Consider the following 42,058-nt stretch of genomic DNA (forward strand, 5'->3'; position numbering starts at 1 on the left):
CCCCAAGGCGTCCTGCGCGGACGCGGGTTCCCCCGCCGCGAAGACCAACAGCGGCGCAACCAATAGGCCCGTTCTGGTCCAATGCGTCATGGCGACCTCCAGATTGAGAAACGGCATCCTAAGTGCCTTCTTTCGAGGCATCCAAGATGATGGCAGTTCGGGGGGTATCCATGCCCTCCGGGCGGGACTCATTTCTTCTAGCCGCGCACCAGCAACTCACGCAGTTCGATGATCGCAGAGTTGGCGCGGGAGATGTAAGACGCCATGATCAACGAGTGATTGGCCATGGGTCCGAACCCGGTACCGTTGAGTATCAGCAGGCTCCAGATCGTCTTCTGGGTATTCTCCAGCTCGCGAATGATCTGCTGCACGGAGACCGTGGCGTTCTTGTCCTCGAGCACCGAGGCGAAATCCACTTCGATGGCCTTCAGGCTATGCAGAAGCGCCCAGGTGTAGCCGCGCGCCTCGAAGAACACGTCGTCGATCTCCAACCAGGGCGTCTTGGTCTCGATCAGCAACTTGTCAGAGACCGCCTGGGTCGATTTGACGGCACTCGGCTCGCCGGCGAGTGACGTATCGAGATGGGTCTGCCCTGGCGCGTAAGACAGCCGCTGCGCCAAGCTGCCGAGGCGCTTTGCCACCACGCCCAGATAGATGGTCAGATTGTCCGCGCGGGCGAAGAACTGTCCGTCTTCGTCGTTCGCGTCGTAGAGGCGCGCGAGATAGCGCTCTACCGCCTCGGCTCCGGTCCGATATTCCGACTCGGACGACGGGAGGATCCAGGATTGCGAATCGTAATTGAACCGGGGTTCGGCGACTTGCAGGTCGGGATCTTCCACGGACTGCGTCTGTGCTCGGCTAAAGTCGTTGCGCAGCGCGCTGGCCAGGTCTCGCAACTCGGTCAAGGCGCCGAACTCCCAGTTCGGCATATTGTCCACGTAAACCCCTGGTGGAAATATGTCATTTGTCAGGTAGCCGCCGGGCTTATCGAGCAAGGTCCTGACCTGCCCGATGGCCGTGGCCGTGGTCACCGTACCCGGCACAAGATTGGCTTCATCGTTGCCAACCAGTTCCAAGGCGTACTGCTTGACATCGAACTGGCCCGGCGTGCGTGACCAGATGATGCCGAGGACGATGACAATCACCAGATAGGTCCCCAGGAACAGGCCAGCCGTCCACCACAGGCCCTTCTCCCTCCATGTGCGGGGGTGGTAGATCTCGACGACCTTGGCCACCGTCTTCTTCAGTGGTACCTTCGGTGCTAGTCCGGCGTCCATCTTAGACCTCCTATCATGTAATCTGTTTCTATTCCGCGCCTGTCACGACGAGCGCGCTTTCGACGGACCTCACGCCCTCGATACCATTGGCTATCTCGATGCTTCTATCGATGCTCTCCTGCGAATCGATGACACCGCTGAGTTTCACGGCGCCATTCGTCGTGGTCACCTCGATCCGAAGTACCTCGAGCAAGGGGTCGGCGAGCATCCCGGCCTTGATCTTGGCCGTGATCATCGCATCGCTCATGTACTGACCTGTCCTTTCGGCCGCATCTCCAACCGACTCCTTTGCCGCTTCCATCTTCTCCCCGGTCTTCTCGGTCGCCTGATCGATGTCCTGGCCGGTCTCTTCGGCAGGCCCCTCTTGCTCGCAACCGACGGACCCGAATGCGAAGGCCAGCGCCAGAGAGGCGACAAGCGAGAATCTAGTGTATGAATTCATGAGGTTGTTTCCTTGGTGGATTGAGGCGTCTGGCGAAGAACGGTTGCGGTAGCGGTTAGATCCTTCCCAATAGGAGAAGGATCAGCAGGATCGCCACCGCCAGACCGATCGCGCCGCTGGGCGTATACCCCCAGGCCCGGCTATGCGGCCAGGTCGGTAGTACGCCAACCAGGATCAGAATCAGAACGATCAGTAAGAGTGTGCCGAGTGACATAGTCGTGCCCCCAACATCGACGCAAGATTCAAGAAGAATGTAGGCGCTGCTTGGCGCTCAGCTGCCAGCCTCCACGCGCAGGCTGTTCGATACGCTGCGCACACCATCGACCGACCGCGCGACCTTACCGGCTCGCGCCACCGCCTGTTGAGAATCGACGACGCCACTCAGTTCGACAACACCATTGTAGGTCTCGATGCCGAGTTGCCTGACCGCGAGCGAGGCATCATTCACTATCGCCGCCCGCACGTTGATCTTGATGACGCTGTCATCGATATACCGGGCCGTAACCTGACGAGGCCCAGTAGACCCACAGCCCGCCAGCATGGCGACCAACGCGAGGCCTGGGACAAATCGGGCAGCCCAAGTCCGTGTTCCCTGCTGCATCGTCTCGCTCCGGATTCGCGGGATTCTCGGGCGATCACAGCGCCGTATTTCACGGGGGTGCTGCGATGCTCGGTCTTGCTTACTGGTGAATGGGGCGGTGCCGCCCGCTAGGCCGGGCGGCACGGCCCATGCGCCTCTATCTCAGGCCAAGCAACAGGGGATCCCGTTACTTGTGGGCTTCCTTCCAGTCCCGGGTGTCGTTGGTCTTCTCCCACTCCTGGAGCTGCTTTTCGGCCTCCTCCATCGCGATGCCGTACTTGGCCTGAATATGACCGAGGAGCTGATCCCGCTTACCGGCAATCTTGTCGAGCTCATCATCGGTCAAGCGACCCCAAGTCTCCTGGACCCTGCCCTGGACCTGCTTCCAGTTACCTTCCACCTGATTCCAGTTCATCGTCTTCACCTTTCAGTTGCTAAGAGCCGTTGTCTTTAATCCGAGCGGCCGGCCCCTCTCGTCAGCTTGGTCGGTCACGTCCGAGAGAAATCGGGGCGCGAGGGCCTGTCTCACCTCATGCCGCGCTCCGCCCCTCACCCGATTCCGGGGGCACTCAGGCCAGACCGCCAGGCGGCGGCCCGGAGGAGGGAATGCGACATTGATATGGAGCCTACAACCGGGCGCCTTCTCGTTCCGTTCGCTAACGTACATAGCGCAGAGTCTTATCGCATTGCCACCCCGCCTTGGCCCTGGTCTCCCAGTTTGTTCGATCCGGATACAGCTGGTCCGACCGGGAAGAAAGCCAGCACGATCCAATCGGCCTCGTCGTGTACGATGCCATATTTGGCCTGGATACGGCCGACGAGCACATCCCGCTTGCCGGCGACCTTATAGAACTCGTCAGCGGTCAAGCGGCCCCAGGCCTCCTCGACCTTGCCTTTGACCTGCCTCCAGTTACCCTCGACTCGATTCCAATTCATCCTCGCCACCTTTCGGTTGATGGGAGCCGCGGGCCCTTTTCCGAGTCGCAGCACCCCTTTTTGCAAATCAGCCGTGCGCATCCGAGAGAGAGCGCGCCACGACAGCCGGCCTCGCCTGTATCGCACTCCGCGCCCCGCGCATACTCAGCGAGACCGCAAGGCGGACGCCCCGGGGGCGGAATGTGACGATGTCGGGAGCGTACGACCAGATTCCTCCTCGTTCTGTTCGCCAGCCGACATAGTCAAAGATTCTTCCCATCGCCGCCCGGCCTGCGCTCAGGGCTTATTCACAACAGCGACCACCGGTCGAACGCTCCGTCGACGGCCCACCGGGATGCACTGCGATTGCGTCAGGTTTTTCGCCATACATCATCGAGACAGCGTACCTTGGCCGGTCTTATGAGCAAGGCCGGCGCCTAGGGAGTTCAATCTGACGGCTTTCACGCACTTTTCGGCCCCTCGATCTCTTGACGGAGAAATCATGCCATGAGATCGGCAAGACATTGACCTGTATAGCGAATCAGTCCGTGCAGGACCGGACGAAAACTGCATGAGCGAAACGAGGGTGAGACCAGCCAGATTGAACACCCTAGCCGGCGCCCAGCGCCCAGAACCGTCCGAGCTCGTCTCACTCGGCCTGAAGCCAGCCGCGCCGGGGGAGGAAGGTGCCAGGTATCCCTTTCCTAGGAACGGTGCAGAAACGACCGACACAAGCACGCGGAAGACAAGAAACTACGAAATGCGCGAAAGTCGCGAAAGCCGCGAAAGCCGCGAAAGCCGCGAAAGCCGCGAAAAACGGCGGATTCTCCGGCGTATCTTCTGCCTTTTCGTGTGTTTCGCGTGTTTCGTAGTTTAAAGGAAGATGCGCCGGTTGTTTTTGAATCGTCACCTAGGCTCCGGCCGAGGGCGCAGCAGCCCCTTTTTTCACCAGCGTAATCTATGTGCGGAACCGAACAGACGACGGAATGACGCCACCCTAATCTGGATGCGCATTGAACGCCGGAGCTTACTGCGCCAAGACGTCCCCGGAAACGGGGTCGCGGCGCCGTCGCTACACATCTATCCAAGGAGTCGTGCCATGCCGTTGATCAACCTGGTCGTTACCCTGGTCGTGGTTGGGGTCATTTTGTGGCTGATTAACAACTACATACCGATGGACGGGACGATAAAGAAGATTCTGAATGTCGTCGTCATCATCGTCGTGATCCTTTGGCTGTTGTCTGCGTTCGGGATCCTGGGGGACATGTCCGCGGTGCGGGTTGAGTAGCGGCCTAGATACCCGGGGCGCCTGCTGAAGGAAATCGACATGAATACACTCAAGATTGCCGGCGTTGCGCTTATCCTGGCCGGAGCACTGGGGTTGGGCTACGGCAGCTTCAGCTATACGAAGGGGACGGAGCAAGCCAAGATTGGACCGATCGAATTGACCCTTGAGGATCGAGAGACGGTGGTGGTGCCAATCTGGGCCGGCGTGGCCGCGATCTTGGCCGGGGCACTCCTGTTGTTCGTGCCCAAGAACAGCTGACGCTGCCATTTTGCGAGGGCCATCTCGGGAGAGTAACGAGCACGACCGAGTCTCCATTGGCGCGTCAGGGGAAGGGGTGCTCCAGGTCTAGCGACAGAAACCTTGTCTGGTAAGCACTATGCGCCTTCGCGAGGCATTATTGGACCTCAGGGTGGACCTCTTCGGCTACCGCCCTTCGCGCCAGGACATCGGCGACGAGCCACCGCTTCGGGGCGAGCTGTTGAGCGCCGTCCAGATGGCGCAGTGGGGGCGAAGTCTGGCCAACTCCCACGTCCTGGCGACTGGACATGCAACGGATCGCCTGCTCAATCGGTTGACCGAGAATGAGCGGCTCCTGATCGGCGTCTCCCGGCTGTTGATGGAGGCCCTCGCCGAGGGCTACCGAATCGTGCCAGCCGGCGAGTGGCTGCTCGACAACTTCTATCTGATCGAAGAACAGATCCGCACGGCCAAGCGGCACCTGCCCAAGGGCTACAGCCGCGCGCTACCGCGGCTGCGCGGCGGCCGGTCGGGCGGCTCAACACGCGCCTATGACATCGCCCGCGAGATCATCGCCCATGGCGATGGCCGGGTGGACGCAGAGAATCTCAGTCACTTCGTCGCGGCCTACCAGACGGTCGCGCCCCTGAAGCTGGGCGAGCTCTGGGCGATTCCGATCATGCTGCGATTGGCCTTGATCGAGAATCTACGGCGCGTCGCAGTGCGAGTCGCCGTCACTCGGAGCGACCAGGACCTGGCCGATCGGTGGGCCGATGAAATGGCGGCGATGGTCGAGCGCGATCCGAAGAGCCTGATCCTGACGATCGCCGACATGGCCCGCTCGGGCCCGCCGATGTCGAGCTGCTTCGTCGCGGAGATGGCCCGCCGACTGCAGGGCCGTAGCCCGGCGTTGGCCCTGCCGCTGACTTGGATCGAACAGCAGCTTGCCGAAACGGGCGAGACGATCGAGCAGCTGGTTCAGATGGAGAATCAGCAACAGGCCGCGGATCAGGTGTCCATCGGCAACAGCATCGGCAGTCTGCGCTTCCTGGGAGCGATGGACTGGCGCGAGTTCGTCGAGACGATGAGCCTCGTCGAGGGGATCCTGCGCGAGGATCCCGACGGGGTCTATGGACGGATGGATTTCGCCACTCGCGACCGTTACCGCCACGTCGTGGAGAAGGTCGCCAGAAAGGGCCGCCGGTCCGAGACCGAGGTGGCCCGACACGCGCTCGAGCTGGCCCGAGCGGGGGCGCAGGAGGGCCTAGCGGATATCCAGGTGAACGCGAAGGACTCGGCCGATCCCGAACGCGCCAGCCATGTCGGGTTTTACCTGATCGATCGGGGTCACACGCTTCTGGAGCGCCGGGTCGCAGCCGGGTCCCCTGGGTCCGAGAGCGGTGCGCAGGCCGACATGCGTCGGCCGCTGGGGAGGCGGGTGCCCCAAGCGGCCCTGGGCGCGTATCTAGGCTCGATCGCCCTGCTGACGGGGCTCCTCACCTGGGGCCTGCTCGCCATGGCCCAGGCCGACGGCATGATGGGTTGGCCACTGGTGCCGCTGGGCGTCCTGGCTGCGTTGGGCACCAGTCATCTGGCGGTGGCACTGGTGAACTGGCTGGCGACGCTGCTGGCCAGGCCCCGACCGCTACCGCGCATGGACCTGGCCAACGGCATCCCACCGCAGGCGCGCACCCTGGTGGTGACACCAACCTTCCTCGTCAGCGCCCAGGGCGTCGAGGATCTGGTCGAGGCCCTCGAGGTGCGCTTCCTGGCCAATCGGGACGACAACCTGCACTTTGGCCTGCTGACCGATCTGCGCGACGCCCCGACGGAGACGCGCCCGGAAGACGCAGCACTGGAGCAGCTCGCCGCGCAACGGATCGCGGCCCTGAATGCCAAGTATCCCAGACGCGCCGGAGACACCTTCTTCCTGTTCCATCGCCCACGCCTGTGGAATGCGCAGGAGCGGATCTGGATGGGCTACGAGCGCAAGCGCGGCAAGCTCGCCGACCTGAACGCCCTGCTGCGCGGCGAGGCCGATGGGCGCTTCTCGCGGATCGTCGGCGACTCGGCCATCTTGATCGGCATCCGATACGTGATCACGCTGGATACCGACACCGACCTCCCGCGCGATGTGGCGAGGGAGTTGGTCGGCGCCATGATCCACCCGCTCAATCAGGCACGCTACGATGCGGATCGGCAGCGGGTCGGCGCGGGCTACGGGATCCTCCAGCCCCGCGTCGCCGTGAGCCTGACCGGCGCAAACCGGTCGCGATATGCGCGGCTGTGCGGCAGCGACGCGGGCATCGATCCCTACACCCACGCCGTCTCGGACGTCTACCAGGATTGGTTCCAGGAAGGCTCCTTCATCGGCAAGGGGATCTACGACGTCGATGCCTTCGAACAGGCCCTCGGCGGGCGCTTCCCCGAGAACCGGATCCTCAGTCACGACCTGCTCGAGGGGTGCTATGCCCGTTCCGGGCTGCTGAGCGACGTGCAGCTCTACGAGGACCATCCCCCCTACTACAGCGCGGACGTGAGCCGACGTCACCGCTGGATTCGCGGGGATTGGCAGATCGCGCGGTGGCTGCTGCCCTGGGTCGCCGATCGCGACGGCGTCAAGCGCCGCAATCCGCTCTCGGGGCTGTCGCGCTGGAAGTTGGCCGACAACCTGCGGCGCAGCCTGGCACCGACGGCCTTGGTCCTGCTCTTCGTGCTGGGCTGGACGCTGCCGACATCGGCCTGGCTCTGGACCTTGGCCGTGCTGGGCATCGCCCTGGTCCCGGCATTGGCGACCGCGCTGCGAAATTCGTTGGACAAGCCCGGCGATATCGGCTGGCGTGCCCACCTCGTGGCGGCAGCCCGCGCGGCGGGCCAGCAGTTGGCGCACGCGCTCTTCACGCTCGCCTGTCTCCCGTACGAGGCATTCTTCAGCCTGGACGCGGTGCTGCGCACCCTGTGGCGGCTGCGGGTCTCCCATCGGCGCCTGCTCGAGTGGACCTGGTCGGGCGCCTTCGATCAGGGACGCGCGGACCTGGTCGGCTTCTACCGCATGATGCTCATCGCCCCGGTCTTCACCCTGGTGACGGCCCTAGCGCTGGCGATCGTCAACCCGGCCGCGCTGGCCGTGGCGGCGCCGATCCTCCTGCTGTGGCTCGGCGCTCCGGCGTTCGCCTGGTGGCTGAGTCGCCCGCTGACCCGCCGCCCGGCGCGCCTGAGCGCCGATCAGGATCGCTTTCTGCGCCACCTGGCCCGCAAGACCTGGGCCTTCTTCGAGACCTTCGTCGGCGCCCAAGACCATTGGCTGGCGCCGGACAATGTGCAGGACCATCCGGTCGCCCGGGTCGCCCATCGGACCTCGCCGACCAATATGGGGCTGTCGTTGCTGGCGACTCTGGCCGCCCATGACTTCGGTTACCTGCCGAGCGGGCGACTGATCGAACGTACCGCCGGTGCCCTGCGCACGATGGCGGAACTGGAGCGGCATCGCGGCCACTTCTACAACTGGTACGACACCCTGTCGCTCCAGCCGCTGCAGCCGCACTACGTCTCCTCGGTCGACAGCGGCAACCTCGCGGGACACCTGCTGACCCTGCAGCCGGGTCTGCTCGCACTGGTGGATGCGCCGATCCTCGGGTCGCGCTGGCTGGAGGGGATCCGCGACACCTGGGGGGTCCTGGTCGATGCGCTCGAGGGGGCCATGCCGGACCCGCTCGCTCGGTTCCAACGGACCCTGGACTCGGCCTGCGAGCTCCCCCCGACCAGGCTGGCGGCGGCCCACGACTGCCTCGCGGCCTTGTCGAGCCAGGCCGAGGACGGGGCTCGCGACCTACCCGGGGAAACGGAGAGCGAGGCCAGCCACTGGGCCCAGGCCCTGGTACGGCAATGCCGCGACACCCTGGACGAGATACGGTTTCTCGCGCCCTGGCTGGCCCTGCCCGCGACGGCACGCGCGGCGTGCCCCGCCCTCGATCGACTCGACGCCGACTTGACCCTGAGCCAGTTGGCCCGGCTGCCGGGGGGGACATCGGCCACCCCGGGGCCTCGGCCCGGTCCCGCCATGACCGCCACCGCCATGTCCTTCGAGGAGCCCGATGGACTCCTGCGGCCCGGGCAGCACCTGCAGCTCGCCAGCCACCGCGCCCACCAGCGGATCGCCGCGCTCCAAGACCTGGCCAGGCAGGCCGGCGAGCTGGCGCAGATGGACTATGGCTTCCTGTTCGATGACACGCGGCACCTGCTGGCGATCGGCTACGACGTACGCGAATATCGCCGGGATACGAGCTACTACGACCTGCTGGCCTCGGAGGCGCGCCTGGCCAGCTTCGTCGCGATCGCCCAAGGCCAGATGCCGCAGGAGGGCTGGTTTGCCCTGGGCCGCCTGCTGACCATCGCCGCCGGGGCGCCGACGCTCCTGTCGTGGAGCGGCTCGATGTTCGAGTACCTGATGCCGCTTCTGGTGATGCCGACCTACGACAACACCCTGCTCGATCAGACCTATCGCACGGCCGTGGCCCGACAGATCGAATATGGACGACAACGCGGCGTACCCTGGGGCGTGTCGGAATCCGGCTACAACACTGTCGACGTGCAGCTCAACTACCAGTACCGCGCCTTCGGGGTGCCGGGTCTGGGACTCAAGCGCGGCCTGGCCGAGGATCTGGTCATCGCCCCCTATGCCTCGGCGCTCGCGCTGATGGTGGAGCCCGAGGCGGCCTGCCGCAATCTGCAGCGCCTCGCCACGGCCGGGCTGGCCGGCCGCTTCGGCCTGTTCGAGGCCATCGACTACACGCCCAGCCGGCTGCCCCGCGGGCAGACAAGCGCCGTCGTGCAGTCCTTCATGGCCCATCATCAGGGCATGAGCCTCCTGTCGCTGAACTCTCTGCTGCTGGACCGTCCGATGCAGCGGCGCTTTGCCGCGGCGCCCCGGTTCCAGGCGACCCTGTTGCTGCTCCAGGAGCGCATCCCGAAGACCCCAGCCTTCTATTGGCACACCGCCGGCGAGCAAACCGAGTTGCGCGCGGTATCGAGCGGTCAGGCACCGCCGGAGCGCGTCTACAGCACCCCCAACACCCCGATCCCCGAGGTCAAGCTCCTGTCGAACGGGCGCTACCATGTGATGGTGACCAACGCGGGTGGCGGCTATAGTCGCTGGAAGCACCTCGCCGTGACCCGCTGGCGCGAAGACACCACCTGTGATGCCTGGGGCGCCTTCTGCTACCTCCGCGACCTCGACAGCGGCGCCTTCTGGTCGACGGGCTATCAACCGACGACCCGAGCGCCGGACCATTTCGAGGCGATCTTCTCGGAGGGCCGCGCCGAGTTCCGCCGCCGCGACCACGAGATCGATACCCACACCGAGATCGCCGTCTCGCCGGAGGATGACATCGAGTTGCGCCGGGTGCGCCTCACCAACCGCGGCCGCAAGCCCCGGGTCATCGAGGTCACCAGCTACGCCGAGGTCGTACTCGCCCCGCCGGCGGCGGATGCCAGCCATCCGGCCTTCAGCAACCTGTTCGTGCAGACCGAGTGCCTCCGACCACAGGCGGTGATCCTCTGCAACCGCCGACCCCGCTCCCAGGACGAACCCGCACCCTGCCTACTGCATCTGATGGTGGTGCGCGGTGCGGAATGCGGCCCCGTGTCCTATGAGACGGACCGGATGCGGTTCATCGGGCGCGGCCGCACCGTCGCAGACCCAGTGGCGTTGACCGAGGATGGCGCGCTCTCGGGCAGCGAGGGCTCCGTGCTCGACCCGATCGCGGCCATCCGCTACGCGCTCACCATCGATCCCGATCGATCCGCGACGATCGACATGGTCTCGGGCATCGGCGAGACCCGCGAGATCGCCTTGGGCCTGGCCGAGAAGTATCAGGATCAGCGCCTCGCCGACCGGGTCTTCGATCTGGCCTGGACCCACAGCCAGGTGGTGCTGCGCCAGCTCAATGCCAGCCAGGCCGACGCCCAGCTCTATGGCCGGCTGGCCAGCTCGATCCTCTACATCAACGCCTCGCTGCGCGCCGAGGCGAGCCTGCTGGGCCAGAACCACCGCGGACAATCGGGGCTCTGGAGCCACGCGGTGTCCGGCGACGTGCCGATCGTGCTGCTGCGCATCAGCGACCCGGCCAACATCGAGCTGGTCCGCCAGCTCGTGCAGGCCCATGCCTATTGGCGCCTGAAGGGACTCACCGTGGATCTGGTGATCTGGAACGAGGACCACGCCGGCTACCGCCAACAGCTCCACGACCAGATCCTCGGGCTCATCGCCGCCGGTGTCGGCGCGCATGTGGTGGACCGCCCCGGCGGCATCTTCATCCGACCCGCGGATCAGATCTCGGACGACGACCGCATCCTGTTCCAAACGGTGGCGCGGGCGATCCTCAGCGACCGCCGGGGCACCCTGGCGGAACAGCTCGATCGGCGTGGCCCGATGGCACAGCGCGTACCGCGGCTGAGGCCGACCCGAGCCCACCGCCTCGAGCCCGCTGGCCCGGCACGACCGCGGCCGGGTCTGCTTTTCGCCAACGGACTGGGGGGCTTTGCCCCGGATGGCCGCGAGTACGTCATCACGACGGGGCCCGGCCGGACAACCCCCGCGCCCTGGGTCAACGTGCTGGCGAACCCGAGATTCGGAACGGTCATCTCCGAGGGTGGCATGGCCTACACCTGGAGCGAGAACGCCCACGAATTCCGCCTGACGCCCTGGCTCAATGACCCGGTGAGCGATGCGAGCGGCGAGGCCTTCTACCTGCGCGACGAGGAGAGCGGCCATTACTGGTCGCCGACACCGCTGCCCGCCGGCGGTGCGGCGCCCTACGTCTGCCGCCACGGCTTCGGCTACAGCGTCTTCGAGCATACGCAGGCCGGCATCCGTTCGGAGCTGTGGGTCTATGTGGCCGTCGACGCCCCGATCAAGTTCTCGGTGTTGAAGGTGCGCAATCTGTCCGGGCAGCCGCGCCGACTCTCGGCGACCGGCTATGTCGAGTGGGTGCTCGGGGATCTGCGACCGAAATCGGCCCTGCATATCATCACCGAGATCGACCCGGCCAGCGGCGCCCTGTTCGCACGCAACCCCTACAACACCGAGATGGCCTCGCACGTGGCCTTCTTCGACGTCGACGACCCGCTGCGGACCTTCACCGGCGACCGGACCGAGTTTCTCGGTCGCAACGGGACGCTCGCCCATCCGGCCGCGATGACGCGGGCGCGGCTATCCGGTCAGGTCGGGGCGGCCCTGGACGCCTGCGCCGCCCTCCAGGTGGGCTTCGAGCTGGACGCCGGCGAGACACGTGAGATCGTCTTCCGGCTAGGCGTCGTCGGTCGCCGCGGCACGGACGACGCCGGCAGCTCGGTCCATCGCTGCCGGGGAGCGATCGCCGCGCAGGCCGCCCTCGAGGCGGTGCATCGGCACTGGTCACGGGTACTGGGCGCCGTGCAGGTGGAGACCCCCGACCCGGCCCTCGACTGCCTGGCCAACGGCCGGCTCCTCTACCAGACGCTGGCCTGCCGCCTGTGGGCGCGCAGCGGCTACTACCAATCGGGCGGCGCCTTCGGCTTTCGCGACCAGTTGCAGGACACGATGGCCCTCGTCCACGCCGAGCCGGGCCTCGTGCGCGAGCACCTGCTGCGCTGCGCGGGCCGTCAGTTCCGCGAAGGCGACGTGCAGCACTGGTGGCATCCGCCGACGGGGCGCGGCGTGCGCACCCGTTGCTCGGACGATTTCCTCTGGCTGCCGTTGGCCACCTGTCGCTATGTGTCAACGACTGGCGACACCGGGGTGCTGGATGAACCCATCCCGTTCCTGGAGGGTCGCCCGGTCAACGCCGAGGACGAATCCTACTACGATCTCCCCAGTCAATCCGACGAGACTGCGAGCCTGTATGAGCACTGCGTGCGCGCCATCCTGCATGGGCTCCGCTTCGGCGAGCATGGCCTGCCGCTGATCGGCTCCGGCGACTGGAACGACGGCATGAACCTGATCGGGATCCAGGGCAAGGGCGAGAGCATCTGGCTCGGCTTCTTCCTCTACGAGGTGCTGATGCGGTTTGCCGAACTCGCCGAGCGGCGCGACGATTCGGCCCTCGGCGGGCGCTGCCGGCAAGAGGCGGGGCAGCTGCGCGAGCGCATCGAGCGGCATGGCTGGGACGGCGGCTGGTATCGCCGCGCCTACTTCGACGACGGCACGGCGCTGGGGTCGGCGACCAATGCCGAATGCCAGATCGATTCCATCGCCCAAAGCTGGTCGGTGCTCTCCGGTGCCGGCGACCCCGAGCGTCGCCGCCTGGCCATGGAGGCCCTGGATGCGCGGCTCGTGCGCCGCGACCAGGGGCTGATCCAATTGTTGGATCCACCCTTCGACACCTCGGACCTGAATCCTGGCTACATCAAGGGCTACGTCCCAGGCGTGCGGGAGAACGGCGGACAGTACACGCATGCGGCGATCTGGGCGACGATGGCCTTCGCCGCCATGGGTGACGCTCGGCGGGCTTGGGAGCTCTTCTCGCTGATCAACCCGGTCCATCATGGCCGCTCGCCCGAGGAGATCGCGACCTACAAGGTCGAGCCCTATGTCGTCGCCGCCGACGTCTACGCCATCGCGCCCCATATCGGGCGAGGCGGCTGGACCTGGTACACCGGCTCGGCGAGCTGGATGTACCGCCTGATCCTGGAGTCGCTACTAGGCCTGCGGCTCGAGGTCGACAGCCTGTATGTGAACCCCTGCCTGCCGCCCGATTGGGAAGGGTTCAAGCTGCACTATCGCTACCGCAGCAGCCTCTATCACATCGAGATCACGCAGGCGCGATGCGCGACCGGCACCGCGACCAAGACCAGCGGTCGGGCGATGCGCCTGAGCGTCGATGGCCAGGACCTGGGCGCGCAGACCATTGCGCTGGTCGATGACGGCAACGAGCACCTGGTCCAGATCAGGGTCACGGCGCGGGGCGTCGGATCGGATGGCGAGCCCGGATAAATCGGGTCGCGCGGCCCCGCGCGATCGGGCGGCGGACACTCGCTCGCTGGGAGAGGGGCGACGGTCTGATACGGGTAAACTAATCTTACAAGGAGATCGTTTAGGCTCGGGTTCGTGTCAGACACCGCCCGAGACCGGGGCGCAACAAGCCAACCCGTGCCGCGCCTGACCGGCCCAGCATGACGTTCGACCCCCTCGGGCATCCCTCCCGCGCGCCCCAGAATTCTCGGAGTACGACCATGTCTGACGACACGCAACAGGATGGCGATCGAAACGGCGCCGAGCCCGCGGCGACCGATCTGCCCGCCGATGACGGAACCGCTGTCGAGCCGTTCGCACCGCCCAAGGACCGCTTTCCGATCGTCGGCATCGGTGCCTCGGCCGGCGGGCTGGCGGCGTTCGAGGCCTTCTTCTCCGGCATCGCCGGCGAGACGGGCATGGCGTACGTCCTGGTGCAACACCTCGCCCCCGATCACAAGAGCATCCTGAGCGAGCTCGTCAGGCGCCACGCCCGCATCCCCGTCCACGAGGTCGAGGATGGCATGATCGTCGAGCCGGACTGCGCCTACATCATTCCACCCAGCCTCGATATGGCCCTGCTCGATGGTCGGCTGCACCTGCTCCAGCCGAGCGCGCCGCGGGGGCTGCGGCTGCCCATCGATTTCTTCTTTCGCTCGCTGGCCCAAGACCAGCATGAGCGGGCGATCTGTGTCGTGCTCTCCGGCTCCGGCAGCGATGGCACGCTGGGGGCGCGGGCGATCAAGGGCGAAGGTGGTCTGGTGCTCGCGCAGGCTCCCGACACCGCAGCCTACGACAGCATGCCGCGCAGCGTCATCGCCACCGGGCTGGTGGACTTCGTGCTGGCGCCGGGCGAGATGGCGCAGCAGATCATGCACTATGTCGCGCACGCCTTTCGCAAAGTCCCCCCGGCGCCCGCCGGCCCGCCGACCAAGGTCGAGGACGCGCTGGCCAAGATCGGCATCCTGCTGCGCGACACCACCGGTCACGACTTCTCGCAGTACAAGCAGAGCACCCTGGTGCGGCGCATCGAGCGGCGCATGGCGCTGCATCAGATCACGCGCCAGGACGACTACGTAGGCTATCTCTGCCAGGATTCGGCGGAGATTGCGGCGCTGTTTCAGGACCTGTTGATCGGCGTCACCAACTTTTTTCGCGACCCCGAGGCCTTCGCGGCCTTGGAGCAGGAGGTGATCCCACGGCTGTTCGCCGGCAAGCCAGCCGACGCCCCGGTGCGGGTCTGGGTCCCTGGCTGCTCGAGCGGGGAAGAGGCCTACTCCATCGCCATCCTGCTCCAGGAACACCAGGACACGCTCAGACAGCCTTTCCGGGTGCAGGTGTTCGCCACCGACATCGACGCCGGGGCCATCGCCCGGGCCCGCGCCGGGGTCTATCCGGCCAGCATCGCGGCCGATGTCTCCCCCGAGCGGCTGACGCGCTTCTTCTCCCTCGACCCGGAGGCCGGGGTCTACCGCATCCAAAAGGCCATCCGCGATCTCCTGGTGTTCTCCGAGCAGGATCTCATCCGCGACCCGCCCTTCTCCAGGCTGGATCTGATCAGCTGTCGCAACCTGCTGATCTACCTGAACGGCGCCTTGCAGCGGCGCCTGATCCCCTTGTTTCACTACGCCTTGAAGCCCGACGGCGTGCTGTTCCTCGGCAGCTCCGAGAGCGTCGGCGATGCCCTGACGCTGTTCTCGCCACTGAGTCGCAAATGGAAGAGCTATCTCCACCTGGAGCCGCTGACCCCCCAGTCGCCGCCGCGGCTCGGTGATCTCATGTCGCCGCCACCAGTCGCTGGGCCGCCGTCGCCGACAGGGGCACGACCCGGACCGCCCGCCGACCGGATCGATCTGCGCACCCTCACCGAGCAGGCCCTGCTGCGCCATTTCCGCACGGCGGCCATCCTGACCAACGCCCGCGGCGAGATCCTCTACTTCCATGGCCGCACCGGGCAGTTCCTGGAGCCGGCCCCCGGCGAGGCCGCCATGAACCTCTTCAGGATGGCGCGCGAGGGGCTGCGCCGCGACCTGACGAGCGCGCTGCAGCGGGCCGTCGCGCGGCAGGAGGTGGTCCGCGTACCCGGATTGCGCGTGAAGACCGTTGGGCACCTCGTCCGCCTTGACCTGACGGTATGCCCGGTGCCGTCCACCGTCGGCACCACCGCTGCTGCGGATCTCTTTCTCGTGGTGCTCGACGACGCGACGCCAGCGGAGCCGGCCGAGCCGATCGAGGCCACCGCCGCGACCACCGGGGAGCTGGCCGAGCCAGGGGCGGCGGCACGCATCGCGGAGCTGGAGCAGGAACTGCGGGCCAAGGAGGAATATCTCCAGGCCACGCTCGAGGAGATGGAGACCGCCAACGAGGAGCTCAAATCGACCAACGAGGAGATGCAGTCGGTCAACGAGGAATTGCAGTCCGCCAACGAAGAGCTGGAGACCTCCAAGGAGGAGCTGCAATCGGTCAACGAGGAGCTGGCGACCGTCAATGCGGAGCTCCAAACCAAGGTCACCGATCTGTCGCGCGCCAACAACGACATGAACAACCTCCTGGCCGGCACCGGCGTGGCCACCCTGTTCGTCGATTACGGCCTGAGGATCACCCGCTTCACCCCGGCCACGACCCAGCTGATCAAGCTGATCCCGTCCGATGTCGGCCGGCCGGTCGGCGATATCGCCTGCAATCTGGTTGCCTATACCGAGCTCGAAGCGGACGTGCACGAGGTGCTGACGAGCCTGGTCCCGCAGGAGCGCGAGGTCGAAAGCCGCGCAGGGGCCTGGTATCGGATGCGCATCGGTCCTTACCGCACGCTGGACAACGTCATCGAGGGCGCGGTCATCACCTTCGCGGACATTTCCCAGCACAAGGCGATCGAGGCCGAGCTGCAGGAGGCGCGCGCCTTCGCCGAGGGGGTCGTCGACACGGTGCGCGAGCCGCTCCTGGTGCTGGATCCCCAGCTACACGTACTGTCGGCCAACCGGGCCTACCATCAACACTTTCAGGTGGACCCGGCGGAGGTCCAGGGCCGACCCTTCTGGGCGCTGGGCGATGGTCAATGGGACATTCCAGCCCTGCGACAGCGCCTGGTCGCGCTCCAGTCGCGAGGCAACCCGCTGGAAGCGTATCCGGTGACCCAGGTCTTTCCGCGGATCGGACGGCGTACGCTGCTCCTCAATGCCCGCGTACTGGAGGCCACGCCCGGTCGGGCCGGCGCCGTACTCATCGCCATCGCCGACCTGACCGGGCGAGCCCCCGATGCAGTTACCAAGGCCACCACGGGTTCGCCCGCGGCGACAACCCAGGGAAATCGCCATGACGCGTGAGCAGGATGATCGAAAAGGGACCGATGGATCACGGTCGGACCCGCCGCCCGACCCGCCGAGCGCGGTCGATGCCGCAACACTGAGGCGGCGCGCCGAGCAGCGGCTGCGTGCAGTGGCCAGTCTGGAGGAGCCTCGCGCGCGGACTATCGAGGAAACGGCCGACCTTGTACACGAGCTGCGCGTACATCAGATCGAGCTGGAGATGCAGAACGAGGAGCTGCGGCTCGCCCAAGAGGCGCTGGAGGTCTCGCGGGCGCGCTACTTCAGCCTCTATGATCTGGCACCGGTCGGCTATCTCACCCTGAACGAGGCCGAGCTCATCGAGGAGGCCAATCTGGCCACGGCCAGCCTCCTCAGCACCGCGCGCAACGACCTGATCCACAAACCCTTGACGCGCTTCATCGTACCCCCGGATCAGGACACCCTCTATCGTTGCTGGCAACGGCTCTGGTCCACGGAGGAAACCCAGACCTGCGAGCTGCGCCTGCGACGTCCCGACGAGGGGCCTGCCCCGCCCATCTGGGTCCGGCTCGAGACGAGCCTTCGAACTGAATCGCCGGACGGGCGCCGCCTATGGCTGGTCACCCTGAGCGACATCACCTACTTGAAAGAGGGTGAACGTGCGCGGCGCGATGCCCTGGCGCGCTTGCACCTGGTCGCGGAGATTGCCGAGGTGACTTTCTGGGAATGGCATCCGCGGACCGACGAGATAGCCCCTCCGCCGGGATTCGGGCCTCGCTCTGGGCCAGGATCCGAGCCAGGGTCCGCACAGGCGGCCGTCGAGGGCCGGCAGCGCCTGGACGACTGGCTGGCTCGGCTGCACCCCGAGGATCGGGAACGGTTCCGCACCGACCTCGCCCACTTCGAAGCGGCCGGAACCAGACCCCACGAGCTCGAATATCGTCGGCGGTGCCGAGATGGAGGCTATCGCTGGATGGTGGCCCGCCTGCATCCCCTGGCCGACGACCATGGCCCGCTCGATCGCGTGCTGCTGGTGCAGCAGGACATCACCCGGCGCAAGGAATCCGAGCACTGCGCCATCCGCCTGGCCCAGCACGACCCCCTGACCGGGCTGCCGAGTCGCGCCTTGCTCGTAGAGATGGCCGAGCACATGCTGGCGAGCGCCCGGCGCTCAGGCGACGCGCTGGCGGTGCTCTATTTCGACTTGGACCGCTTCAAGCCCATCAACGATGTGCATGGGCATGCCGTCGGCGACAAGCTCCTGCGGGCCTTGGCGCAACGCCTGCAGGCGGCGTTGCGCGCCGAGGACCTGGTCGCGCGGGTCGGTGGGGATGAGTTCATCGCGGTCTTGCCGCACATCCATGGCAGCGACGACGCGGCCCGCGCGGCGCGCCAGGCCATCAAGGCCCTGGCGCCGGCGTATCGGATCGAGGGTCTGGAACTGCATTGCGTGCCAAGCATCGGCATCAGTCTCTTCCCCCGGGACGGAGAGGGCATCGGCGATCTGATCCGGGGTGCCGACCGGGCCATGTATCAGGCCAAGCGGGTCGGTCATGGCCAGTTTCAATTCATGACCGAAGCGCTCAACCGCCAGGCGCGGCTCGCGCAGGAGCTGGAAGACCGGCTGCGGCGGGGCCTGGCACACGCGGAGTTCCAGCTCGTCTACCAACCCGTGCTGGACATTCGCGACGGGACGATCGTCGGGGCCGAGGCGCTGCTGCGGTGGCCGCAGGCGGGCGACGGCGACATCGCGCCGGCGACCTTCCTGCCCGTCGCCGAGGCGAGCGGGCTGATTCGCGAGATCGGCCATTGGGTCCTGCGGGAGGCCACTCGCCAGCAGCGAGCCTGGTGCGCAGAGGGGCTGCCGCCGATCCCCATGGCCGTGAACATCTCGGCCCGCCAGTTGCGCCATCCGGCCTTCCTGCCGGAGGTGGCCGCCGCGGTGCAGGCCAGCGGGATCGATCCTGCCTTCCTGACGCTGGTACTGGGCGGGGCCTCCTTGATGCAGGATGTCGAGGCAGCACGGCGAGTCCTCGACGAGCTGAAACAACTCGGCGTGCGACTGGCCCTCGACGATTTGACGCTGAGCGGCTGCAGTCTCGGCGTGCTGAAAGCACTGCCGCTGGACCAACTGAAGATCAAGCGAGACCTGGTGCGATGCCTGGACGTTGTCGGCTACATGCCCGCCATGATCGATGCCGTCCTCTGCCTCGGCCGGGCGTTGCAGCTCGATGTCACCGCAGTCGGCATCGAGACCGAGGCGGAGCTGGAATTCTTCCGTCAGCGTCACTGCTTTCGGCTACAGGGTTTCCATCTTGGCACCCCGATGGCGGGCGACGAGTTCGCCGACTGGCTCCGCCACCATTCGGCCCTCGTTCCATCGGGCGCCCGGTGGGGCCCAGCCGAGCGGTGATTGGATTTTCGCGCGGCGCCTCCAGCGACCGGCGCGATGGGCCGCGGGCGGCGAGACGGGTCAAGAGCGGGGCGTCCTCACCCTTCGGCCGCGTCGCCACCTAACCCGCCCGAGCTATCGAAAACCCGCAGGTTTTGCAAACTTGTTCCCTCGCTGTCGAATCCTCTATCCTCTGCGCCCATGCTACCGATTCTCGTCGCCAATCCACGCGGCTTCTGCGCCGGCGTGCACCGTGCCATCGCCATCGTCGAGCAGGTGCTCGAACGCTACGGCCCGCCGATCTACGTCCGTCACGAGGTCGTCCATAACCGCTACGTCGTCGAAGGGCTGCGCCAGCGCGGCGCGGTCTTCATCGAGGAACTGAGCGAGGTCCCCGACGGCGCGACCCTGATCTTCAGCGCCCACGGCGTCGCCACCGCGGTGCGCGAGGCCGCCGAGGCGCGCGGGCTGCGCATCTTCGACGCGACCTGCCCGCTCGTGACCAAGGTCCACCTGGAGGTGGCACGCCACTGCCGCAACGGCGTCGAGGTAGTCCTGATCGGCCACCGCGGCCACCCGGAGGTCGAGGGCACCCTCGGCCAGTGCCCGGCCGGCGGTGCCATCTACCTGATCGAGACCGCGGACGACGTCGCCGGCCTCGAGGTGCGCGATCCGCAGCGCCTCGCCTACGTGACCCAGACGACCCTGTCGGTCGACGACGCGGCGGCGATCATCGCCGCGCTCCGCGCCCGCTTCCCGGCGATCCAGGGGCCGAAGAAGAGCGACATCTGCTATGCGACCCAGAACCGCCAGGACGCGGTGCGCGACCTGGCGACGCGCTGCGACCTGATCCTGGTCGTCGGCTCGCCGAACAGCTCCAATTCCAACCGCCTGCGCGAGCTGGCCGAGCGCCACGGCTGCGCGGCCAAGCTGATCGACGGCGCCGAGGACCTTCGCCACGAGTGGCTCACCGAGGCATCGAGGATCGGCCTGACGGCCGGCGCATCCGCGCCGGAGATCCTCGTCGAACAGGTCATCGCCCAGCTCGAGGCCTGGGGTGCCACCTCGATCACCGAGCAGAACGGCGTGCGCGAGGAGGTCGTCTTCGCGCTGCCGCGCGAGCTCGCGGATCCCGCGAATCCCTCGCGCTGACGGCCGTCCGGATTGCCGCCCGCCCCGTCCCCTTCCCTTCGGCGATCCAATGCGGAATGAGAGTCGGATCATCGTCGTCGGCGGCGGCATCATCGGCCTGCTGACGGCCCGCGAGCTGGCCCAGGCCGGCGCCGAGGTCACGCTGATCGAGATGGGCATCACGGGGCGCGAGGCATCATGGGCCGGTGGCGGCATCCTCTCCACGCTGCGGCCCTGGCGCTACGCCGAGCCGGTCACGGCCCTGGTCCGATGGAGCCAGCTCCGCTATCCCGAGCTCTGCGCCGAACTCATCGAGCAGACCGGCATCGACCCGGAACACTCCCGCGACGGCCTGCTGATCCTCGACATCGAGGAGGCTGCCGAAGCGCTGTCCTGGGGACGAGGGCACGCGATGCCCATCGAGGTCCTCGACGAAGCGACGCTGCGCACCGCCGCGCCCGAGATCGCCCGCGAGGCCACCCGCGCGCTCTGGCTACCCGAGGTCGCCCATATCCGCAATCCGCGCCTGGTCAAGGCCGTGCGGCGCGCCATCCATCGGCCTGTACGCGTCTGCGAGCACCAGGAGGTCGTCGAGCTACTGATCGCCGATGACCAGATCGCCGGCGTGCGCACGCGCACCGACGTGCACCGCGCCGAGACGGTCGTCGTCTGCGCCGGGGCCTGGACCGCGACCCTGCTCGAACGACTCGGCCACCCACCGGCGATCTCGCCCGTGCGCGGCGAGATGCTGCTGTTCCACGCCTCCCCCGGCCTGCTGCGCCAGATCGTGCTCGCCGGCAGCCACTACGCGATCCCGCGCCGCGACGGCAACATCCTCTTCGGGAGCACCCTGGCGCAGACCGGCTTCGTCAAGGAGACGACGGCCGAGGCCAAGGAGTTGCTCCACGAGAAGGCCGTGACACTGTTCCCGATGCTGCGACGCATGCCGATCGGCGCCCATTGGGCCGGGCTGCGCCCGAGTTCGCCGAGCGGCATCCCCTACATCGGCGCCCACCCGAACATCGCCGGCCTCTACGTCAACGCCGGGCACTTCCGCTACGGCCTCACCATGGCCCCAGCCTCGGCGCGCCTGATGGCCGACCTCGTCCTCGGGCGCGCGCCGATCCTCCCGCCCGCCCCCTATGGACTCGACGCCCCGCGCTGACTCGACGACCGGCGACGACCGTGCTGGACCGCCGATTCGGTATTGAGCCAACACATGGCTTCGCCTATAATTCGCCGCTCGCCTCGGCCGATGTAGCTCAGTTGGTAGAGCAACTGATTCGTAATCAGTAGGTCGGCGGTTCGAATCCGCCCATCGGCTCCATTAGAATCAATCGCTTGAGCTGACACACCGCATCCCCGTCGCCACATCCGCAGGGCGTCTGTAGCCGTTCGGCCTGCGCCAGCCGCGGATCATGTCGGCCTAAGGTCGGCCGACCCCCACGGCCAACACCGGTGGAACGTGGCCCGGCTCGTTCTCATCGCCCGGCCTTCGACGCCCCGCCCATTGTCCTGCGCCCCGGGCGCCACTGACGGGGCCTGCACGGATCACCATTGGTTCGTCCCGCCCCTCCTTGCCCGATGAACCGGGACACTCGACCCGTAGTCCACCGACCGACGCGATCCTCACGAGAGCGAGCCCACCCCACGCCGGTTCGAAAGGGCAAGGCGACATAGTCGCCAAGGCTACGATGCTGATCGAAAGGTCGATCGAGAGTCGACGAGGCTGGGAATGGGCATGCCGTTCGGCGCAAGACCGTTGAATACGGCTCACTGAGTCAACGTGTCCTCGGCGGGCAGCCCCTTCATCTGCCGGTCGCGCTTCAGCGGCCAGGCCCTCGCCTATGCCCTGACCGAACTCGGCCACGCCAAGGACGCGGCCCAACGCCAGGCCGCGCAACGCCAGGCCGCCTGAGGCCCACTGATCCCAACCCCACCGGGGCGCCTGCGCCCCGCGGGGGCGTGGTGCGCCCCGCCGTGCGAGGAGCACCACACCATGAAGATCATCGATGTCACCCAACGCTCGGCTGAATGGAAAGCCTGGCGCGCCCGGGGCGTCACCGCCTCGGAGGCAGCCGTCGTGCTCGGGCGTTCGCCGTACAAGACACCCTGGCGCCTGTGGGCCGAGCGCACCGGGCTCGCGCGCGAAGAGGACCTCTCGGCCAACCCCCATGTGCAACGCGGGGTCGCCCAGGAGGACAGCGCCCGCCAGGCCTTCGAGGCGCGTCACGGCACCTTGCTGCTACCCCTGTGCGCGGAGTCCGACACGCACCCGGTCCTGCGCGCCTCGTTCGATGGGATCGCCGACGATGGCGCCCCGGCCGAGCTCAAGGTCCCGTCCGCGCGCACCTTCGCCGAGATCGCGGCCCAGCAGACCGAGGCACCGGCCTTCCAGCTCTACTGGCCGCAGGTCCAGCACCAGCTCTTCGTCGCCGAGGCCGAACGCGGCTGGCTGGTGTTCTACGGGGGAACTGACCGACTGCTCGAGTTTCCTGTCACGCGCGATGCGGCCTTTCTGGACCGGGAACTGATACCAGGCTGCCTCGCCTTCTGGGAGGCCATCGCCAAGCGCCAGGAGCCACCCCGCGATCCGGCCCGGGACCTCTACGTCCCAGACGGCGAGGCGCTCGATCACTGGGCGATCCTGGCCGGCGACTACCGCGACCGACGGCGGGAGAAGGCGCGCCTCGAGGCGCGGCTCAAGGAATCGAAAGAAGAGCTGGACCGGCTCGAGGCCGCGCTCGTCGCGATGATGGGCGACTTCCTCCCCGCCGAGGCGGCGGGGCTCAAGGTGATGCGCTTCCAGCAGAAGGGCGCCATCGACTATGGCAAGGCGCTCCAGGGGCTGATGCCCGACCTCGATGCGGCGGTGCTGGAGACCTATCGGCGCAAAAGCGCCGAGCGGGTACGCGTCACGGCCCTCGATGAGGCGGCCGCCACGATCCCCGGCACAGGCCGGAACTTCGAGCCCCCCAGGGACGCCGCTCCCCGCCGGGGCACGGCGTCTCCCTCAGGGCCAAACCCCAGGAGACACCAATGACCCAGACCAACCGTTTCCTCATCGCCGAGACCTTCGAGGTGAAGGCCCCGCGGGGCCTGAGCGTCGAGGGCTTGACCGACACGACCCACCCGCAGATCCCGGCGAAGAAACCCTATGTCTTCCGGGAGCCGCGGCGCGATGTGCTGGCCTTCCTCGCCGAGCCGGCCGGGAATGCCCTGCTCCTGACCGACCCCACCGGGTCTGGCAAGACCTCGCTGGTGCCGCAGGTCGCCGCGCGGCTCAACTGGCCGGTGCAGGAGGTGACCTGCCACGGGCGCATGGAGCTGACCGATCTGGTCGGGCAATTCCTGCTGATCGAGGGCGAGGCCCGCTTCGTGCACGGCCCCCTGGCGGTGGCGGCGCGCGATGGGCATCTCCTGGTGCTCGACGAGATGGACGTCATGGACGCCGCCGAGCTCGCGGGCGTGAACGAGATCGTCGAGGGGCGCCCTTGGTGATCCGCCCGCATGCCAAGTTCCGGTCGACGAGCCACAGGAATCCAGGCCTTGCGGCAATGTCGGAGAAGCCCGCTTGCCCTGCCGATACATGGCCGATCTGTCCGAGGGTCGGGGAGGTACCGCGAGTGCCGTGGCACGACAAGTGCTGACGAATTCGACTAGACGGCCCCGCGCTCGTGCGGAGGGCCGACCGAGCAGATCGATACACCCACCAAGATACCAAGGAGGCAACACCGATGCAGCCCAAGATCTCGAGCAGCTATCGAGTGATTCCGATCGTGTTTCTGTTGGCCGCGCCGGCCGCGATGGCCCTGGACCCGTATGAGCAGCCGGACAACACCTGGATCAGCGTCAGTGGCAGGGTCGAGACGGTTACCGCCGACAGCTTTACCCTCGATTACGGGGACGGGATCGTCGCCGTCGAGATGGACGATGGGGACCGTGACGCCGACGCCTACAAGCTCGTCCGCGGCGACCAGGTAACCGTCAACGGAATCATCGACGATGACCTATTCGAGACCACGACCATCGAGGCGAGCAGCGTCTATGTCGAAACCATCAAGACCTATTTCTACGCCTCATCGGTCGACGAGGAAGATACCTTCGTGACCGTCACGACACCCGTCATCGTTTCGAACATCGTCGTGCAGGGCAAAGTCACCAAGGTAGGCGACGAGGAATTCACCGTGGATACGGGTCTGCGCAGCCTCACGGTAGACGTCGACGAGCTGCCTATCAATCCGCTCGACGAAGAGGGGTATCAGCAGATAGAGGTCGGAGACCGCGTCAGCGTTGCGGGCGACATGGACAAAGATTTCTTCGAGGGACGAAAGCTCGTCGCCGAGGCGGTCGTCACGCTGACCAGGTCCGGCTCTTGACGCCCGCAAGGGAAGGCCCTCAGAGGTCTGCACCGCCCACGAAGACGGGGCAGAAGGCCCGACTGGCTGGGGGAAAACCCACGCCCCCACCAAATCCGGGCCGCCCCGGCTCCAGAGCCGGGGATCCCGTCGACAGCGAATCGATCGCATGAGCTGCTGCTGATGATCGCCTTCCCCCGGAGAGGAATGACCTGGAGATAACACATCGGCCGTGCCCAAACGCACCCGCATCTGTTGCCAAAGGCGGGCAGTCAGCCGCTTGCGCGGCGGTTAGGAAAAACGCGCCACGCGGTGACCCCGTCAGCAAGAACTGCAGGGGAGACAGGAGATGACAGTGAAACTGCTCGTGCTCTACTACAGCATGTATGGCCATGTGGAGAAGATGGCGGAGACGGTGGCCGATGGCGCCCGGGAGGTCGAAGGTCTCGAGGTGAGCTTGAAGCGCGTGCCCGAGACCATGGGCGAGGACGTCGCCCGCGCCGCCGGGGCCAAGCTCGATCAGGCCGCGCCGATCGCGAAGCCGGAGGAGCTCTCGAGTTACGAAGGCCTGATCTTCGGCACCCCGACGCGCTACGGGAACATGTGCGCGCAGATGCGCACGTTCCTAGATCAAACCGGGAGCCATTGGCTCCAGGGGAGCCTGATTGGCAAGGTCGGTAGCGTCTTCACGTCGACGGCCTCGCAGCACGGAGGACAGGAGACCACCTTGACCTCCTTCCATACCAACCTGCTGCACCTCGGCATGGTGATCGTTGGCGTGCCCTACTCTTGCCGCGAACTCCTGACGATGGACGAGATCAGCGGCGGCACTCCCTATGGTGCCAGCACCATGGCCGATGGCGACGGCAGTCGCCAGCCGTCCGCCAACGAGTTGGCGATTGCGCGGTTCCAAGGCCGTCATGTGGGACAGATCACGCATTGGCTCGCCCGGGCGCGGGCGCAATGACCGGCCGCTGGAAATGCCCTCGGGCATCTTCATGGGCACGTTGCGCTAGGGGTGCCCGGTGCTAGCGGAGAGGGGCAGGACGCAGACAGGACTAGAGATGCGAACAGGTGCCAGGATGTCAACTCTGGGCATAGGATTTCACTCTAGCCCGAGGTGGGCGCACTAGTACTTCCTCCAAATCACGGCGCACGGAAGGTTTCACCTCTGGACCACGCCCGATTCGAAACAGAAGTTGCGGAACACCTGAGACCCCTGCCAAGCCTTTGAGCCGGGCACGAAACTTCGCCAACTCGATCGGTTGGTTGAGATAGGCGGCCGTGAGCCCACGTGCGGTGACAGCCAGCAGGGCGGTCACGTGCATCATGCCAGCGGCCAGCCAGTCGCGCGGGCTGTCGTCGCGGGTTGCAATCACGACGAGGGCTGGGGAATTGGAAGCAAGCCGCTTGTCATTTGCCGCGACCCGACGCCCAACGTCAAGAGTGCGGATGATGAAGCCGCCGACACTCGACAGAATGTCCGGTGCGCCAAACGAAGCGAGCGACATGCCATCCCGGGACGACGTTCGTCGAGAGCTCAACCATTCAGAGAGCTCCTTGCGAAAGTCGGGATCCTTGTGCTGCTCCCTGTCGGCTTCCGCGACGAGCTCAGCGACATCCGATTTTGCTTCGGATCCCGTGATGACCGCCAACTCGAGCTCGTCGAGCTGGGCAAGTTCTCCGAGCTCTTCTGCAAGCCCGGGTGGCAGCGGCTCATCCTCGAACTTGCGTCGAGTCGATCGTCTTCTACTGATCGCTGCGAAGCGAGCCTGATCTGCAAGTGTCGGCTCGTGAGGGGACCCAAGCTTGACTCGTGCCAGCAAGTCTTTGTCGGCGCTGTCGGGCAAGAGCTCGATGTCACCCGAGTAGCCGAAGCGAAGCAAGGAGGCCCGTATCATCCCGATCGCACCACCGCAGGAAATGACCAGCTCACGATCTATCGGATCGACAACCGGGAGCGCACGAGAACGATCGGCGATGACCTCGAGATGGTCGTCGTAAACCCGAAAGAGCCAAGGCTGCGTGTTGTGGCTGGAAGGTGCCAGGATCGCATAGCGCAACAGAAAACGATATTTGTCGATATCCGGGCCGGTTGCCGGGTATCTGGACGCCTCGACGTGCCAAGGTGTGGCGGCGTCTTGAGCCATGCCTCCGTCCCCCTCTTTCTGCCATTGATCACCCGGCACTTCACCATTGATGCCATCGCCGGGGAAGCCATAGATCCGCCGAATGCCCCGGTCGTGCAGGCGTTCAACCAAGAAGTCGCTGGCCGTGTCTGCCAAGGGCGCGGAGCGCGATGTCCTGCGCCAAGGTTCTTTTGCGCCAATAAGCGGTTGAAAAGGCACGCGCCTCGCGGCACTTGCGCATGACGCCGGCGACGAGGTCGTCGCACGGGACCAGGGCTGCGGCGCGATCGCGAGATAACAGGACGCTCATAGACACCGACCTGCCCATCAAGATCTACCACCTCGTGCATAAGGGCCACTATCGCTGATCGAGAGACCGCGGGCTCGAGTACACGCACGGGTATGGGCTGACGCTCGCGACGATCAGCGACTTCACGCCGCAGGGGCTACCGATGGCACACTTCCTGATGGCAGGGGACTGGACCGCATCCCGATCCTTTGTCCAAAACCGGAGGCAAGAATGCGCATGACATCGACCCTGGATACCCGTAACGCACTGTCCGGCCCGCTCGCCACTGCGCTCGCCGCCCTCCTCTGCTGCAGCCTCGGCATGACGGGGCCGGCGACGGCCGAGGACCAGCCAGCGCTGCCGAAAAGCCTCGCGGACTACCGCTTCGTGAACGCCTTCATCGTCCATGACCAAGAAAATCCACTATTCGGGATGCACGAGTTCTACGTGAACCGCGTCGGACTCGACGCCTTTCGTCATGGAGGCCCCTACCCGGAGGGCAGCGAGTTTATCGGCCTGGTGTATGGGGTCGAGAAAGGCGACGGCACGATGAATGAGGGCGACGCGCAAGCCATCACGCTGATGCGCAAGGTCGCCGACGCCGAGGCCACCGGCGGCTGGCAGTTCGCGATGTATGGCGCTGACGGCAAGGCGATGGATATCGATGTCGTCAAGGACTGCTTCGAGTGCCACACCCAGGTCGAGCAGAGGGATTATGTCTTTTCTCAGCCGCTCAGCGTCGGCGAGCTCTCCACGGTGCCGGCTACCGAAACGGGAGACGCGTCCCGTTGACAGAAAATCATCCGCTTCCGAACGCGACATGGCGCGGATTGCGCGGCTGACGACGGCGGACGCGCCTCTCGATGCGTCAACATGAAGTCGGCGACCTCGCAGTAGCACGCGACGCAAAGTCGCCCTTGGTGATCCCCGCATCGGGGAAGAAGACCTTGTCGAGGTGCTTGGGCTCGATCTCGTAGCGGTCGATTTGGGTATTGCTCATTGGACCTCCTTCAACCGCTCGCGCTCGAGCTTGTCCATCCTCGCGCACAGGGAGGCGAGCGTCGCGTCGTCGAAGCCGTCCAGATGCAGGATGTCGAAGTAGAGCCAGTCCGGGTCGGAGAAATGGTCGTGCGTGAGCGACGCCAGCATTGGAGCGCGCCATTGCGACACCGACTCCTTCTTCGGGGGCGCGCTGCTCTTTCTCGGTCAGGTCGTGCCGCCAGGACGTGCTCAGTCGTCCTCCTGCGCGGCAATCTCGTCGAGATCCCGGCCGGTCTTGATCGACCGGGGCTCGGTGCTGATCGGGCGGCGCCGCGCGTCGGCCTCGTCATCGCCCACCTTGATGAGGAGCCACTGGGGCTTGTCGCCATTGCGGATGCGCTGTTAAGACGATCATCACAAGCGGCATCCGACCGGGCACTGCATCGCCTGTATCTGACCCAGGCCCACCGCGTGCTGGGCGACGATCCATTTGCCGCCGTCGTCGACGGAAGACTGCTCGAGCCGGCCGCAGATTTCCGCCTGAGCAACCCTGTACCTGGAACCCGCTGGACTGGAACCCGCTGGACTCGACGGACTGGGCCAGCTGTTTGCCTCCTACGACGCCGTCTGCGGGTAGCGAGCGCGCCGTCATAGGCCCGGCGACGCGGGATTGCCCTCCAGTGGCCGGTTCATTTGACGCGACCAACGGGGGTATTGCACCTCCTAACGATGGGTTGGAACCAATCGATGTGCCCACCAGACGCGTCCTGCCCGAGCTGCCTGCGGATATCTTGAAGGGCTTGCGGGGCACCCGTTTCGACCTGCGCGGCGTTCGCGGTCCTGCCGCCGCGCGCCGCGATCCGCCACATCGGACCCAACCCCGGTTGGCACACCCTTTGATAACAAAGTCGGTATGGCACTGCGACGCGACATCCTCACCAGGCCCGTCTTCGCATGGGCGAAGCGGGTGCTGCCGAAGCTCTCCGACACCGAGCGCGAGGCCCTCGCTGCAGGTGATACCTGGTGGGACGCGGACCTCTTCACCGGCAACCCGGACTGGGCCAAGCTCCGACAAGTCCCACGCGCGACGCTCTCCGACGAAGAGCGCGCCTTCCTCGACGGGCCAGTCGAAACGCTCTGCGGCATGGTCGACGACTGGACGATCAACTGGGAGCTCGGAGATCTGCCGCCGGGCGTCTGGGCCTTTCTCAAAGAGCAGCGATTCTTCGCGATGATCATCCCGAAGGCCTTCGGGGGGCTGGCGTTCTCAGCCTATGCAACCTCCGAGGTCGTAAGAACAATCGCCAGTCGATCCTCGGTCGCGGCGGTAACGGTCATGGTCCCGAACTCCCTGGGTCCCGGCGAACTCCTCATTCACTTCGGGACGAATGCACAACAGGAGTACTGGCTCCCACGACTCGCCGACGGTCGTGAGATCCCCTGCTTCGGCTTGACGAGCCCCGAGGCGGGCTCGGATGCGGCCTCGATGAGCGATTACGGGGTCGTCTGCACGGGAGACTACCAGGGCCAGACGGTGCTCGGCATCCGGCTCAACTGGCACAAGCGTTACATCACCCTCGGTCCGATCGCGACGGTGCTCGGTCTGGCCTTCAAGCTCTTCGACCCGGACGGTCACCTGGGCCGCGGGGAGGCGCTGGGGATCACGCTGGCCCTGGTACCGACGGACCTCGAGGGCGTCGAGATCGGGCGCCGCCACCTCCCGGCCCAGCAGCGCTTCCAGAACGGACCCAACCGGGGCCGCGACGTCTTCATCCCGCTCGATCACGTCATCGGCGGCGAAGAGCAGGTCGGGCACGGCTGGCGGATGCTGATGGCGGCGCTCGCCGCCGGTCGCGGCATCTCCCTGCCGTCGTTGTCGGCCTCCGCTGCGGCCTTCTCGGCGCGCACGGCCGGGGCCTACGCCCGGGTGCGCGAGCAGTTCGGGATCCCGATCGGCAAGTTCGAGGGGATCCAGAATCGGCTCGGGCGCATGGCGGCGACGGCCTACGAGGTCGATGCCGCGCGGGCCCTGACCTGCGCCGGGCTCGATCTCGGCCACAAGCCGGCCGTGATCTCGGCGATGATGAAGGCCCAGGCGACCGAGATGATGCGCACCTCGGTCAACGACGCGATGGACGTCCATGCCGGTAAGGCGATCATGGACGGCCCGCGGAACTACCTCGGCAACCTCCACCGAAGCGCCCCGATCGCCATCACGGTCGAAGGCGCCAACATCCTGACCCGGAACATGATCGTGTTCGGCCAGGGGTCGATTCGCTGCCACCCTCACCTGCTCGAGGAGATCCTGGCGCTCGAGGACCCCGATCCGCGCAAGGCCTTGGATGCGTTCGATCAGGCCTTTTGGAGGCATGCCGCGCATGTCCTCAAGACGCTCGGCCGCGCCTGGCTGTACGGGTGGAGCGGCGGTGCGGCTGCGCCGGCACCGGCGGCTGCCCCCCGGGAGCTGCGCGGCCACTACAAGCAGCTCGGGCGGCATGCCGCGGCCTTCACGCTGCTCGCCGAGGCGGCTTTGATCACGCTGGGCGGGCGACTGCTGCGCAAGGAGATGCTCTCGGCGCGCCTCGGCGACATCCTGGCGAAGCTCTACTTCCTCTCGGCCGTGCTCAAGCGCTGGGAGGACGATGGTGCGCAGCGCGATGACCTGCCGCTCGTCGACTACTGCATGCAGGAGGGCTGTCGGCTCATCGAGCAGCGCTACGAGGCCGTCCTGCGCAACCTCCCTTCGCGCCCGGCCGCGTGGCTGGTGCGCCTCTTCGCCATGCCCTTTGGCGCCCGCGCACCCGGGCCATCCGATGCCTGCACGCGGGCCTGCGCCGCGCTTGTCTTGGATTCCTCCCCGACACGCGATCGGCTCACGGCGGGGCTGCACCCGGGCAACGAGGGCGATGCCGTTCACACCTTGGAGAAGGCGTTCCAGGCCGTCATCGCTACCGCCGAGCTCGCGAAGCGTCTGAAGCGGGCGGGCCTCGAGGATCTCGAGCAGGCCGTGTCCATCGGCATATTGAGCCAGGACGAGGCCGACAAGCTGCGCGAGGCCCAATCGCTGACGGCCGAGGTGCTCGCGGTGGATGATTTCAGTCCCGCAGAGCTGGCCGGCTGATCCAAGGAGCAGCACAAGAGTGCACGACCGAAGCGACAGCACGGACAAACGCGGCGCGCGGCGCCCCGTCTATCTCGTCGACGGCGCGCGCACGCCCTTCATCGCGGCGCGCGGCGAGCCCGGCCCCTTCTCGCCGGTGGACCTCGCGGTGCAGTGCGGGCGGCCCTTGCTGTTGCGTCAACCCTTCGGCGCCGAGGCCATCGATCTGGTCATCCTCGGCTGCGTGAACGTCCCAGCCGAGGAGATGAACCCGGCACGCATCGCGGCGCTGCGTCTCGGCCTCGGCGCGGACACGCCGGCCTTCACCGTCCAGATCAACTGCGGCTCGGGCATGCAGTCCATCGATACCGCGTTCAAGTACGTGCGCGACGGCACCGCCGAGCTGGTCCTCGCCGGCGGCACCGAGGCCCTGAGCCATGCACCGCTCCTTGTCCGCCAGAGCGCGGTGCGCTGGCTCGCCTCGCTGCGCAAGGCGCGCTCGCTGAGGGAAAGGGCGAAGACCTTGGCGGGATTCCGCCCGGGCTACCTCGAGCCGGTCGTCGGGCTGGCCCGCGGCCTGACCGACCCGGTCGTCGACCTGAACATGGGTCAGACCGCCGAAAAGCTCGCCTTCGAACTCGGCGTCCCCCGCGAGGAGGCCGATCGCTATGCGGTGGCGAGCCACATCCGCCTCAAGCGCGCCCAGGACGAGGGCTGGCTGCACGGGGAGGTGATGCCGGCCTTCGCCCGCGACGGCAAGGTCTACGAGGCCGACGACGGCGTCCGCCCGGACACCTCGGTCGCGAAGCTCGCCACGCTCAAGCCGGCCTTCGAGCGCCCCTACGGCCAGGTCACGCCGGGGAATTCCTCGCAGATCACCGACGGGGCGTCCTGGGTGCTGGTCGCCTCCGAGGCCGCGCTCGAGCGCCATGGCCTCGAGCCGCTGGCCGTGATCCGCGACTCGAGCTGGAGCGCCCTCGATCCATCGATCATGGGCCTCGCCCCGGTCCTCTGCGCGACGGCGCTCATGCGGCGCCACGAGCTGGCGATGGACGCCGTCGATCTCTGGGAGATCAACGAGGCCTTCGCCGCGCAGGTGCTGGCCTGTCTCGCGGTCTGGGACAGCGAGGAGCTCTCCCGGGAGCTCCTCGGGCTCGAGGCGCCGCTCGGCGCGCCCGCCCAAGATCGGCTCAACGTCGACGGCGGCGCCATCAGCCTCGGCCACCCGGTAGGCGCGAGCGGCAACCGGATCGTGCTGCACCTCGCGCGCGCCTTGCAGCGGCTCGGGGGGCACCGGGGCATCGCCAGCGAATGCATCGGCGGCGGGCAAGGCGGCGCGATGCTGATCGAGCGGACATGAGGGGCAGCGGCCGATGACGAGCACGATCTTGCAGAGGGTCGAGGACCACAGGGAGCGCCGGGAGCGGCGCGCCGAAGGCTCGGTCACCGGGGTGGAGAACTGGCGCCTCGCGACCGACGGCGACGGGTTCGCATGGCTCGTCTTCGACCAGGCGCGCTCGAGCGTCAACACCATCTCGTCGACCACGCTGGGCGAGCTCGACAGGCTCTTGGACGAGATCGAGGCCGAACCGCCAAGGGCGCTCGTGATCCGCTCGTCGAAGGCACACGGCTTCTGCGCCGGCGGCGATATCGAGGCCTTCGCTGCGATCGAGGACCCGCAAGAGCTGGCCGACCTGCTAAAGCGCGGCCATGCGGTCCTCGATCGGCTCGAGGGGCTCGCGCTCCCGACCGTCGCCGTGATCCACGGCCATTGCCTCGGCGGCGGCCTCGAGCTCGCGCTGGCCTGCGACCAGCGCATCGGCCTCGCCGGCCTGCAAACGGGCTTCCCGGAGGTCAAGATCGGCCTGCACCCGGGGCTCGGCGGCACCTTTCGCGCGACGCGGACACTCGATCCGGTCGCGGCGATGACGGCCATGCTGACCGGCAAGACCATCTATGGGGAGAAGAACCGCGCCATCGGGCTGGTCGCCGACCTGGTCGAGCCGCGTCACATGCACGCCGCGGTCGCTGCAGCCGTCGGCGGGCAGCTGAGCGCCAAGGGACACCCGTGGAAGCGGTGGGCCCTCGGTCTCGATCCGGTGCGCCGCCTCGCCGCCGGCAGGATGCGCGCGATGACCAGGGCGAAGGCCCCGCCAGAGCACTACCCTGCCCCCTATGCCCTGATCGACCTGTGGCAGCACCAGGGCCAGGACACCGAGCAGATGCGGGAGAACGAGAGCGCCTCCTTCGGCAAGCTCCTGAGCACGGACACCGCGCGCAACCTGATCCGGGTCTTCTCGCTGCGCCAGAAGATGAAGGCCCTGGGCGACGAGGCATCCGGCATCCGCCACGTGCACGTGATCGGGGCCGGCGAGATGGGCGCCGACATCGCCGGCTGGTGCGCGCTGCAAGGGCTGCGCACGAGCCTCTCCGACATGAGCCCGGACCCGCTCGGCGCCGCCGTGCGCAGCACCGAGCGCCTTTGCCGCAGCGAGCACAGGAGCTCGATCGAGACGCGCGACGCCCTCGATCGGCTGGTGCCCGACCTCGACAACGCCGGTATCGCCTGGGCCGATCTGATCATCGAGGCGGTGCCCGAATCGATCGAGATCAAGCAGAAGGTCTACGAGACGGTCGGCAAGCGGATGCGCGAGGACGCCATCCTGGCGAGCAACACCTCAAGCATCCCCCTCGAGGCCCTCCGCGAGCACGTCACCCGGCCCGCGCAGTTCGCAGGGCTGCACTTCTTCAATCCGGTGGCGAAGATGCTGGTCGTCGAGGTCGTCCGCCACGATGGCACCGACGCCACGACCGTCGATGCGCTGCGGGCCTTCTGCAACCGCATCGGCAAGCTGCCCGTGCCGGTCGCCAGCTATCCGGGCTTTCTCGTCAACCGCGCGCTCATGCCCTATCTGCTCGAGGCCTTGGTGCTGCTTGGCGAGGGCGTCAAGCAGGAGACCGTCGACCAGGCGGCACTCGATTTCGGGATGCCGATGGGGCCGATCGAGCTCGCCGATCAGGTGGGGCTCGATATCTGCCTCGATGTCGGGCGGATGCTGACGGCCTCGGTGGCCAAGCCGATGCCCGAGCTGCCGGACTGGCTCGAGCGGAAGGTCGAGCGCGGCGAGCTCGGCAGGAAGAGCGGACAGGGCTTCTATCGCTGGAGACAGGGCAAGCCGCAGAAGGAGAAGGGGGTCCCTACCCCCGCCGGCGACATCACCGACCGGCTCATGCTGCCGCTGCTCGATGCCTGCGTCGAATGCCGACGCGAGGGCGTGGTCGACGACCCGGACCTGATCGACGGCGCCCTGATCTTCGCCACCGGCTTCGCGCCCTTCCGCGGCGGACCGATCCACTACGCGCGGGCGCGCGGGATCGAAGCGATCGTCGGCCGCCTCGAGGGCCTCGCCAAGGCGCACGGCAACCGCTTCGAGCCGGACCCGGGCTGGGCGAAGCTCTAATCGGATCGCAGACCACGCCGCCGCCATGTCCTCGAACCCCCAGCGCTACCAGGACGCCGACGCCATCGCCGAGGCCATCCTCGCGCGCATCGGCCGCGACATCGTCCTGTTGCTGCCGCTGGCCCTCGGCAAGGCGGTCCACATCGCCAATGCCCTGGTCGATCGCGCCTGCGCCGACCCCACGATTCGGCTGACGATCTTCACGGCGCTCTCGTTGGAGAGGCCCGCGTTGAACAGCGAGATCAAGCGGCGCTTCCTGGGTCCGGCGGCGGATCGACTGTTCGGCGCCTACCCTGGGCTGAGGTACGTCGAACGGCTCCGCCAGGGGACGCTGCCCGAGAACATCCGGGTACACGAATTCTTCCTGCTGGCCGGGCAATGGCTCGAGGTGCCGCAGATGCAGCAGGCCTTCATCTCGGCCAACTTCACGCACGCCCTCTCCTACCTGCGCGAGCGGGGGCTCAACGTCGTCGCCCAGCTCGTCGCCCCGCCGGAGGACGGCGAAGGCCGGAAGTTCAGCCTGAGCTGCAATCCGGACGTGACCGCCGACCTGCTGCGCCTGCGCCGACGCGGCGAGGTGGACTTCGTCTTCGCCGGACAGAGCAATGCCGAGCTGCCGTTCATGTATGGCGATGCCGTCTTCGATCGCGACGAGCTTGATCTGCTGCTCGATGGAACCGCCTGCGAGTTCGAGCTCTTCGTGGCACCCAAGCGCCCGGTCGGCCTGGCCGATTATGCGATCGGGCTCCATGCGGCGCGGCTGGTCCGCGACGGCGGCACCATCCAGATCGGCATCGGCTCCATCGGCGATGCCATCGTCCAGGCCCTGCTGCTGCGTCACCAGCGCAATGACCGCTTTCGCGATCTGCACCAACGGTGGCCGAAGACGGACTCGGGCGATCTCTACGAGGACGGACCCCTCGAGGCGGGGCTCTATGCGAACAGCGAGATGTTCGTCAGCGGCTTCCTGCCGCTCTACGATGCGGGCATCCTGAGCCGCGAGGTCGACGGCGCGGTGCTGCACGGGGCCTTCTTCGTCGACGACCGCGCCTTCTACGAGCGTCTGCGGGCGATGCCGAAGGCCGAGCGGCAACGCTTTCGCATGATGGCCGTGAGCTTCACGAACGAACTCTTCGGCGACGAGGAGGGCAAGCGGGCCGCCCGGGTCGGAGCACGCTTCATCAACAGCGCGATGAAGGCGACGCTGCGCGGCGCCATCGTCTCCGACGCGGTCGAGGGCGGCGGCGTCGTCAGCGGCGTCGGCGGGCAATACAACTTCGTCGCCCAGGCCTTCGCCCTCGCCGGGGCGCGCTCGGTCATGACCCTCAACGCCACCCGCCAGTCACGCGGCCAGACCGTGTCGAACATCGTCTGGGCCTACGGCCACGAGACCATCCCTTGGCATCTGCGCGATATCGTCGTCACCGAGTATGGCGTCGCCGACCTGCGCGGCAAGAGCGAGGTCGAGACGATCGCCGCCATGCTCGCGATCGCCGACTCGCGCTTCCAGCCCGGGTTGCTCGCGCAGGCCAAGAAGGCCGGCAAGATCCCCCAGGGCTACCAGATCCCCGAGGAGCAGCGACGCAACACCCCGGAGCGCATCGAAGCGGTCTTGAGGCCCCTGACGGGCGAAGGCCTGCTGCCGCGCTTCCCCTTCGGCACCGACTTCACGCCCGAAGAGCAGCGGCTTATGCCCGCCCTGGAGCTGCTCAAGCAGAAAGGGCGCACCCGAATGGGAATCGGCTCCCTGCTCATGAAGGGTCTGCTGGCCGGGAAGCCGACCGATGAGCAGGCCGTATGTCTCGAGCGCATGGGGCTGCACCAACCCCGAAACCTCAAGGAACATCTCTATCGGCGGCTCCTGCACGCGGCGCTGACGGAGACGAGCGCGTAGCAGGCACCCCGATCGCGACCCGCGTCGCGCGGCGAAGATCTTCGCCAATGCAATGCCTGCGCCCCCGAGGCGCAGGCTCTCCGTTCGATACACCAACAGATCGTCAGTCCGAGGCGACGCCTGGCTAGTACCTATCACGAATGACTTCTTCGGTTTTGGGTCGGGGTCTTTGCTCCCGTGCCTGGCATCATTGCGGCATCGAGGTCTTTTCCATGACCTCGCCGGTCAGCGACTGATCTGCACCCCGGTGGGCCAGGTCACCGACGGAGAGGATGCCGACAAACCGTTCGTTGCGGTCCATTACGAGCAGCCGTCGCACCTGCTGTGCTTCCATCGTTGCAGCCGCCGTCTCGACGTCGTCATCCTCGTAGCCGACCAGCACTCCGCGGCTCATGACCGCCGAGACCGGCGTGTCCTCTAGCGACGCGCCGTCGGCAACCGCCCTGATCGTGATATCGCGGTCTGTCACTGCACCAGTGAGCTGGTTCTCCTCGAGCACCGGGAGAATCCCGATGTCGTGGTCACGCATCAGCTCTGCCGCATGTCGCACAGAGTCCCGATGCTCAATGACATGGCCGCCTCGGGTCATGATCTCGCGCACTTGCATGGTTCATCCTCCTCGAGCATTCGCCTTCGCGGAAGTCGCCTTCGGCGATGTGAAGCGCCATCGTCGTTGCTCCGCTCGGGAGCCACGGCCGAAGACGCCGAGTCGTTACTTCACCGTGCCAGACGGGGCGTCTGATCGCTGGTCTTTCGCCCAAGCCAGAGCGCAGCCTTCCCCCGGAGAATGCCACCGGCGAGCAATGGGCTCCTCGCCAGCGTCAGTCACTGCCGGCTGATCCCTCAGAATCTGGGTGGACGCCCGAGACTGGCACTCTCTCGTGGGCACGCAGATTCGATGCCACATGATTCTGCTGCGCCGGGTGGAAAGCTTCGACACCCGCGTTTGGCATTGCGTCGCGCTACCGCGGGTGCAATGAGCCGATTGCGAGGGGCATTTCGGCCGCTGGAGGCCAGGACGAGCCGCTTTGGTGGGGCTGCAGCGGCCCACCGATGCGGCATGCCTCATGCTGCCAAGTCCCAATCACCCATCGACCGAGAACCGATCAGCCGGAGGTACCCAGTGGCACATACCACAACGCTGCTGATGAGCGGATTTGTTACGCACGATACACGCCGGTTCGTGATCGAGCGGCCCGATGGCTTCACATTCGAGCCCGGCCAGGGGGTCGAACTGACCATCGAGCAGGAGCCATGGCAAGGAGAGGCCCGGCCCTTCACGCCGACCTGCCTGCCGGGTGAGCAGCTGCTCGAGCTGACCATCAAGCGCCATCCGAAGAGTGATGGCTTCACGACAGCCCTCCATGATTTAGAGGCCGGGGCGCCTCTGACTCTCAGCGAGCCCTTCGGCACGATCACCTACCAGGGTCCTGGCACGTTCATCGCTGCCGGGGCGGGCATCACCCCTTCCTCGCCAGCCTCCGCCGCCTAGCCAGCGAGAAGGCGCCTGACGGTCACTGCCTGCTGTTCTCCAGCAAGACTGAAGCCGATCTGATCTGCGGCCTGGAGCTGCGCCAATACCTACAAGACCGGGCGCATTTCACCTTTACGCGTCGACCACCGGCGGGGCAGCAGGACCGGCACATCGACAAGGCCTATCTCCAAGGGCAGATCGGCGACCTGGGACAATATTTCTACGTCTGCGGCCCCGATGCCTTCGTCGAAGCCGTGAACGATGCATTGACGGGCCTCGGAGTGCCCGACGAACGTCTCGTCTACGAGCGCTAGGAGTCGTCGATCGTGAACCGCCCGAGCACAACGTGCGATGGGTTTGCGCCCCATTGCAGGAGCCGCACAAGATGGAGAAGCACGATATGATTGAGCTTTCAAATCGAAAGATCGGAATCTTGGTCGAAGACCTGTTCGAGGATCTGGAGCTCTGGTATCCGGCGATCCGCATGCGCGAGGCCGGTGCCCAAGTGCGCTTATTGGGAGCCGGCCAGGAAGTCTACAAGGGGAAACGTGGATTGACAGCCAACCCGGATGCAGAGGTCAGCATGGTGCGGTCGAGCGAGTTCGATGGATTGATCATCCCGGGTGGCTACGCCCCAGACCACCTGCGCCGCCATGAGCCGGTCCTGGAGTTGGTGCGCGCGATGGACCGGGAGAACAAGCCGATCGCCTTCATCTGCCATGCCGGCTGGGTCCCGATCTCGGCCGGAATCGTGAAGGGCCGGCGGGTGACCTCTTTCCAGGCCATCCGCGACGATCTGGTCAATGCCGGCGCCCAGTGGCAGGACAGCGCCGTGGTGATCGACGGAAACCTGATCTCGAGCCGCCACCCGGGAGATCTCCCGGACTTCTGCCGCGCCATCATCGCCCGGATCGCCCATAGACAAGGTGCGGCTTTCGAGGAATCCTAGCCCGAGCGGCTCGCCGGGCAAGTCCGAGATGGCTCTGTCCTCGACAGCATGAAATGGTCCGCACACGGGGCAAGTCGACTTCGTCGCCGGCCCTTCGCTGAGCCAGCACAGGATCCTAACCCATGAGCCTTCGCCGTTTCTCAGGTCTCGCCCGCCCGCTCGATCTTGCCTACCCCACCAATCGCTGGATCGGCGCTGCATCGCTCGCCATCCTCGCTGCCGGCTGGCTGCTGCGCGGCTCCATCAGCGGCGACTGGCTCGCGTCCGGCGCTTGGGCGAGCCTGGCCGCGCTCGCGGTCTTTCTATCCTGGGCCCTGTGTCGCGAGCTCGACCCGGATCGCGAGCGCATCGCCTTCCTGGCCAGCGGCCTTGCCCTGCTTGGAATCGCGATCACCGGCCTGCCGGACATTGCCGGCCTCTTCGCCATACTGCTCACGATCCGCGTGGTAAACCGCACCACCGGCAGCGGCGCGACCGCGCTCGACGGCCTGGCCCTGTTCGCCCTGACATTCTGGATTGCGCTGGGCGGCGTCTGGCTTTATCTGGCGCTTGCATGCCTCGCCTCGATCCTCGATGGGCTATCCGCACCGGGGAGCCCGTCGCGCGCGGCAATCGGTGTCGGCGCCGCAGTGCTCGCGACGGGCGCAATCCTTGTCATCGGCCCAAACCTCAGCCCTTTCGAACCGCAGATGCCCACAACCCTGCTGGCCGTCCTCCTTGCGGCCGCGCTCTACCCAGCCGTCCGCGATGCGGACAGCGTCGAAACGCCGGCAGATGAGACCGGGAAGCGACTCTCCTCGATGCGACTGAGACTTGGTCAGCTCTTGGCAGCAGCCGCCGCTCTCGGACTCGTACTATGGCATGGCGGTGAAGGGTTTGCCGAGCTGATGCCGCTCTGGGCGGCGATGGTGGCCGCGGGTGCTGGGCGTCTCCACGAGCGCCGGCGCTGACTTCGAGCCGGCTGCAGGGCCCCTGCCCACCGAGCCGAATCGCACAACTCGTGGGGCGGCACCAACGCAGCGGTGCCGCCCACTACTCGGTTGAGTCGTTGCCAGCAACCATCGATGGCAAGGATTCATCTGCGTGACGGGCTGGTCCGGGCAAGCCTGTCGGCCATCCCTGGCCGGCGAGGCGCCTAACCGACGTCGAACGGTCGGTCGCGGCGCAGATTCTCTGCCGCGAAGTCCCAGTTCACGAGCTCCCAGAAGGCGTCGACGTAACGCTTCTTCTCGTTGCGGTAGTCGACGTAGTAGGCGTGCTCCCACATGTCGCAGGTGAGAATGGGCGTCTTGTCGTCGGTCAGCGGATTACCGGCATTGCTGCGAGTCTCGACGCTGAGCTTGCCGTCGCTATCCCTGGCGAGCCAGACCCAGCCAGACCCGAAGAGCGTCATCAAGGCGTTCGAGATCTCATCGCGCAGGGCGTCGACGCTGCCGAAATCCCGCTCGATCGCGCTCGCGAGTTCGCCCGTTGGATTGCCGCCGCCGTTCGGGCTGAGGCAGTGCCAGAAGAAGGCGTGATTCCAGGCCTGAGCGCCGTTGTTGAAGATGCCGCCCGAAGCCGAACGAACGATCTCGGTCAGCGCCTTATCGGCAAACTCGGTTGTCTCGATGAGGGCATTGAGCTTGTTGACATAGGTCCCGTGGTGCTTGTCGTGATGCAGGGACAATGTCTCGCTCGATATGTGCGGCGCGAGCGCATCATAGGCGTAAGGCAGATCGGGTAGCTGATGGGTCATGTGAGGACTCCTGCTTGTTTGGGGTTAGTGCGGTCGAGCGCCTGCTCAGTCGGCGTCGATGACGCCGCAGGCGATCCGCGGTCCAGCTGCACCGCTCGGCTGGCTCTCGTAGTCGTCCGCGCCTTCGTGGATGACAACGGCAGCACCATCGTCGTCCAGCAGGTCGGGCTTCAGCGCCGCGGCCAGCGTCAGGACTTCGAATTCCAGTGTCCCGCCGTCGGGCACATGGATATTGGGCATATCACCGGCGTGAGGCCCGTCTTCGACGAGAAATCCGTGGGCGCTGTCGTCAGGGTTGAAATGACCACCGGCCGACTTGAAGGGCGGCTCGCAGACGCCCGTCTCGTGCAGATGAAAGGCATGCGTGCCCGGCGGCAGGCCGACCAATCGCGCGTGCAGCAGGAGACCGTTCGGGGTCTCTCGCAGGCTCACCGTACCAACCTGATTGCCATCAGGATCCCGGAGCGTCGCCCCGGCCATGCCATCGCCGGCCACCGCGCTAGTGGCGAGACAAGCGGACAACGCGAGCCAACCGATCATGGCGACGCGCCGTGCAAAGGCGTTCATAACCATCGTCTATCTCTCCTGTTGCTGAAGGTGACAGAGACGCAGGCGAGGTAGCGAACCTGCTACGCGGTCCCCTTCGCAGCGGGGCATCTGCACCTGGATTAGGTGCTATTGGCCCAGCAGCCGCGCTATCAGAGTGAATCTGTCTCCGCCTCCCAACGATCGAAGACGACCGCCTGCATTCCGCTGCCCGAGACATCGACGGCGTGCTCGAAGCTCGGCCGCCGCTCGATACTGGCCCGAATCCGATACGCTCCGGCCGGCAGATCCAGCAACAGCCATGGACCAGAAGACGTCACAGTAGCGACCGCCCGGCCGTGCGTATCGCTGACAATGACATCGACGTTGCTCAGATGGCTGCCGTCCGCCCTGGCGAACTCGAGCTTCAGGCTGTAGTCCTTCGCGACGGGTAACCATTTAGCCCCCCCCCGCTTCGGACGGCCTGCCGGGGGTTGGGCGTGCTGTCAGATAGCGGGCGCTGGTAGGGGCGGTGCCGGCAACCCTTGGCGTCGTTGGCCGATGACCTCAGCGATGTACGGCCAAGGAGAGACGCCACGCTTGCGGCAGGTCTCGATGACGCTGG

General features: G+C 66.5%; 32 protein-coding genes, 1 tRNA gene and 1 pseudogene. 22 read left to right on the forward strand and 12 right to left on the reverse strand.

What is annotated here, in order from left to right; translation table 11 throughout:
• Positions 1-197: 197 nt before the first annotated feature.
• The 6 genes from CKO41_RS11420 to CKO41_RS11445 form a co-directional block, all read right to left on the reverse strand.
• Positions 198-1,277, reverse strand: coding sequence for a DUF2333 family protein (locus tag CKO41_RS11420; RefSeq protein WP_200382316.1), 1,080 nt, complete (start codon positions 1,275-1,277; stop codon positions 198-200).
• Positions 1,278-1,305: 28 nt separating this feature from the next.
• Positions 1,306-1,719, reverse strand: coding sequence for a BON domain-containing protein (locus CKO41_RS11425; RefSeq protein ID WP_200382318.1), 414 nt, complete (start codon positions 1,717-1,719; stop codon positions 1,306-1,308).
• A 55-nt stretch (positions 1,720-1,774) separates the two neighbouring features.
• Positions 1,775-1,933, reverse strand: a complete 159-nt coding sequence (locus CKO41_RS11430; protein ID WP_200382319.1) for a DUF3309 family protein — start codon at positions 1,931-1,933, stop codon at positions 1,775-1,777.
• Between the two features lie 57 nt (positions 1,934-1,990).
• Positions 1,991-2,320 carry a BON domain-containing protein gene (locus tag CKO41_RS11435; protein WP_200382320.1) on the reverse strand — a complete coding sequence of 110 codons (330 nt, stop codon included), beginning with the start codon at positions 2,318-2,320 and terminating at the stop codon, positions 1,991-1,993.
• Positions 2,321-2,486: 166 nt separating this feature from the next.
• The gene (locus CKO41_RS11440; protein ID WP_200382321.1) at positions 2,487-2,714 is read right to left on the reverse strand and encodes a CsbD family protein; all 228 of its coding nucleotides are present in this window, start codon (positions 2,712-2,714) and stop codon (positions 2,487-2,489) included.
• 263 nt (positions 2,715-2,977) lie between these two features.
• Positions 2,978-3,235 carry a CsbD family protein gene (locus CKO41_RS11445; RefSeq protein ID WP_200382322.1) on the reverse strand — a complete coding sequence of 86 codons (258 nt, stop codon included), beginning with the start codon at positions 3,233-3,235 and terminating at the stop codon, positions 2,978-2,980.
• A 1,078-nt stretch (positions 3,236-4,313) separates the two neighbouring features.
• On the opposite strand from CKO41_RS11445, the gene CKO41_RS11450 reads away from it, so the two are divergent.
• From CKO41_RS11450 to wrbA, 13 genes are all read left to right on the forward strand, one after another.
• Positions 4,314-4,502: a Thivi_2564 family membrane protein gene (locus CKO41_RS11450; RefSeq protein ID WP_200382323.1), complete on the forward strand. Its 189-nt coding sequence runs from the start codon at positions 4,314-4,316 to the stop codon at positions 4,500-4,502.
• A 39-nt stretch (positions 4,503-4,541) separates the two neighbouring features.
• Positions 4,542-4,760 (forward strand): hypothetical protein, encoded by a 219-nt coding sequence (locus CKO41_RS11455; protein ID WP_200382324.1) that lies wholly within the window; start codon positions 4,542-4,544, stop codon positions 4,758-4,760.
• A gap of 118 nt (positions 4,761-4,878) precedes the next feature.
• The gene (locus CKO41_RS11460) at positions 4,879-13,710 is read left to right on the forward strand and encodes a GH36-type glycosyl hydrolase domain-containing protein (protein WP_200382326.1); all 8,832 of its coding nucleotides are present in this window, start codon (positions 4,879-4,881) and stop codon (positions 13,708-13,710) included.
• 239 nt (positions 13,711-13,949) lie between these two features.
• Entirely contained in the window at positions 13,950-17,051 is a 3,102-nt protein-coding gene (locus CKO41_RS11465) for a chemotaxis protein CheB (RefSeq protein WP_200382327.1), read from the forward strand.
• Complete coding sequence (locus CKO41_RS11470; RefSeq protein ID WP_207143991.1) at positions 17,041-19,425, forward strand: putative bifunctional diguanylate cyclase/phosphodiesterase; 2,385 nt, start codon at positions 17,041-17,043, stop codon at positions 19,423-19,425. The genes CKO41_RS11465 and CKO41_RS11470 overlap by 11 nt, the downstream gene beginning before the upstream one ends.
• Before the next feature lie 180 nt (positions 19,426-19,605).
• A complete protein-coding gene (gene ispH, locus CKO41_RS11475; protein ID WP_200382328.1) occupies positions 19,606-20,556 on the forward strand; it encodes a 4-hydroxy-3-methylbut-2-enyl diphosphate reductase in 951 nt (316 codons plus the stop codon).
• Positions 20,557-20,605: 49 nt separating this feature from the next.
• A complete protein-coding gene (gene thiO / locus CKO41_RS11480) occupies positions 20,606-21,700 on the forward strand; it encodes a glycine oxidase ThiO (protein ID WP_200382329.1) in 1,095 nt (364 codons plus the stop codon).
• Between the two features lie 86 nt (positions 21,701-21,786).
• Positions 21,787-21,862: transfer RNA gene (locus tag CKO41_RS11485), tRNA-Thr, on the forward strand.
• Between the two features lie 459 nt (positions 21,863-22,321).
• Complete coding sequence (locus CKO41_RS18935) at positions 22,322-22,453, forward strand: hypothetical protein (protein WP_276568940.1); 132 nt, start codon at positions 22,322-22,324, stop codon at positions 22,451-22,453.
• Between the two features lie 81 nt (positions 22,454-22,534).
• Positions 22,535-23,578, forward strand: a complete 1,044-nt coding sequence (locus CKO41_RS11490; RefSeq protein WP_200382330.1) for a YqaJ viral recombinase family nuclease — start codon at positions 22,535-22,537, stop codon at positions 23,576-23,578.
• Entirely contained in the window at positions 23,575-24,036 is a 462-nt protein-coding gene (locus CKO41_RS11495) for an AAA family ATPase (RefSeq protein ID WP_200382331.1), read from the forward strand. The genes CKO41_RS11490 and CKO41_RS11495 overlap by 4 nt, the downstream gene beginning before the upstream one ends.
• A 236-nt stretch (positions 24,037-24,272) precedes the next feature.
• Positions 24,273-24,914, forward strand: a complete 642-nt coding sequence (locus tag CKO41_RS11500) for a DUF5666 domain-containing protein (RefSeq protein WP_200382332.1) — start codon at positions 24,273-24,275, stop codon at positions 24,912-24,914.
• Between the two features lie 328 nt (positions 24,915-25,242).
• The gene (gene wrbA, locus CKO41_RS11505; RefSeq protein WP_200382334.1) at positions 25,243-25,860 is read left to right on the forward strand and encodes an NAD(P)H:quinone oxidoreductase; all 618 of its coding nucleotides are present in this window, start codon (positions 25,243-25,245) and stop codon (positions 25,858-25,860) included.
• A gap of 118 nt (positions 25,861-25,978) precedes the next feature.
• Here wrbA and CKO41_RS11510 read toward each other — a convergent pair whose 3' ends face one another.
• Positions 25,979-27,178 carry an Acg family FMN-binding oxidoreductase gene (locus tag CKO41_RS11510; RefSeq protein ID WP_200382336.1) on the reverse strand — a complete coding sequence of 400 codons (1,200 nt, stop codon included), beginning with the start codon at positions 27,176-27,178 and terminating at the stop codon, positions 25,979-25,981.
• A gap of 370 nt (positions 27,179-27,548) precedes the next feature.
• On the opposite strand from CKO41_RS11510, the gene CKO41_RS11515 reads away from it, so the two are divergent.
• On the forward strand, positions 27,549-28,103 hold the full coding sequence (locus tag CKO41_RS11515; RefSeq protein ID WP_200382338.1) for a cytochrome P460 family protein: 555 nt from the start codon (positions 27,549-27,551) through the stop codon (positions 28,101-28,103).
• Positions 28,104-28,179: 76 nt separating this feature from the next.
• Here CKO41_RS11515 and CKO41_RS18940 read toward each other — a convergent pair whose 3' ends face one another.
• Together CKO41_RS18940 and CKO41_RS11520 are read right to left on the reverse strand one after the other, a co-directional pair.
• The gene (locus CKO41_RS18940; protein ID WP_276568941.1) at positions 28,180-28,311 is read right to left on the reverse strand and encodes a hypothetical protein; all 132 of its coding nucleotides are present in this window, start codon (positions 28,309-28,311) and stop codon (positions 28,180-28,182) included.
• Complete coding sequence (locus tag CKO41_RS11520) at positions 28,308-28,460, reverse strand: hypothetical protein (protein ID WP_200382340.1); 153 nt, start codon at positions 28,458-28,460, stop codon at positions 28,308-28,310. Before CKO41_RS11520 ends, CKO41_RS18940 begins: the two co-directional genes overlap by 4 nt.
• A 745-nt stretch (positions 28,461-29,205) precedes the next feature.
• On the opposite strand from CKO41_RS11520, the gene CKO41_RS11525 reads away from it, so the two are divergent.
• The 4 genes from CKO41_RS11525 to CKO41_RS11540 are packed head-to-tail and all read left to right on the forward strand — an operon-like array spanning position 29,206 to position 36,747.
• Positions 29,206-31,413 carry an acyl-CoA dehydrogenase gene (locus tag CKO41_RS11525; protein ID WP_200382341.1) on the forward strand — a complete coding sequence of 736 codons (2,208 nt, stop codon included), beginning with the start codon at positions 29,206-29,208 and terminating at the stop codon, positions 31,411-31,413.
• 19 nt (positions 31,414-31,432) lie between these two features.
• The gene (locus tag CKO41_RS11530; RefSeq protein ID WP_338115572.1) at positions 31,433-32,752 is read left to right on the forward strand and encodes an acetyl-CoA C-acetyltransferase; all 1,320 of its coding nucleotides are present in this window, start codon (positions 31,433-31,435) and stop codon (positions 32,750-32,752) included.
• 13 nt (positions 32,753-32,765) lie between these two features.
• Complete coding sequence (locus CKO41_RS11535; RefSeq protein ID WP_200382343.1) at positions 32,766-34,853, forward strand: 3-hydroxyacyl-CoA dehydrogenase NAD-binding domain-containing protein; 2,088 nt, start codon at positions 32,766-32,768, stop codon at positions 34,851-34,853.
• A gap of 25 nt (positions 34,854-34,878) precedes the next feature.
• Positions 34,879-36,747, forward strand: a complete 1,869-nt coding sequence (locus tag CKO41_RS11540; RefSeq protein ID WP_200382344.1) for an acetyl-CoA hydrolase/transferase C-terminal domain-containing protein — start codon at positions 34,879-34,881, stop codon at positions 36,745-36,747.
• Between the two features lie 187 nt (positions 36,748-36,934).
• Here CKO41_RS11540 and CKO41_RS11545 read toward each other — a convergent pair whose 3' ends face one another.
• Positions 36,935-37,354, reverse strand: coding sequence for a CBS domain-containing protein (locus tag CKO41_RS11545; RefSeq protein ID WP_200382345.1), 420 nt, complete (start codon positions 37,352-37,354; stop codon positions 36,935-36,937).
• Between the two features lie 516 nt (positions 37,355-37,870).
• On the opposite strand from CKO41_RS11545, the gene CKO41_RS18680 reads away from it, so the two are divergent.
• The 4 genes and pseudogenes from CKO41_RS18680 (at position 37,871) to CKO41_RS11560 (ending at position 40,120) form a co-directional block, all read left to right on the forward strand.
• A complete protein-coding gene (locus CKO41_RS18680; RefSeq protein WP_242464280.1) occupies positions 37,871-38,239 on the forward strand; it encodes a ferredoxin reductase domain-containing protein in 369 nt (122 codons plus the stop codon).
• 23 nt (positions 38,240-38,262) lie between these two features.
• A pseudogene (locus CKO41_RS18685) lies at positions 38,263-38,535 on the forward strand (ferredoxin reductase domain-containing protein); the annotation flags it as partial.
• A 71-nt stretch (positions 38,536-38,606) separates the two neighbouring features.
• The gene (locus CKO41_RS11555) at positions 38,607-39,170 is read left to right on the forward strand and encodes a type 1 glutamine amidotransferase domain-containing protein (protein WP_242464281.1); all 564 of its coding nucleotides are present in this window, start codon (positions 38,607-38,609) and stop codon (positions 39,168-39,170) included.
• A 122-nt stretch (positions 39,171-39,292) separates the two neighbouring features.
• Positions 39,293-40,120 carry a hypothetical protein gene (locus tag CKO41_RS11560; protein ID WP_200382346.1) on the forward strand — a complete coding sequence of 276 codons (828 nt, stop codon included), beginning with the start codon at positions 39,293-39,295 and terminating at the stop codon, positions 40,118-40,120.
• Between the two features lie 185 nt (positions 40,121-40,305).
• Here the strand turns inward: CKO41_RS11560 and CKO41_RS11565 are convergent, their stop codons facing one another.
• Together CKO41_RS11565 and CKO41_RS11570 are read right to left on the reverse strand one after the other, a co-directional pair.
• Positions 40,306-40,908 (reverse strand): superoxide dismutase, encoded by a 603-nt coding sequence (locus CKO41_RS11565; protein WP_200382347.1) that lies wholly within the window; start codon positions 40,906-40,908, stop codon positions 40,306-40,308.
• Positions 40,909-40,953: 45 nt separating this feature from the next.
• Positions 40,954-41,481: a superoxide dismutase family protein gene (locus CKO41_RS11570; RefSeq protein ID WP_200382348.1), complete on the reverse strand. Its 528-nt coding sequence runs from the start codon at positions 41,479-41,481 to the stop codon at positions 40,954-40,956.
• Positions 41,482-42,058 lie beyond the last annotated feature (577 nt).

The sequence above is a fragment of the Thiococcus pfennigii genome, assembly GCF_016583835.1.
GTDB classification, from domain to species: domain Bacteria; phylum Pseudomonadota; class Gammaproteobacteria; order Chromatiales; family Chromatiaceae; genus Thiococcus; species Thiococcus pfennigii.

Coding starts and splice junctions, on each gene's coding strand:
- CKO41_RS11500 (WP_200382332.1), top strand. CDS start 24,273: ATGCAGCCCAAGATCTCGAGCAGCTATCGAGTGATTCCGATCGTGTTT.
- CKO41_RS11430 (WP_200382319.1), bottom strand. CDS start 1,933: ATGTCACTCGGCACACTCTTACTGATCGTTCTGATTCTGATCCTGGTT.
- CKO41_RS11535 (WP_200382343.1), top strand. CDS start 32,766: ATGACGAGCACGATCTTGCAGAGGGTCGAGGACCACAGGGAGCGCCGG.
- CKO41_RS11570 (WP_200382348.1), bottom strand. CDS start 41,481: ATGGTTATGAACGCCTTTGCACGGCGCGTCGCCATGATCGGTTGGCTC.
- CKO41_RS11525 (WP_200382341.1), top strand. CDS start 29,206: ATGGCACTGCGACGCGACATCCTCACCAGGCCCGTCTTCGCATGGGCG.
- CKO41_RS11420 (WP_200382316.1), bottom strand. CDS start 1,277: ATGGACGCCGGACTAGCACCGAAGGTACCACTGAAGAAGACGGTGGCC.
- CKO41_RS11540 (WP_200382344.1), top strand. CDS start 34,879: ATGTCCTCGAACCCCCAGCGCTACCAGGACGCCGACGCCATCGCCGAG.
- CKO41_RS11545 (WP_200382345.1), bottom strand. CDS start 37,354: ATGCAAGTGCGCGAGATCATGACCCGAGGCGGCCATGTCATTGAGCAT.
- CKO41_RS11565 (WP_200382347.1), bottom strand. CDS start 40,908: ATGACCCATCAGCTACCCGATCTGCCTTACGCCTATGATGCGCTCGCG.
- CKO41_RS11555 (WP_242464281.1), top strand. CDS start 38,607: ATGGAGAAGCACGATATGATTGAGCTTTCAAATCGAAAGATCGGAATC.
- CKO41_RS11460 (WP_200382326.1), top strand. CDS start 4,879: ATGCGCCTTCGCGAGGCATTATTGGACCTCAGGGTGGACCTCTTCGGC.
- CKO41_RS11435 (WP_200382320.1), bottom strand. CDS start 2,320: ATGCAGCAGGGAACACGGACTTGGGCTGCCCGATTTGTCCCAGGCCTC.
- CKO41_RS11495 (WP_200382331.1), top strand. CDS start 23,575: ATGACCCAGACCAACCGTTTCCTCATCGCCGAGACCTTCGAGGTGAAG.
- CKO41_RS11560 (WP_200382346.1), top strand. CDS start 39,293: ATGAGCCTTCGCCGTTTCTCAGGTCTCGCCCGCCCGCTCGATCTTGCC.
- CKO41_RS11515 (WP_200382338.1), top strand. CDS start 27,549: ATGACATCGACCCTGGATACCCGTAACGCACTGTCCGGCCCGCTCGCC.
- CKO41_RS11425 (WP_200382318.1), bottom strand. CDS start 1,719: ATGAATTCATACACTAGATTCTCGCTTGTCGCCTCTCTGGCGCTGGCC.
- CKO41_RS11445 (WP_200382322.1), bottom strand. CDS start 3,235: ATGAATTGGAATCGAGTCGAGGGTAACTGGAGGCAGGTCAAAGGCAAG.
- CKO41_RS11470 (WP_207143991.1), top strand. CDS start 17,041: ATGACGCGTGAGCAGGATGATCGAAAAGGGACCGATGGATCACGGTCG.
- CKO41_RS11455 (WP_200382324.1), top strand. CDS start 4,542: ATGAATACACTCAAGATTGCCGGCGTTGCGCTTATCCTGGCCGGAGCA.
- CKO41_RS11440 (WP_200382321.1), bottom strand. CDS start 2,714: ATGAACTGGAATCAGGTGGAAGGTAACTGGAAGCAGGTCCAGGGCAGG.
- CKO41_RS11520 (WP_200382340.1), bottom strand. CDS start 28,460: ATGCTGGCGTCGCTCACGCACGACCATTTCTCCGACCCGGACTGGCTC.
- CKO41_RS11490 (WP_200382330.1), top strand. CDS start 22,535: ATGAAGATCATCGATGTCACCCAACGCTCGGCTGAATGGAAAGCCTGG.
- thiO (WP_200382329.1), top strand. CDS start 20,606: ATGCGGAATGAGAGTCGGATCATCGTCGTCGGCGGCGGCATCATCGGC.
- ispH (WP_200382328.1), top strand. CDS start 19,606: ATGCTACCGATTCTCGTCGCCAATCCACGCGGCTTCTGCGCCGGCGTG.
- CKO41_RS18940 (WP_276568941.1), bottom strand. CDS start 28,311: ATGAGCAATACCCAAATCGACCGCTACGAGATCGAGCCCAAGCACCTC.
- CKO41_RS11450 (WP_200382323.1), top strand. CDS start 4,314: ATGCCGTTGATCAACCTGGTCGTTACCCTGGTCGTGGTTGGGGTCATT.
- CKO41_RS11465 (WP_200382327.1), top strand. CDS start 13,950: ATGTCTGACGACACGCAACAGGATGGCGATCGAAACGGCGCCGAGCCC.
- wrbA (WP_200382334.1), top strand. CDS start 25,243: ATGACAGTGAAACTGCTCGTGCTCTACTACAGCATGTATGGCCATGTG.